The following is a 57,136-nucleotide window of genomic DNA, read 5'->3' as shown; positions in this document are numbered from 1 at the left end:
ATGGTGGAGATGACCGGGTGGGCGGTGGCGGAGTCGAACTCGGTGGAGTTGGCGTCCGGGATGTCGGCGAGGTTCCGCGCGGCCTCGATCACGATGCACTGCAGGCCGAGGCAGAGGCCGAGCAGCGGGATCCTGTTCTCGCGGGCGTACCGGATGGCGCCGACCTTGCCGGAGACACCGCGGTCGCCGAAGCCGCCGGGGATGCAGATGGCGTCGACGTCGGCGAGCTGGGCGGCGGCGCCGGCCGGGGTCTTGCAGTCGTCGGAGGTGACCCACTTGATCTTCACGCGGGCCTTGTTGGCGAAGCCGCCCGCGCGCAGCGCCTCGGTGACCGAGAGGTAGGCGTCGGGCAGATCGATGTACTTGCCGACCAGGGCGAGGTTGATCTCGTGCTGCGGGTTGTGGACGCGGTCGAGCAGGTCGTCCCAGGTCGTCCAGTCCACGTCACGGAACGGCAGGTCCAGCTTGCGGACGACGTAGGCGTCCAGACCCTCGCCGTGCACGGTCTTGGGGATGTCGTAGATCGAGCGGGCGTCGGGGCAGGCGACGACGGCGGCCTCGTCGACGTCGCACATCAGGGAGATCTTGCGCTTGATCGCGGCGGGCACCTCACGGTCGCAGCGCAGCACGATCGCATCTGGCTGAATACCGATGTTGCGCAGGGCCGCAACCGAGTGCTGGGTGGGCTTCGTCTTCAGCTCTCCCGAGGGGCCGATGTACGGCAGGAGCGAGATATGCACCACAAAAACGTTGTCACGGCCGACCTCGTGCCGGACCTGGCGGACGGTCTCCAGGAACGGCAGCGACTCGATGTCGCCAACCGTGCCGCCGACCTCGGTGATCACGACGTCGACCTCGCCGGTGGCCATGCGCCGGATGCGGTGCTTGATCTCGTTGGTGATGTGCGGGATGACCTGCACGGTGTCGCCCAGGTACTCGCCGCGCCGCTCCTTGGCGATCACCGTGTTGTACACCTGGCCGGTGGTGACGTTGGCCGAGCCGTCCAGATCGCGGTCGAGGAAGCGCTCGTAGTGGCCGATGTCCAGGTCGGTCTCGGCGCCGTCGTTGGTGACGAACACTTCACCGTGCTGGAACGGGTTCATCGTGCCCGGGTCGACGTTCAGGTACGGGTCGAGCTTCTGCATCACGACGCGCAGGCCCCGGGCCTTGAGCAGCATGCCGAGGCTGGAGGCGGTCAGGCCCTTGCCGAGCGAGGAGGCGACACCCCCGGTGACGAAGATGTGCTTGGTCGTCGTGGTGCTGTTTCGGAAAGCAGCGGGCGGCATGGCCAAGAGGGGGCTCCCGTGGTCGCGATTCTGTGTGCGGGTCGGCCGCCGCCCGAGCGGAAGTCGGGGGGTGCCGTCGCTGCGGTTCGGGGGTCCCTACTCAGGTCGGGGCGCCCACCGGTCCACGGGCTACCAGGGTATCAGCGACGGGACACGATCGCTTCCGGCCACGCTCCGCGCACAGACCGCCACGGACCTCGTACAACAGTCGACGATTCTTGGTCGACGTTCACTCATAGCTCACTCGTTCGGCTCACGAACGTTGCCGGGAGCGGCACGCGGAGCCCTCCACCGCGTCGTATCCTCTTCGGACACTCGCTGCCGAGCCCGGCCGGCGAAACGGCACCACCCCCGCCGGTCTCCGGAAACACGAGAGCTCGTCAGTTCGTTGAGCAACGAACGCCTCGAATGCGTTGAGGATCGTTGAGCGACATCGCATGACACCGTCCCTTGGATCACCCTGGATATTGGCCCCTTGTTGATCCCATGGGTCCCTTGACCGCACACCGCACAGCGACCGCCCCTCGGGGGGCGACGTGGCCGTTCGACTGGAGTTGCACGTGGCCGGGCGCATCGAAGACTACGCACTCATCGGAGACATGCAGACCGCTGCCCTGGTCTGCCGGGACGGCACGGTCGACTGGCTGTGCCTGCCCCGCTTCGACTCCCACGCCGTCTTCGCGGGCCTGCTCGGCACGGAGGAACACGGATTCTGGCGCCTGGGCCCCGCCTACGCGGCGGACGCGGAGCCGCCGACGGCCTCCCGGCGCAGGTACCGGGGCGACTCGCTGATCCTGGAATCCGAGTGGGACACCCCCCGCGGCACGGTCCGTGTGACGGATTTCATGCCGCCGCGTGATGGCGCCCCGCAGCTGATCAGGATCGTGGAGGGCATCAGCGGCCGGGTGCCGATGCGCTCGGCGCTGCGGATGCGTTTCTCGTACGGGCGGGTCGTGCCGTGGGTGCACAAGCACGAGGGGCGCACGGTAGCCGTCGCCGGGCCGGACTCGGTGTGGTTCGACACCGAGTGCGAGACCTACGGCAAGGCGCTGACCACGTACGCCGACTTCACCGTGACGCCGGGCGACCGCGTCGCCTTCACGATCTCCTGGGAGCCCTCGCACAAGCAGCCCCCGCCGCTGCCGGAGCCGGAGCCGTCGCTCCAGGCCACCGAGGAGTTCTGGCGGGACTGGGTGGAGCAGTGCACGTACCACGGCCCCTACCGCGAGGCCGTGATCCGCTCGCTCATCACCCTCAAGGCCCTGACATACGCCCCGACCGGCGGCATCGTCGCGGCGCCGACCACCTCCCTGCCGGAGCACATCGGCGGCGTCCGCAACTGGGACTACCGCTACACCTGGCTGCGCGACGCGGCGATCACCCTGTCCTCGCTGCTGCGCACCGGCTACCGCGACGAGGCCCGCGCGTGGCGCGAGTGGCTGCTCCGCGCGGTCGCCGGCGACCCGGAGAACCTGCAGATCATGTACGGCATCGCCGGTGAGCGGGAGCTGGGCGAGGCCGAGCTGGAGTGGCTGCCCGGGTACGAGGACTCGGCGCCGGTCCGGGTCGGCAACGGCGCCGCACACCAGCTCCAGCTGGACGTGTACGGCGAGGTCACCGAGGCCCTGCACCTGGCCCACATGACGGGCCTGGCCCGCAACGACTACGCGGCCCTGCTCCAGCTGAAGCTGATCCGCTACCTGGAGGACCACTGGGACGAGCCGGACGAGGGCATCTGGGAGGTGCGCGGCCCGCGCCGGCACTTCGTGCACTCCAAGGTCATGGCCTGGGTCGCCGTCGACCGAACGATCAAGCTCATCGAGTCCGGCGACGCGGACGGCCCGCTGGAGAAGTGGCGCGAGCTGCGCGACGACATCCACCGGGACGTGTGCGAGAAGGGCTACGACAAGGAGCGCAACACGTTCACGCAGTCGTACGGCTCGAAGGAGCTGGACGCCTCGCTGCTGCTGATCCCGCAGATGGGCTTCCTGCCGCCGGACGACAAGCGCGTCATCGGCACCATCGAGGCGATCCAGCGTGAGCTGTCGACCCCGGACGGCTTCATCCTGCGCTACCCGACGCAGGGCGAGAAGGAGGGCGTCGACGGCCTGCCCGGCGACGAGGGCGCCTTCCTCGCCTGCTCGTTCTGGATGGCCGACGACCTGGCGATGATCGGCCGCGTGGACGAGGCCCGCAAGCTCTTCGAGAAGCTCCTCTCCCTCCGCAACGACCTGGGCCTGCTCGCCGAGGAGTGGGACCCGATCCTGAAGCGCCAGGTCGGCAACTTCCCCCAGGCCTTCAGCCACGTCCCCCTGATCGACACGGCTCTCCGACTGACCGCCTCCGGCGCCTACGGCGGCTGACGGCGCTTCCCACTCGTGCCGCCGAGGCGGCGCGAGTGGGCGCTGCGGCATCTCGTGGCGCCGAGCAGCGCACCCCACCCTCGCCTAGCCTGGAAGTAAGTCCTGTCCCCGGTGGAAAGGGCGCGGCCATGGCTCCCCTTTCGAAGGCACACACGGCACTGGTCGAGCTGCGCGAGGATCTGCGCGGTGACGTCCTCGCCCCGTGGGACCCCGGATACGACGACGCCCGTACCGTCTTCAACGCGATGATCGACCGCCACCCGGCGGTGATCGCGCAGTGCGAGACCGAGCCCGACGTCGTCCGCGCGGTCCGCTTCGCCCGCGACCTCGACCTGAAGATCGCGGTCCGCGGCGGCGGCCACAGCGTGGCCGGAATGGCCCTCAACGACAACGGCCTCGTCATCGACCTGCGCCGCATGCACGCGGTCACCGTCCACCCGGGATCCATGACCGTACGCGTCGAGGGCGGCGCCACCATGAGCCACCTCGACCGGGCCACCGAGCCGTACGCTCTCGCCACCACCGGCGGCCGCGCCTCGACCACCGGCGTCGGCGGCTTCGTCCTCGGCGGTGGCAGCGGCTGGCTGGAGCGGTCCTGCGGTCTCGCCGTGGACAACCTGCTCGGTGTGGAGCTGGTGACCTCCGACGGCCGTACGGTCCGGGCGACCGCCGAGGAGAACCCCGAACTGTTCTGGGCCCTGCACGGCGGCGGCGGCAACTTCGGCGTGGCCACCGCCCTCACCCTCCGCCTGCACGAGCTGCCCGCCTTCGCCGTCGCCCTGCTGCTGTACCTGCCGGAACACGGCCCCGAGGTGATGCGCGTCTTCCGCGAGGTCATCGAGAGCGGCCCGCCCGAGGCGAGCGGCGGCCTGCTCTATCTCACCGGCCCGCCCGAGGAGTTCGTCCCCGACCACATGGTGGGCCGACTCGCCTGCGCCGTCCTCCTGACGTACGCGGGCACCGAGGACGACATGCGCAAGGTCGCCCAGCCGCTGCTGGCGCTGCCGCACGAGGCCGAGGTGGTCGGCGCGATGCCGTACGCGGACGTCCAGTGCATGATCGACGATCCGCCCGGCATGCGGAACTACTGGTCGGCGGAGTATCTGACCGGCCTGCCGGACGACCTGGTGGACGTCTTCTGCACGCGCGCGTGGACGATGCCCGTACCGACCGGCACCCAGCACGTGCTCTTTCCGTACGGCGGCGCGGTCGCCGACGGCCCTGCCGAGTACCCGGTGCCGTACCGCGACGCGCCCTGGGCCGTGCACCCCTTCGGCATCTGGGCGGACCCCGCCGACGACGAGCGGTGTGTGCGGTGGGTACGGGACGTCCGCGCCGACGTCCAGCCGTGGAGCACCGGCGCGGTCTACCTCAACTTCATCGGCGACGAGGGTTCCGCCCGGGTCGAGGCGGGCCTCGGCGCCGAGAACACCCGGCGGCTGGCCGCGGTGAAGGCCGAGTACGACCCCGACAACGTGTTCCGCTTCAACCACAACATCGCGCCCGCATAGCCGCCGACGGGCGAGGATGCCCCCACGACCGGCACGCGGGTAGCGTCCGGTCCATGAACACCCGTGACAGCCGCGAACCCGGTGACGGCCCCGAGGCACAGGGCGGCATCACCGTACGGCGGGCCCTGGAGCTGCCCGGGCTGCGCGGCGGGCTGCCGGAGATCCTGGCCGGCGCCGACCGGCTGGAGCGGACCGTGCGCTGGGTGCACGCGGGCGAGGTCCCGAACATCGCCTCGCTCCTCAAGGGCGGCGAGCTGCTGCTGACGACGGGATACGGGCTCGGCACCCGGCCGGCCGACCAGCGGGCGTTCGTACGGACCCTGGCCGAACGCGGTATCGCGGCCCTCGTCATCGAACTGGGCCCGCGCTTCACCCGGCTGCCCGCGGCCCTCATCGACACCGCGCGCTCGGCCGGTCTCCCGCTCGTCCAGCTGCACCGCGAGGTGGCGTTCGTGACGGTCACCGAGGAGATCCACACCGAGATCGTCAACGGCCACTACGCGCTGCTCCAGCAGGCCGAGGAGGTCCACCGGCGCTGTACCGAGGCGCTGCTCGGCGGGGGCGGGGTGCCCCAAGTCCTCGCCATCCTGGCCGACTTCAGCGGCAATCCGGTGTTCCTGGAGACCGCCGACGGGCAACTGCTGTACGCCGCCGGGACCGGGCCCGCGGCCACCGACCCGTTGCAGGTGTGGGAGGGGCTACGCGCACAGCACAAGGACGAGCCGCCCGCCGGGACGGCCATCGTCGACGTACCGGGCGGCGGGCCGGGGAGCGGTTCGGTACGGGCCCGGCTGGTCCTTCTGCCCGTCGTCGCGCCCCTGGCTCCCGTGCACCGGCTCGCGGCCGAGCGGGCGGCCGGGGTGCTCGCCGTGGTCCTGATGCAGGCCCGGCAGGAGGAGGAGCTGGCGGCGCGCGGGCGCGGCGACTTCCTCACCGACCTCGCCGAGGGCCGTATCCGGGCGGAGGACGCCCCCGCGCAGGCGCGTGTCCTGGGCTTCAAGCCGGGCGGTGGCCCGCTGCTGCCGGTGGTGATGCGGCTCGCCGACGGCCTGTCACCGGATGGGGGAGGCTGGGCGGTTCTTGCCTGCGCGGTGTCCGAGGAGCTGGCCTCGGTGGGCGTACCGGTCCTGCTGGGTGTACGCCCCGTCGAGGGCCGTGTCCCGCTGCTGCTCGGGCTGCGCGCGGAGTCGGAGCGCCCCGCGGTGGCGGACAAGGTCGCGGTGGCGCTGCGGGCGGGCGTGGAGCGGGCCGGGATGCGACGGCCGGGGGGTCATCCGCCCGTGGTGGTGGTCGGGGTGCCCGGCGGCTGGGCGGCCGCCTCGGCCGGGCTCAGGCATGCGGCGGAGACGGCGACGGCCGCGCAGGGCCTGGCCGACCGCCCCTGGTACGACGCCCGGCGCCTCGACATCGACCTGCTGCTGTGGCGGCTGCGCGACCATCCCGACCTGGCCGCGTTCGTGGACCGCGCGATCGGCCCCCTCCGCGACCACGACGACCGCGCCAAGCCCCCGCTGCTGCCCACGCTGGAGACGTATCTGGCGCACGCGGGCCGCAAGGCGGAGACCGCCCGTGAGCTGCACCTCAACCGGCAGACCCTCTACAACCGCCTCGCCCGCATCGGCGAGTTGCTCGGCACCGACCTGGACGACCCGCAGACGGTACTGGCGCTGAGCCTGGCCCTGCGGGCACGCAGACACGTGCCCTGAGTCAGGTCAGCGGCCGAACCTGCGTCAACTCGTCGTAGACGCTGAGCACTTGTGCCACCGTCTCGTCCTCGGTCGGCCAGGTGGCCGCCTGCCGGGCGCCCCTGTCCTTCAGCTCCTCGCAGAGGTCGGGGTGCGCCAGCAGGCGTACGACGGCCCCGGCGAGGGCCGCGGAGTCGCCGCAGGGGACGAGTTCGGCGGCGTCGCCGACCAGTTCGGGCACCGACCCGACGGCAGCCGCGACGAGCGGCACGCGCGCGTGGAGAGCCTCCTGGGCGAGGACGGAGCGGGCCTCCGGGCCACCGGGCAGCAGCGCGAGGTCGGCGGCCGCGATCAGCTCGGAGACGTCGTCGCGCCGCCCGACGAGCCGCACGGGCAACTCCTCGTCCTCGATGCGCCGCTGGAGCACGCCCCGCAACGGCCCCTCGCCGACGATGACCAGCAGCGGGGCGGGGTCGAGCCCGCGCCATTCCCGGGCGGCGTCGAGCAGGGTGTCGTAGCCCCGGTGACGGTCGAGGGAGCCGACGGCCATGAGCAACGGACGGTCGGTGGCGCCGAGTTCGGCGCGGGCCTTGGAGCGGGGCCGGTCCGTGTCCTCGTCGGCGTCGTTCCGGCGGAGCGCGGGCAGGGCGACGGCGGCCAGCCGGGCGTCCCGCGCGCCCCGGCTGCGGGCCCGGTCGACGAGCTCGGAGGAAGTGCCGAGGACCACGGCGGCGGCCTTGGCGACCCGCCGCTCCAGCAGCCGCAGCAGATGCGCCCGCGCGCCCTCGGCGTACGAACGCGTGTGCCAGGTGACGACAAGCGGGGTGCGCCGGCCGCCGAGTGCGAGAGTGGCCCGGAACCCGGCGTGCAGCCCGTGCGCGTGCACCAGGTCCGCGTCCGCGCAGGCGTTGCGCAGGGTGGCCACGGAGGCCGGGTCGCTGCTACGGGGCACGTGGATGTGCTGGGCGCCGACGCCGGTGAAGTCGTACACGCCGTCGGTCTCGCCCGGGGCGCACACGGTGACCCGTACGCCCCGGGCGACGAGACCCGAGGCCAGCGACCGCACATGGGCGCTGCTCACCGCGCTGCCGCCGCCGAGCACTTGCACGGTTCGCAGCGGCGACTGGCGGTGCGGTGAGTGGCTGCTCACGTGGCTCACGTGGCCGGGGCTCCTGGTTCGGGGTCGGACGGTCACGAAGAAACGTACAGAAGGATCCGGCGGCGAGGGTGGACCGCGCGAGGCGCTTCTGCGTGGTCTGCGTAGCACGTCTCGCTACGCCGTACCTGTCCAAGGATGCCAGGCCGCGAGGCCGTTCCGAGACCGTCGGCCACGGCGAAAGGCGAAGGTGTGGGCAACCTGACTCTCAGCGTCACTCACACGAGTGAACTCCCTTGAGAGGTTGCCTCTCTGAGCCGGCCTCGCCCCTCATTCGTTCGCTCCCCGCGGGGTGCTACGCGTCCGCCCGCGCCGCCGCCAACAGCTCCTCGGCATGGGCCCGCGCGGTCTCGGAGTCCTCCTGGCCGGCGAGCATGCGCGACAGCTCGCGCACCCGCTCCTCGCCCTCCAGGACCTTCACGCCGGACCGGGTCACGGACCCGTCGTTGGTCTTCTCCACCAGGAGCTGGCGGTCGGCGAAGGCGGCAACCTGCGGCAGATGCGTGACGACCACGACCTGGGCCGACTTGGCGAGCTTGGCGAGCCGCCGGCCGATCTCGACCGCGGCCTTGCCGCCGACACCGGCGTCGACCTCGTCGAAGAGGTACGTCGGCACGGGATCGGTCCCGGCGAACACGACCTCCACGGCCAGCATCACGCGGGACAGCTCACCGCCCGAGGCCCCCTTGGCTATGGGCCGGGGCGGCGCCCCCGGGTGCGGGGCGAGCAGCAGTTCGACCTCGTCGGCGCCGGACGGCCCGTACGCGACCGTACGACCGCCCACCTCGACGCCCTCGGGATCGTCCGTCTGCCGGATCGCGAACGACACGCGCGCGTGCGGCATGGCCAGCGAGCCCAGCTCGGCGGTCACGGCGGCGGCGAACCGCTCGGCGGCCTCCTGCCGGGCGTCCGTCAGGGCCTGGGCCAGCCCGCCCAGTTCGGTCCGCAGGGCGTCCCGCTCGGCGGTCAGCTCCTCGATCCGCTCGTCGTCGCCGTCGAGTTCGGTGAGCCGCTGGGCGCCCTGCTCGGCCCAGGCCAGCACGGAGGCAACCTCCTGGCCGTACCCGCCGTACTTCCGGGTGAGCGCGTTCAGCGCCGCCCGCCGCTCCTCGACGGCCGCGAGCCGCAGTGGATCGGCGTCCAGGTCGTCGGCGTACCCCGCCAGCTCCCCCGCCACATCGCCCAGCAGGATCCCGATCTCCCCGATCCGGTCGGCGAGCGCGGCCAGCGCCGGATCGTGCGACCGTACGGCCTCCAGCGCCCGGTGGGCGCCCGCGACGAGCGTCGAGGCGTCCACACCCTCCGGGTCCTCGGGATTGCCCGCGAGCGCGGCGTGCGCGGCCGTCGCGGCCGACGCCAACGCCTCCGCGTGCCCCAGCCGCTCGGCCTCCTCGGCGAGCTCCACGTCCTCGCCGGCCCGCGGCTCGACACCCGCGATCTCGTCGAGCCCGTACCGCAGCATGTCGGCTTCCTGGGCCCGCTCACGCGCGCGCGTGACGATCTCTTCGAGCTCCACGGAGACGGCCCGCAGCCTCCGGTACGCCTCCGCGTACTTGGCCAGCGGTACGGCGACCGCGTCCCCCGCGTACCGGTCGAGCGCCGCCCGCTGCCGGGACAGCTTCAGCAGCCCCTGCTGGTCGGTCTGCCCATGCACGGCCACCAGTTCGTCGGCCAGCTCCGCGAGCACACCCACCGGGACGGAACGCCCGCCGAGGTGCGCCCGTGACCGTCCCTCGGCGGAGACGGTACGGCTGATCAGCAGCGCCCCGTCGTCGAGTTCGGCCCCGGCCTCCTCGGCCCGCACGACCGCCGACGCGCCGTCGGGCACGGCGATCCGCCCCTCGACGACCGCGTTCTTCGCGCCGATCCGCACCAGCGCGGGATCCGCCCGCCCACCGAGCAACAGACCAAGACTGGTGACCACCATGGTCTTGCCCGCACCCGTCTCACCCGTCACGGCAGTGAACCCGGGCGACAGCTCGACGACCGCGTCGTCGATGACTCCGAGCGACCGTATCCGCATCTCCTCCAACACGGACACGACCATACGAGGTCGGGGAGGGGAAGTGCGACGCCCCCCGTCTCCTATGTCACCCCGGCGAGCTACATCGCCCCGAAAGAGGCGCGGAGCTGTGTCGATTTGCGGCTCCGTCGGCGACCCTGCGGCCGCCCGGCTGCACCGGGAAGCCGCCAGTCACGTGGGCGCGACAAGCCACGACGAACCCGCAGCCGCCGACGTTCCCCGCCATCCCCCACATCGCGCTAGTGCGGAGCCCCCCGCCATCCAGAAACGGGCAACGCGAACTTGGCCACAAGCCGGTCCGTGAACGAAGCATGATGCAACCGAGCCAGCCGCACCGGCACGGCCCCTCGCCGAACCTCCACCCGAGCCCCTGGCGGCAACTCCACGGTCCGCCGCCCATCACACCAAAGTACCCCAGGCGGAATATGAGGCAGCACCTCCACCGCGAGCACGGACTCCGGCGAAGTAACCAACGGCTTCGCGAACAACGCGTGCGCGGAGATCGGCACCATCAACAGCGCCTCCACCTCCGGCCACACCACAGGCCCACCCGCGGAGAAGGCGTACGCGGTCGACCCGGTCGGAGTCGACAGCACGATGCCGTCGCAGCCGAACCCCGTGACCGGCCGCCCGTCGATCTCCAGCACCACTTCGAGCAGCTTCTCGGCGCCGGCCTTCTGCACAGCCGCCTCGTTCAGCGCCCAGTCCGTGTGGACGATGTCCCCGTTCCGGTGAACGACGACATCGACGGTCATCCGCTCCTCGACCTCGTACGACTTGGTCACCACCCGGTCGACAACCTTGTCGAGATCGTCCCGCTCGGCCTCCGCGAGGAACCCGACACTGCCGAGGTTGACGCCGAGCATCGGCACCCCGGACGCCCGGGCGAACTCGGCGCCGCGCAGCAGCGTGCCGTCGCCACCGAGGACGATGAGCAGCTCACACCCGTCGAGGCACTGCGGAGTTGCCTCCTTGACCAGCTCCACCTCCTCCGGCACCGGAATGTCCTCCGCCTCGGCCGCCAGGACCCGCACGCCCAGCCCGTGGTGCAGCAGCCCCTTGACGACGAGCTCGGCACTGCGAATGGCCGCGGGCCGCCCGGTGTGGGTGAGCAGGAAAACGGTACGAACTTGGTCCTGAGTCAACGCGGCCCCTCCGCAACTGCTCGGTCGACGTCGGCCGGGTCCAGCGCGGGTGCCCCGGCACGCAGCCACAGAAAGTACTCGACATTGCCCGAGGGCCCGGGCAGCGGGCTGGCCGTCACGCCGTTCACCCCGAGCCCCAACTCCCCGGCCTTCCGGGCCACTGAGCGCACCGCCTCGGCACGCAGCTCCGGACTCCGTACGACTCCCCCACTGCCCAGCCGCTCCTTGCCCACTTCGAACTGCGGCTTGACCATCATCACCAGATCGGCGTCCGGCTTCACGCACCGCACCAGGGCGGGCAGTACCAGGCCGAGCGGGATGAAGGACAGATCCCCCACGACAAGATCCACAGGCTCCCCATCGATCGCTTCGAGCGTCAACTCGCGTACGTTCGTACGGTCCTTGACGGTGACGCGTTCATCGCTCTGGAGACTCCACGCGAGTTGTCCGTATCCGACGTCTACGGCGACCACGTGCGCGGCCCCGGCCCGCAGCAGTACGTCGGTGAAACCGCCGGTGGAGGCGCCGGCGTCCAACGCCCGCCGGCCCTTGACGACCAGCCCCCGCGGGACGAAGACCTCCAGGGCGCCCGCGAGCTTGTGGCCGCCCCGGGACACGTACTCGGGGTCGCTGTCGTCGTTCGTGACCACGATCGCGGCGGCGGTCTCCACCTGGGTGGCGGACTTGGTCGCGACGGTCTTGCCGACGGTGACCCGCCCGGCGGCGATCAGCTGGCTCGCATGCTCACGCGACCGCGCGAGCTTCCGCCGGACCAGTTCGGCGTCCAGACGGCGGCGTGCGACTCCTGCCACGGTGGGTTCAGCTCCTGCGGTCGTACGTGTTCGGGGGCGCCGGAGGTCCCGGGCGGGCGTCGAGCGCGGTGAGCGCGTCGCGCAGCCCCCGATGTACATCCTCGTACACCTCGACATGGCCGTCGGTGGCGAGGTGGTCGGCGTCGACCAGCCGCTCGAGGGCCGCGTCCACCTCGGGGTGGCCGGTGGCGGCGCGGGGCACGTTCAGCGGGGCCGGGGCGGCGGGGTCGTACTCGGGTTCGGTCACGCCCTCCGCAACACCAGTCTCCGTATCCGGAGTGTCACCCTCCGGAATCGCCGCTTCCACCCGGGCCTCGGCCTCGGGCAAAGAGTCGCTCATGCCCAGACGCTACCTCGAAGCCCTGGGGTACCGTCGTTCGCGATGGCCACGATTGAGGAGTGCCGCGCCGCACTCGACAAGCTCTCGGACAACATGCGGAACGCCGACAGGGACGTGCGCGCTGCCGCCGCCCTGGACCGGTCGTTGAGCTGCCGTATCACCGACCTGGACGTCACCTTCGTCGGTCGCCTCAAGGACGGCGGCATCGAGGTGCTGGACACCCTCCAGGGCCCGCCGCCGGAGAAGGCCGAGATCAGGCTGACCATGACCGGCGACGACCTGGTCGCGATGGTCAGCGGCGAGCTGAACTTCGCCAAGGCCTGGGGCGCGGGCCGGGTGAAGCTGGAGGCGAGCCTGAAGGACCTGTTCCGCCTCAGGAAGCTTCTGTAACAGCCACCTTTTCGGCCTTGGTACGTGCCTTGCGTGCCGCCGGCACCACCAGCGGTGTCCCCGTCTCCGGGTCGTCGATGACCTGGCAGCGCAGCCCGAAGACCTCCTCGACCAGTTCGGCCGTGACGATCTCGGAGGGTGCGCCCTCGGCGATCACCGAGCCGCCGCGCAGGGCGATGAGGTGGGTGGCGTAGCGGGCGGCGTGGTTGAGGTCGTGCAGCACCGCGACCAGCGTGCGGCCCTGCTCCTCGTGCAGCTCGGCGCACAGGTCGAGCACGTCGATCTGGTGCTGGATGTCGAGGTAGGTGGTCGGCTCGTCGAGCAGCAGCAGCGGGGTCTGCTGGGCGAGGGCCATGGCGATCCACACGCGCTGGCGCTGACCGCCGGACAGCTCGTCGACGTAACGGTCGGCCAGCTCGGCGACCCCCGTCGACTCCATCGACTCCCGCACGATCCGCTCGTCCTCGGTCGACCACTGCCGCAGCAGCCCCTGGTGCGGATACCGGCCGCGTCCGACGAGGTCGCCGACCGTGATCCCGTCCGGCGCGATCGACGACTGGGGCAGCAGGCCGAGCGTCCGCGCGACCTTCTTCGCGGGCATCGACTGGATGACCTGCCCGTCGAGCAGCACCTGTCCCCGGGACGGCTTCAGCATCCGCGAAAGGGCGCGCAGCAGCGTGGACTTGCCGCAGGCGTTGGGGCCGACGATCACGGTGAAGGAGTTGTCGGGGATCTCCACCGACAGCTGCTCGGCGATGACCCGCTGGTCATAGGCGAGGGTGACGTTCTCGGCGGACAGGCGGTTCACAGTACTGCTCCTCAGGTTGTTCTCGTTCATATCCGCCCCGGCCTTCATATCCGCCTGGCCTTCCGCTCGGTGACCAGCAGCCACAGCAGACAGACACCGCCGAGTACGCCGGTGACGACACCGACGGGCAGCTGGTCGGCCCCGAAGGCATCTTGGAGAGCGCCGCGTCATCCATGATCATCACGGCCTGGAGTAGCCGTAGAGCGCGGCACTGATCGCCGTGCCCGCGGGGGCGAGCCGTACGGGCGTCGCCCCCCGGCTGCCGCCGAGGAACCACACCAGCGCCCCGACCGCCGCCGCGCCGACGAACGCGAACCACACATACCCGGTCAGCGAGGTGACACCGACGTAGGTGATGGCGGTGACCACCGCGGCCGACGCTCCCGCGATGCCGAGCAGACCCGGGTCGGCCAGCGGATTACGGGTGAGCGCCTGCAGCACGGCACCGGCCAGACCGACGGCGGCGCCGGCGAGCAGCCCGAGGAGGGTGCGCGAGATCCGCTCCCCGACGACGACGTCGCCGTACGTCCCCGTGTCGTCGAACAGTCCGTGCCAGACCTGCTCCAGCGACAGCTCTTTCGCGCCGATCCCGATGCTCGCCAGCGCGACCAGGACGAGGATCGCGAGGGCCACGACGAGACCGACGGCACGCATCGCCCGGCGGCTCTGGGGGCGCGGGGGCGGTCTCCGCGCTCGGTTCCGGGGGACTGTCGACCAACACCCAGTTAGGTTAGCCTATCCTCTTCTTTTGCCCGATAGCGTCCACGAAGACGGCAAGAGTGTGCCACGAGGAGGGCGTGGGCGTACGACGAACACGGCCCCGGCGTACGGCGCGAGGCCTCTTGGGCGAGGCGCACCCACCCCAAGGGCCGCTCGAACCCCTTCCGATCACAGGAGTTCAGAGCCCCAGCCGTGCCAGCGCCTTCCCCCCGTCCAGCTCGCACGAACCCTCTCCGGCCGCCGTCCACGCCGCCGCACACAGCGCCCGCAGCCCGTCCAGCGCCCCACCCTCGCCGTCCAGTTCCAACCGCTCATCACCGACCGTCGCCGTCCAGCCACCGCAGCGGAAGCCCGAGCCCGCCTCGACGACCTCCGGCTGCCCTGTCAACAGCCCCCGCAGATCGGCGTCGACGTACGTCGGCCGGTGCTGCGGAAGCGCGGCCAGCAGCTGCGCGCCGTCGGTCACACCGGTCAGCACGAGCAGCGAGTCGACCTCACCGTTGAACGCCCCCTCGATGTCCGTGTCCAGCCGGTCCCCGACCACCAACGGCCGCTCGGCGCCCGTCCGTAGGATCGTCTCCCGGTGCATCGGCGGCAGCGGCTTGCCCGCCACCTGCGGCTCCGCGCCGGTGGCTGTCCGCACGACCTGCACCGCCGCCCCGTTACCCGGCGCGATCCCGCGCGCGCTCGGAATCGTCAGGTCGGTGTTGGAAGCGAACCACGGCACCCCGCGCGCGATGGCGTAGCTGGCCTCCGCGAACCGCCCCCAGGGCAGCTCAGGACCGCCGTATCCCTGCACCACCGCCACTGGATCGTCGTCCGCCGACTCGACCGGCTCCAGCCCTCGCTCGCGCAGCGCGACCCGCAGCCCCTCGCCGCCGATGACCAGCACCCGCGCCCCGGTCGGCACCTGCTCGCTGATCAGCCGGGCCACGGCCTGCGCCGACGTGATGACGTCACCGGCCTCGGTCGGTATCCCCAGCGCCGTGAGATGGGCGGCCACCGTATCGGGCGTCCGCAGCGCGTTGTTCGTGACGTACGCGAGGTGCATGCCCCCCGCACGGGCCGTACCCAGTGACTCCACGGCGTACGCGATCGCGCTCCCGCCCGCGTACACCACCCCGTCCAGATCGAGCAGCGCCGTGTCGTACGCCTCGCTCAGGGCCTGCCCACTGCCGTCGGGCCGCGTCCTGACTGGCTGGCTCATTACACACCGCTCCTCGCTCGGCCGATCAACAATCGGTTCAACAATCGGTTGGGTCAACAATCGGTCTGGATCGCTTCCACCGATCATCGCGCATGCCACTGACACACATACGATGCATCAATGAACTACGCAGGTCCCGCGGAGGAGATCCCGGCGCGCAGCGGCCTCGAACTGACCCCGTTCCGGGGCCTTCGCTACGCCCCCGACCGGGTCGGCAGCCTGGCCGCCGTGACGTCACCGCCGTACGACGTGGTCGTACGGCCGGACGGTCTGCTCCACCTCGAATCGGCCGACCCGCACAACATCGTCCGCCTGATACTCCCCCAGGCCAGTACCCCCGACGCCCGCAACAAACAAGCAGCCGAGACCCTGCGCCACTGGCTCTCCGAGGGCGTCCTGGCCCCCGACACCGAGCCCGGCCTCTACGTCTACGAGCAGGCCGACGGCACCATCCTCCAGCGCGGCCTCATAGGCGCCCTGCGTCTCTCGGAGCCCGCCGACGGCGTGGTCCTCCCCCACGAGGACGTCATACCCCACGTCATCGCCGACCGCGCGGCCCTGATGCGCGCCACCTCCGCCAACCTGGAGCCTCTGCTCCTCACCTACCGGGGCAACCGTTCCACGACCGGCGCGACAGCCGTGGTCGAGCGCACCACGCAACGCCCCCCTCTCCTCGCGACGACCACGGAGGACGGCTTCAGCCACCGTCTGTGGGCGGTCACCGACCCCGCCGATCTCGCCGAGATCCAGTCGGACCTCGCCCGCCACCAGGCCCTCATAGCCGACGGCCACCACCGCTGGGCGACGTACCTGCGGCTACGCGCGGAGCACCCCACGCCCAGCCCCTGGGACTACGGCCTGGTCCTCCTGGTGGACACCGCCCGCCACCCCCTGCGCGTCCGCGCCATCCACCGCCTGCTGCACCAACTGCCGGTGGCCGACGCCCTGAGCGCCCTGGACGGCCTCTTCCGCGTACAACACCTGGCGGTACCGCTCCCCGAGGCCCTGGACGCCCTGGCGGACGCGGCCACCGCAGGCAACGCCTTCCTCCTCGCGGGCGACGGCTCCTTCCATCTGATCGACCACCCGGACCCGGACCTCCTCGCCCGTACGATCCCCGCCGACCACCCGGCCGCCTGGCGCACCCTCGACGCGACCGTCCTGCACGCCACTCTCCTCCACCACGTCTGGCACATCCCCGAGGACTCACCGGCACACATCGCGTACATCCACGACACGGCGGCCACCGTCGAGAAGGCGGAACGGGACGGCGGCACGGCCGTCCTGATGCACCCGGTCCGCGAGGAGGTCGTACGCGACCTGGCCCGCCAGGGCATCAAGATGCCCCGCAAGTCGACGTCCTTCGGCCCGAAGCCGGCGTCGGGACTGGTACTGCGCGCGCTGGAACTCTGAGCCGCGCCGACAGCCGACATACGAAGGGGCGGGATCCCGTACGTGGAATCCCGCCCCTTCACCGCGCCTGCCGAACGTCAGTCCTTGTCGTCCTTGACGGCCTCGTCGACCTTGTCCTCGTCGACGGTCTCGTCATCCGTGTCATCCGCGTCATCCGCTGCTGCGGACGGAATCTGCGGCTCGCCGTCGCCCGCCTGGTCGGCCTCGCTGTCGTCGAGGACATCGACGAACTCGACGCCGTCCATCTCGGCGAGCCTGTCCGACGCGTCGGTGCTGCCGTCCTTGTCGGCTTCGACGGCCTTGGCGAACCACTCCCGCGCCTCGTCCGCCCGCCCGGCCGCGAGCAGCGCGTCGGCGTACGCGTACCGCAGCCGCGCGGTCCACGGCTGTACGGAGTTGGAGGCCAGCTCAGGGCTCTGCAGGGTCACGATGGCCGCGTCGAGCTGGTCCATGTCACGCCGGGCACCGGCCGCGACAAGCCGCATCTCGACCTGGCCGGCCTTGTCCAGCTTGTGCACCTCGGGCGCCCCGGCCATGTCGAGCGCCTTCTCGGGCCGCCCGAGACCGCGCTCGCAGTCGGCCATCACGGGCCACAGGTCCACGTTGCCGGTCATCCGCCGCGCGGCCCGGAACTCGGCGAGCGCCTCGCTGTACTTCTGGTTCGCGTACGCGGCGAAGCCGGCCGCCTCGCGTACGGCGGCGACACGCGACGCCAGCCGCAAGGCCACCCTGGAGTAGCCGTACGCGCCCTCGGGGTCCTCATCGATGAGCCGGGCGACCATCACCAGGTTCTTGGCGACGTCGTCGGCGAGCGTCTTGGGCAGGCTCTGCAGCTCCTGCCGTACGTCCTTGTCGATCTCCTCGCCAGTGACGTCCTCCGGGATCGGCAGCCGCTTGATCGGCTCGCGGTCCCGGTCCCGCTCATCACGGAAGCGCCCGCCACCGCGCCGGTCGTCACCGCCCCGCCGGTCGTCCCGCCCACGGAAACCACCGGGCCGACCGCCGCGGTCGTCACGCCGGGGACCACGACCGCGATCGTCACGGCCGCGATCGTCACGGCCACGGAATCCGCCACGCTCGCCACCACGGCTGTCGTCCCGCCGGAAACCACCGCGGTCGTCGTCACGACGGTACGAGGGACGGTCACTGTCCCGGCGGTCACCGCGGTCGTCACGCCGGTCATCGCGACGGAAGGCCGGCCGATCCGCGTCCCGCCGATCGTCGCGCCGGTCGTCACGTCGGAACGGCGGACGTCCACCGCGGTCGTCCCCACGCCGGTCATCGCGCCGGTCGTCACGTCCGCGGAACCCACCTCGCTGCTCACCACGGCTGTCATCGCGACGGAAACCACCGCGATCGTCGTCACGACGGTACGAGGGACGGTCGCCGTCACGGCGCTCGTCACGGGCGTCCCGCCGGAAGCCACGATCACGGTCCCGGTCCCGGTCGTCGCGGCGGAAGCCGCCCCGGTCTCCGCTGTCACGCCGGTCCTCACGACGATCATCACGGCGGAACGCGGGACGGTCGTCACGACGGCCGAAGCCACCGCGGTCGTCGTCACGCCGCTCGTCACGCCGCTCGTCACGCCGGTCATCGCGACGGAAACCAGGACGGTCTCCGTCCCGCCGGAAGCCACGGTCACGGTCCCGGTCGCGGTCGTCACGACGCGGTCCCCCGGGGCGGTCGTCACGACGCGGTCCCCCGGGGCGGTCGTCGCGACGGAAGGCGGGACGAGGCCCACGGTCACCCTCACGACGGTCGTCACGCCCACGGAATCCGCCACGCTCGCCGCCACGGCTGTCATCACGACGGAAGCCACCGCGATCATCGCCGCGACGGAAGCCACCGCGGTCGTCACCTCGACGGTCATCACCGCGGCGATCGTCACGACGCCCGTAGCCACCACGGTCGTTGTCGCGTCGGTCGCTGTCCCGACGCGGTCCACCCCGGTAGCCACCACGGTCACCACTGTCCCGTCGCCGCTGGTCGCGCTCCGGTCGATCGTCGGGAGAGTTGGTGGACATCGGTGACTCCTGTCTTCGGTACCGCAAGCATTGTAAAAACAAAAGGACCCCTGGTCCCAGCTGAACGCTGGTGACCAGGGGTCCTTCAAAGATTGTTCGGCGGTGTCCTACTCTCCCACAGGGTCCCCCCTGCAGTACCATCGGCGCTGTAAGGCTTAGCTTCCGGGTTCGGAATGTAACCGGGCGTTTCCCTCACGCTATGACCACCGAAACCCTATTGGTTTCGAGCGAACAAGCACACTCTTCAGTTAGATGCTCAGCTCAAAGCCGACAACTGTTCGTTGTCTCAGAACTGACACAGTGGACGCGAGCAACTGAGGACAAGCCCTCGGCCTATTAGTACCAGTCAACTCCACCCATTACTGGGCTTCCATATCTCCGTGGTGGCGCGCGATGAGCCTTTTCCGGGACGACGGCATCGTCTTGCGCACCCAGAAGCTGGGAGAAGCGGACCGGATCATCACGTTGCTCACCCGAGGCCATGGACGGGTACGGGCGGTGGCCCGGGGAGTGCGGCGGACCAAGTCCAAGTTCGGCGCCCGGCTCGAACCCTTCTCGCATGTGGACGTGCAGTTCTTCGCGCGGGGCAGTGAGCTGATCGGGCGCGGGCTGCCCCTGTGCACGCAGAGCGAGACGATCGCTCCGTACGGCGGCGGGATCGTCAGCGACTACGCCCGCTACACCGCCGGGACGGCCATGCTGGAGACCGCCGAGCGGTTCACTGACCACGAGGGCGAGCCCGCCGTGCAGCAGTACCTGTTGCTCGTCGGCGGGCTGCGCACCCTCGCCCGCGGCGAGCACGCGCCGCACCTCGTTCTCGACGCCTTCCTGCTCCGCTCGCTCGCCGTCAACGGCTACGCCCCCAGCTTCAGCGACTGCGCGAAGTGCGGGCTGCCCGGACCGAATCGGTTCTTCTCGGTCGCGGCCGGCGGCTCCGTCTGCGTGGACTGCCGGGTGCCCGGCAGCGTCGTACCCTCTGCGCAGGCCCTGGAACTCCTCGGCGCGCTGCTGACGGGAGACTGGGAGACCGCGGACGCGTGCGAGCCGCGGTACGTCAGGGAGGGGAGCGGACTGGTGTCCGCGTACCTGCACTGGCATCTGGAGCGTGGCCTGCGCTCGCTTCGGTACGTGGAGAAGTAAGAGAAGTAAGAGAAGTAAGAAGTAAGCGGAAAAAGGGAGACGAGTAGCACATGGTCGTACGCGGGATCCTGGGGCGCCAGCGCCGCGAGTACAGGACGCCGGAGCCGCACCCGTCCGGCGCCCGCGCGCCGAAGCTCCCCGGTGAGCTGATCCCCGAGCATGTGGCGATCGTCATGGACGGGAACGGCCGCTGGGCGAAGGAGCGCGGACTGCCGCGCACGGAAGGCCACAAGGTCGGCGCCGAGCGCGTCCTCGACGTACTCCAGGGCGGGATCGAGATGGGCGTCCGCAACATCTCCCTCTACGCCTTCTCCACCGAGAACTGGAAGCGCTCGCCCGACGAGGTCCGCTTCCTCATGAACTTCAACCGCGACTTCATCCGCAAGACCCGCGACCAGCTCGACGAACTCGGCATCCGGGTCCGCTGGGTCGGCCGTATGCCCAAGCTGTGGAAGTCCGTCGCCAAGGAGCTCCAGGTCGCCCAGGAGCAGACCAAGGGCAACGACAAGCTCACCCTGTACTTCTGCATGAACTACGGCGGCCGCGCCGAGATCGCCGACGCCGCGCAGGCCCTCGCCGAGGACGTGAAGGCGGGCCGCCTCGACCCGTCGAAGGTCAACGAGAAGACCCTCGCGAAGTACCTCTACTACCCCGACATGCCCGACGTGGACCTCTTCCTGCGCCCCAGCGGCGAGCAGCGCACCTCCAACTACCTGCTCTGGCAGAGCGCCTACGCCGAGATGGTCTTCCAGGACGTCCTCTGGCCCGACTTCGACCGCCGCGACCTCTGGCGAGCCTGCGTCGAATTCGCCTCCCGCGACCGCCGCTTCGGCGGCGCCATCCCGAACGAGGAACTGCTGGCGATGGAGGGCCGGACGGAGGAGGGTTGACCTTTGGCCGAGGCGGATGGGGAGCACGTCGAGCTGGTGTATCGGCCGACGGTCGGTGAGTTCCACGAGGCACTCACCGCCTCCGCACGCGCCTCGTCCCTCGGCCGCTGGGGACGGGGCCTGCTCCTCTTCTCCGGCGGCGCGAGCGCCTTCGTGGCCGTCGCATCGCTGACGTTCGGCAGTACGGTTCCTGCCACTCAGGTTCTGGTGATGGCGGGTACGGCGGTCGTCGGCCTGGTCGTCCTGCCCTGGCTCCAGGCCCACCGTCTCCATCGACGGGCGGCCGAGCGAGGGCTGCACCGTGCGGTTCTGGACCCGTGGGGCGTCACGACCACGACAACCAGGGGCCCCGAAAGAATGACCCGCTGGTCAGAGATCCCGCGCTACGAGGAGACACGAAGGACCTTCGTACTCCTCACCACGCACGCATACCCGCCGACGCCGATCCCGCTGCCGAAGCGAGGCACAAGGGATGTGGACGGCCTCCGAGCACTTCTCAAACGAAGGCTGAGCTCTTAGGGGCGCGGGGCTGTGCCGATGTGCGGCTCCGCCGCGGGGCGCGACAAGCCACAACGAACCGGCAGCCGCAAACGAACCCTACTCGGCAGACGCCCCCGCGCACTCCGCACACGTGCCGAAGATCTCCACCGTGTGGGCCACATTGACATACCCGTGCTCAGAAGCAATCGCATCGGCCCACTTCTCGACCGCCGGCCCCTCCACCTCAACGGCCTTCCCACACACCCGGCACACCAGATGATGGTGATGCTCCCCGGTGGAGCACCGCCGATACACGGACTCCCCGTCCGAGGTCCGCAGCACATCGACCTCACCCGCGTCCGCCAGGGACTGCAACGTCCGGTACACGGTGGTGAGCCCCACAGAGTCACCGCGGTGCTTCAGCATGTCGTGGAGCTCCTGCGCACTGCGGAACTCGTCGACCTCGTCGAGTGCCGCGGCCACGGCTGCCCGCTGCCGGGTGGAACGACCTCGTACAGGTCCAGCGGTCGTCACCGTTGCCTCCTCACATCGCGGTCTTGCGGGGCCATTGTGCCAGCCTCGGCAGACCCCCTTCAGACGCCGAGCCCGTCCGAGGAACCCCGGCTGGCCGGAATCCTCTCGTCCGCCGCCTTCGCGCCGGCCCCCGGAATCGCGCACTCGGCAGGGTCGCCCGCGGCGAGCTCCAGGGCCCGCGCACGCCTCCTGGCCAGCGGCGTCGCCAGCGCGGTCAGCACCATGAAGGCGGCGATGGCGAGCAGCACGATCGTCGCGCCGGGCGGCACGTCCTGGTGGTACGAGGTGACCGTGCCGCCGACCGTCACGGACACCCCGATGGCCACGGCGATCGCGAAGGTCGCCGCGAAACTGCGGCTGAGCTGCTGCGCGGCCGCGACCGGCACGACCATCAGCGCGGAGACCAGCAGCAGTCCGACGACGCGCATGGCGACCGTCACGGTCACGGCCGCCGTGACCGCCGTCAGCAGGTTGAGCGCACGGACCGGCAGCCCGGTGACCCGCGCGAACTCCTCGTCCTGACTGACCGCGAACAGCTGCCGCCGCAGCGCCAGCGTCATCACGATCACGAACGCGGCGAGGACGCAGATCGCGGTGATGTCCTCCTGTGACACGGTCGACAGCGAGCCGAAGAGGAAGGACATCAGGTTGGCGTTGGTGCCGCCGGGCGCGAGGTTGATGAGCATCACACCGCCCGCCATACCGCCGTAGAAGAGCATGGCCAGCGCGATGTCGCCGCGTGTCCTGCCGTACCAGCGGATCAGCTCCATCAGGACCGCGCCGGCCACGGACACGAGCGTGGCCATCCACACCGGCGACCAGGAGAGCATGAAGCCGAGGCCGACGCCGGTCATCGCGACATGGCCGATGCCGTCGCCCATGAGGGCCTGGCGGCGCTGGACGAGGTAGATGCCGATCGCGGGGGCGGTGATGCCGACGAGGACGGCGGCGAGCAGGGCCCGCTGCATGAAGGCGTAGTCGAGGATTTCCATGATGAGTTCCTTAACGCCTTCTCAGCTCAACAGGCCCGTGCGGAGGGGCTCGGCGCCCGGCGCCGCGTGCGGGTGGACGTGGTCGTGGCCGGGCAGGGCATGCTGACCGACGGCCTTCGGGGGCGGGCCGTCGTGCACGACGCAGCCGTCGCGGAGGACGACCGCGCGGTCGATCAGCGGCTCCAGGGGACCCAGTTCGTGCAGCACGAGCAGGACCGTCGTACCGGCCGCGACCTGCTCGCGCAGCGTCTGCGCCAGTACCTCCTGGCTGGCCAGGTCGACGCCCGCCATCGGCTCGTCCATGATCAGCAGTTCGGGCTCGGAGGCGAGGGCGCGGGCGATGAGGACGCGCTGGTGCTGGCCGCCGGAGAGGGCGTTCACCGAGTCCTTGGCGCGGTCCGCCATGCCGACCAGGTCGAGGGCCCGCCGGATCGCCGCGTGGTCGGTTCTGCGGAGGATGCCGAGGCGGGCGCGGGAGAGCCGGCCGGACGCCACGACCTCCGTCACCGTCGCGGGTACGCCGCCCGCCGCCGTCGTGCGCTGCGGTACGTAGCCCAGCCGCCGCCAGTCGCGGAAACGGCGGCGCGGGGTGCCGAACAGTTCGATCTCGCCGTCGGTCACCGGCACCTGGCCGATCACCGTGCGTACGGCGGTCGACTTGCCGGAACCGTTGGCGCCGAGCAGCGCGACGACCTCACCGCGGTGAACGGTGAGGTCGATGCCGCGCAGGACCGTGCGCGAGCCCAGTTCGGCGCGGACGCCGCGCATCGATATGACGGGCTCGGTCATGCCTGCTTCCTCCGGAGGACTGGATGGATCACTTGGCTCCCAGGGCCGTCTGCAGCGCCTTGAGATTGGCTTCCTGGACCGCGAAGTAGTCGTCGCCCCGGGACTTCTCGGTGATGCCCTCGATCGGGTCGAGGACGTCTGTCTTGAGGCCCGCGTCGTCGGCGAGGGTCTTCGCGGTCTTGTCGGACACCAGTGTCTCGTAGAAGACCGTGGTGACGCCGTCGGCCTTGGCCTCTTCCTGGAGTTCCTTGATCCGGGCCGGGCTGGGCTCGCTCTCCGGGTCGAGGCCGGAGATGGCCTCCATGGTCAGGCCGTAGCGCTCGGCGAGGTAGCCGAAGGCGGCGTGGTTGGTGAAGAAGACCTTCGTCCTGGTGTTCTTCAGGCCGTCCGTGAACTGGGTGTTGAGGTCGTCGAGCTTCTTGACCAGGGCCTCGGCGTTCTTCTTGTAGTCGGCCGCGTTGTCCGGGTCGGCCTTCTCGAAGGCCTTGGCGACGCCCTCGGCGACTTCGGCGTACTTCACCGGGTCGAGCCAGATGTGCGGGTCGAGGGTGTGCTCTTCCTCCTCGGCGGGCTCCTCGGAGTGCTCCTCGGAGTGCTCCTCGGCGGGCTCCTCGGAGTGGCCCTCCTCGCCCTCGTGCTCGTGGCTGTCCTCGAGGTCGCCGTGGTCCTCCAGCTTGGTCAGCGCGGCCGCGTCGATCTTGGTCTTGACCTCCGACTGCGCGACGGCCTCGTCGACGGCCGGCTGCAGTTCCTTGACATAGAGCACCGCGTCCGACTCCTGGAGCTGCGCGGTCTGCTTGGCGCTGATCTCCAGGTCGTGCGGCTCCTGGCCGGGCTCGGTGAGGCTGGTGACGTTCACGTGGTCCCCGCCGATCTGCTCGGCGAGGAAGGCCATCGGGTAGAACGACGCGACGACGTCGAACTTGTCCGTGTTGCCGGCGCCGGCGCCGGCGCTGGAGCAGGCGGAGAGAGTGGTGAGGCTGAGGGCGGCGGCCGCGGTCGCCGCCGCGGGTATCAGAAGTCGTCGACTTACTACGTTCATGACAGTCATTTTCATCTTGTCTGGAAACGATTGTCAACAAGGCTGGTGGTAAGCCCTGGGTAAGGCCTTTGTCCGATCTGGGACCGGAACCGATTTGATTGGAGGGGAGCCCCCGCCGGTAACCTGAAGCATTCGCTCTGAAGTGCATCCGCTTCCTCCAGGAGCGCATCGCTTCGTCGCCCGTCGTCGTAATGAAGAGAGCACCGTGGCCGCCGACAAGATCGACACCATCGTCAGCCTGAGCAAGCGCCGTGGCTTCGTATTCCCGTGCAGCGAGATCTACGGCGGTCAGCGTGCCGCCTGGGACTACGGACCGCTGGGTGTCGAGCTCAAGGAGAACATCAAGCGCCAGTGGTGGCGCTACATGGTGACGTCGCGCGAGGACGTCGTCGGTATCGACTCGTCCGTCATCCTGGCCTCCGAGGTCTGGGTCGCTTCCGGCCACGTCGCCACCTTCTCCGACCCGCTCACCGAGTGCACCTCCTGCCACAAGCGCTACCGCGCGGACCACCTGGAGGAGGCGTACGAGGAGAAGAAGGGGCACGCCCCGGCGAACGGCCTCGCCGACATCAACTGCCCCAACTGCGGCAACAAGGGCCAGTTCACCGAGCCCAAGCAGTTCTCCGGTCTGCTCTCCACCCACCTCGGCCCCACCCAGGACACCGGCTCCGTCGCCTACCTGCGCCCCGAGACCGCCCAGGGCATCTTCACCAACTTCGCCCAGGTGCAGACCGCCTCGCGCAAGAAGCCCCCGTTCGGCATCGCCCAGATGGGCAAGTCCTTCCGCAACGAGATCACGCCCGGCAACTTCATCTTCCGCACCCGCGAGTTCGAGCAGATGGAGATGGAGTTCTTCGTCAAGCCGGGCGAGGACGAGAAGTGGCAGGAGTACTGGATGCAGGAGCGGTGGAACTGGTACACCGGCCTGGGTCTGCGCGCCGAGAACATGCGCTGGTACGAGCACCCGCAGGAGAAGCTCTCCCACTACTCCAAGCGCACCGCCGACATCGAGTACCGCTTCCAGTTCGGCGGCAGCGAGTGGGGCGAGCTTGAGGGCGTCGCCAACCGCACCGACTACGACCTCACCGCGCACTCCAAGGCCTCCGGCCAGGACCTCTTCTACTTCGACCAGGAGGCCGGCGACCGTTACACCCCGTACGTCATCGAGCCCGCCGCCGGTGTCGGCCGCACCATGCTGGCGTTCCTCCTCGACGCGTACACCGAGGACGAGGCCCCCAACGCCAAGGGCAAGCTGGAGAAGCGGACGGTGCTGCGCCTCGACCACCGCCTCGCCCCGGTGAAGGTGGCCGTGCTGCCGCTGTCCCGCAACGCCGAGCTGTCCCCGAAGGCGAAGGGGCTCGCCCAGGCGCTGCGCCAGCACTGGAACATCGAGTTCGACGACGCGGGCGCCATCGGGCGCCGTTACCGCCGCCAGGACGAGATCGGTACGCCGTACTGCGTGACCGTGGACTTCGACACGCTGGACGACAACGCGGTGACGGTTCGTGAGCGGGACTCGATGAAGCAGGAGCGGGTTTCTTTGGACCAGATCGAGTCGTACCTCGCTGGGCGGCTGGTCGGCGCGTAAGTGTTCTTGGGCGGGTTCGCGTCTGCCTGGCTTGTGTGACTGGCCGGCTGCGGGTTCTTCGTGGCTGGTCGCTCCCCCAGTCTCGGCTTCGCTCGACCGGGGCGACCCCCATCGCGGCGGAGCCGCAAATCGAGAGAGCCCCGCGCCCCTTATGGGCGCGGGGAACTCGGCGTTTACAGGTCCAGGTCGGCGAACAGGGCCGCGTGGTCCGATGCCCTGGTGATCTTCGATGTCACCGTTTCGAAGGAGTCGAAGGTGTTGGGGGCCCAGCCTCCGCGGCGTTCGACGTTCACATTCTGGACCTTGGGCCACAGGGTCGGGGAGAACATGAGGTAGTCGAGCTTCTGGTCGGGGAGGTTGCCTGTGCCGTGGGTGCCCGGGGTGCCCTGGTAGCTCTTGTGGGTCATGGCTTCGCGTAGGCCGGCGCGGCGCAGGGCCATGATGGGTGGGCTGTCGAGGGAGTCGTTGAGGTCTCCGGCGACCACGACGTGGGGCGAGCGGCGGAGTGCTTCCCGGTAGATCTTCCTGACCTGCCTGGCCTGGTTCAGGCGCTTCTCGTCGTTCTGCTTGGCCGAGCCGAAGCCCTGGCTCTTGAAGTGGTTGCCGAGTATCCACAGCGAGTCGCCGCCCGGCAGCTCTATCTCGAACTCGGGGCAGTCCCGGCTGAAGACCGGCTCGCCGCCCTTCTCGGTCCCGTCGAATATGTGCGAGCGCACGGACCGTATGGGGAAGCGGCTGAGGATGCCCACATCGATGCCGCGGCTGTCGTTGCCGTCGATCAGCAGGTTGTACGGGTACGGTCGGGCGCCCGACGCGGTGCCCAGTATCTCCGTGTTGAGGACCTGGGTGTTGAAGCGGTCCAGCGTGAGACGGTCCTCCACCTCCACCGTGAGCAGTATGTCGGCGTCGACCTCGGCGATCACCCGCGCGGTGTTCTCCACGGCGGGCCGGTTGAGGTCGTCCCGGACGAGTTCGGCCCAGCCGGCCCACGAGGAACGGCCGCCCGCGATGACCTTGACGACGGTCCGGCCGCTCTCGTCCTTGCTCGTCGTGTGGAGCTTGGCGCCGCCGCGGGGCTCGTTGACGAGGATCGCGCGAGGGCGGGTCCGGGTGCTGTTGTAGGCGTGCTCCTCCAGCAGTGCGGCGATCTTCCGCTTGTCCGCGGCCGTGTAGGGATCGCGGTCGAGGAGGGAGACCAGGGTGGCGAAGTCCTCCAGGATCCTCCTGCTCAGCTCTTCGTCGTCGAGCCCGAAGGCCCTGGGGCGCCGGAAGAGGTTCTCGGCGTTGAAGGTGGCGATACGGACGGTCATGGCGCCTCCTCTTCGGCGGCGCGGAGGTGACTGGGCGGGGATGACTGTGCGCCGACAACACAAATTCTCCGAGAGGGTGTGATCAGTGTCCAACGGAGCGTGAGGGAAAATTTCCGGAACGCCGGGAAAAATTTCCACACGGGGCACCAATCCGCCCCGACCCACCGCTCCGAACGAGAAGACATACGGCCCGCAGAGGGCGGGCCGCGCATCTTCAACGGGGGCGTTCATGCGCAAGCAAGCAGTCATCGGCGTACTCACCATGGCGGTGGCGATCGGAACGGTCGGCGTGGTCGGATCGGGCGCGCTGGGCGGATCAACGGCGTCGGCGGGCTCCTCGCAGCCGCAGGAGGGGACGGCGGGGTCAGGCGCCGAGGGCTCCTCGGGCATCGAGGCCAAGGGCGGTGTCGGTGGCGCGGCCGCCCCGACCGGTCTGAAGGCCATCGGCCTCACCGCCGACCAGCGGCTCGTCGCCTTCCGCGTCGACAAGCCCGGCGCCGCGGTCCCGCTCGGCAGGGTCGCAGGCCTCAAAGGCGACACCAAGCTCGTCGGCATTGACTACCGCGTCCAGAACAACAAGCTCTACGGCGTCGGCGACAAGGGCGGCATCTACACCCTCCGCGAGGTGGGAGCCAAGGCCACCAAGGTCTCCCAGCTCACGGTCGCCCTCCGGGGCACGTCGTACGGCGTCGACTTCAACCCCGCGGCCAACCGGCTCCGGGTGATCAGCGACATCGGCCAGAACCTCCGCCACAACCTCGACGACCCCCAGGGCGCCCCGGCCGCCGGCACAACGGCCGTCGACGGCACCCTCACCAACCCGCCGGTCCCGCCCGCCACCACCGGCACCAGCGCCCAGGGCGTCACCGGCGCGGCGTACACCAACAACGACCTCGACGCCACGACGGCGACCACCCTCTTCGACCTCGACACCGCCCAGGACCAGATATCGATCCAGTCCCCGGCCAACGCGGGCAACCTGGCCCCCACGGGGAAGCTGGGCGCCAACGCGCCGCTCAACTCCGGCTTCGACATCTACAGCTCCAGCCGGAGCGGGACGAACGCCGGGTACGCGGTCACCGGCTCGCGGGTGTTCAGCGTCAACCTGCTGACGGGGAAGGCGAGCGTGACGGGGAGCTTCGCGAAGGGGCGGCAGGTGGTGGATCTGGCGATTCCGTTGCGACAGGGATGAGAGCTGAGAGGTAAGAGCTGACAGACGAGCGCTGACAGGTGAGAGCTGACAGGTAAGAGCTGGGCGATGACGAATGACAGATGACAGATATTGAAATCTGTCATCTGTCATGCCATCGTGGAACGCATGACGATGCGAACCCGAACCCTCGGAACCACCGGCCCCCAGGTCTCGACGCTCGGCCTCGGCTGCATGGGCATGTCCGCGCTGTACGGCGAAGCCGACCGGGCCGAGTCCATCGCCACGATCCACGCGGCACTCGAATCCGGCGTCACCCTGCTCGACACGGGCGACTTCTACGGCATGGGCCACAACGAACTGCTGATCGGCGAGGCCCTGCGTGCCGCGCCCGCCGCGCGTCGGGAGCAGGCGCTGACCAGCGTCAAGTTCGGGGCGCTGCGTGGCGCGGACGGGAGCTGGCTCGGCTACGACGGCCGCCCAGCGGCGGTGAAGAACTTCGTCGCGTACTCGCTCCAGCGCCTCGGCGTGGATCACATCGACGTCTACCGGATCGCGCGGGTCGACCCCGACATACCGATCGAGGAGACGGTCGGCGCGATCGCGGAGCTGGTGGAGCAGGGCTACGTACGGCACATCGGCCTGAGCGAGGTCGGCGCGGAGACGATCCGCCGGGCGGCGGCCACGGCCCCGATCGTGGACCTCCAGATCGAGTACTCCCTCATCTCGCGCGGCATCGAGGCCGAGATCCTGCCGGTCACCCGCGAGCTGGGCATCGGCATCACGGCGTACGGAGTCCTCTCCCGCGGCCTGATCTCCGGCCACTTCACCAGCGACCGGCAACTGGGGGCGGGCGACTTCCGGGCGTTCTCGCCGCGCTTCCAGGGGGAGAACCTCCGGCACAACCTCGGCCTGGTCGAACAGTTGCGGAAGATCGCCGAGCAGAAGGGGGCGACGGTCGCGCAGATCGCGATCGCCTGGGTGCTGGCCCGTGGCGAGGACATCGTGCCGCTCGTGGGCGCCCGCAGCCGGGACCGCCTGGCGGAGGCGCTGGGCGCGCTGGAGGTGACCCTGGACGCGGCCGACCTGGCGGCGATCGAGGAGGCCGTCCCGGCCGACGCGGCGGCGGGCGACCGCTACCCGGCGGCCCAGATGGCACACCTCGACAGCGAACGCTGATCCTTTCTCCCGGTACGGTTCCCCTCATGGCACCGTCCACCACAGAGCCCCTGACCGCCGAGCGCATCCTCGTGGCCACCGAGGAGGTGCTGCGCCGCCACGGTCCCGCCAAGGCCACCGTGGTGGACGTGGCCCGCGCGCTCGGTGTCAGCCATGGGAGCGTCTACCGCCACTTCCGTACGAAGGCGGCCCTGCGGGAGGCGGTCACCAAGCGATGGCTGGACCGTACGACGCAGATGCTCCACGACATCACCAGGGTTCGGAGCGAGACGCCTCCGCAACTGCTGCGGCACTGGCTGGGGGCGTTGTTCACCGCCAAGCGGCACAAGGCCGGCGACGACCCCGAGCTGTTCGCGACGTACCAGGTGCTCCTCGGTGAGACCAGCGCGGTCGTCGAGGAACACATCGCCGACCTCGTGGGTCAGCTCGTGTACATCCTCGAACGGGGGATTCGCGAGGCCGACTTCACCGGCGTGACCCTCGCCACCGTCGACACCACCGCCCGAGCCGTCTTCCACGCCACCGCCCGCTTCCACGACCCCGCCTACGCTCCCGTCTGGCAACAGCCGGACATCGAGGACCAGTTCACGGCGGTGGTGGACCTGGTGGTGCGGGGGCTGCGGGCCTGAGGGGTCAGCGACATGGGTGTGCGTCCGGCTGTTCGGGCTGACAGACGTACAGGCCCCGACAGCCAGCTCGGGACCGGAGATGTTATTGCCATGTCTCACCCCCTTCTCGCACCGGTTCGGACCCCTGCGGTGAGAAGCAGGCCGCGGCCTATGCCACGCAGAACTCGTTGCCCTCCGGGTCCCTCATGAGCCACCAGTGCCCCGCCGGGCCCTTGTCGAATTCCTCGACTCGGGTGGCGCCCAGGGTTTCCAGGCGGGCGACCAGGGCGTCGCGGCCGCCCTCTTCGGCTTCTTCGGCGTGGATGTCGATGTGGAGGCGGTTCTTGACCGTCTTGGGCTCGGGGACGTCCTGGAAGAGGAGGCGGCGGCCCTGGCCGATGCCGGTGAAGGGGTCGTACGGGTCGTCGGGGTGGCGGACGGCGGCGTAGCCGCGGAAGACGCGGTGGCCGTTGTGTTCGGTGACGGCGGCTTCCGGGAGGGCGCCGGTGGTGAGGAGGTGGGCGATCAGCTCGCCGGGGTTTTCCACCTCGTAGCCGAGGGCCGCGGCCCAGAAGTCGGCCAGGGGCTGGGCGTCCTGGGTGTCGATGACCAGTTTCCAGTTCAGCGCTGCTGCAGTCATGTAACCGGTTATATTGGTTACACGGGTTCTTCGTCCAGGGCATCGGCTGCGAAGGGGGTGTCGGGAGTGTCGGGCATCCAGCTGCGGTCCTACTCCGGCAACGTCTTCCGGTTCGACCCGGGCGCACTCTGCCTGGAACTGCTCGTCACCGGCGGTCCCGGTGCCCTGGCTCGCTTCGAGGTGCTGCACACCCCCGCTGACCTGGTCCGCTGGGTCGAGGAGTGCCGGCTCACCCCCACCCCCGCGTCACTCGAGTTCACGGACGACGACGTCACGTACGCCCGCCGGCTGCGCGACGCGCTGACCCGTACGGTCGTCACGCACGTCCACGGCAGCGGGCTCCCCGAGCTGGACGTGGCCGCGGCGGACTCCGCCGACCGCCAGGCCATCAACGACGCCGCCGCCCGGCCCTCGCTCGTCCCCGCCCTCCGGGCGGACGGCAGCCGGGGCTGGGCCCCCGGGGCCGCCACCGGGACCCAACTGCTCTCCACCGTGGCCCGCGACGCCGTCGACCTGCTCACCGGGCCGTACGCGGAACGGATCCGGATGTGCGCCGGCGAGCGCTGCTATCTCCTCTACGTCGACACCTCCCGGCCCGGCCGCCGCCGCTGGTGCTCGATGGAGCACTGCGGCAACCGCAACAAGGTCCGCGCCCACCGCGCGCGCCACTCCGAGGAAGAGCCCACCAGGCATACGAGTTGAGAGGTGGTTCTCATGGCTGCCGGACTCACCAAGGACGCCGGATGGAAGATCGGCGTCTCCCGCACGCTGCCCCGATCTCCCTCCGCCGTGTGGGAGTTCATCAGCGGGCCGCGCGGCCTTGAACTGTGGCTCGGGGCCGGGGCCCGGCTCACCCCCGAGCGCGGCGCCCCGTACACCACCGACTCGGGTGTCGGCGGTGAGGTGCGCGGTTACCGCCCGGGCGACCGTATCCGCGTCACCTACGGCGCTACGACCGTCCAGGTCGCCGTCTCGGCCGCGGCCGGCGACAGGGCCGTACTCCGCTTCCACCAGGAACGGATGGCGAGCGCCGAGGAGCGTGAGCGGCAACGGGCGCACTGGCGGTGGGTGATGGACCGGGTCGCCGAGGCGCTCGACGAACCGGCCTGACGCGCTCGCGACCCACACGGGCCGCGACCCGCCGGTCCTAACTCGCCGGGCTTACTCCCCCCGCCGGGTCCACCGTCGCCTGGTGGGCCTCGGCGAGGTGTTCCTCCGCCTTCAGCCAGGGCAGGAACTGCGCGCCCTTGCGCCAGCCGCACGTGTCGCAGCTGATCGTGCGCTGCACGCCCGAGCGCTGGACCCGCACGGTGTGCTCCCGCCCGTGCTGGTCCCAGCGGCTCACTTTGCTGGTGTTGAGCTGCGGCATGACGTCTCCAGACGGCACTTCACGGACCTGTGTCGGGGAGCAGTGTGCAGCAGGAACAACATCAACAGGGGATATCGAATGATGAGTTGTCCCACCACTCGCGGCAACCGCGGACTCAGCCCCACCGTCAGTCCCACGCCCGCCAGTTGCCCGCCACGCCCGCCAGTTGCCCGCCATGGCGCTGGAACGGGAGGCGTGGTGACCACCGGGCCTGGTCGGTTTCCGGCCACCGGGTCCCGCCGCCCGGGTGATCCGCGCGTGCGAGGATGGCGCCGCAAGTGCCCGGCGGGACAGCGGAGATGGGACGCCATGATCGGGACCGTGCGCGACGCGTCCAGGCGTTCATCCGGCAGCACCCGCACGACCTCGGCCTGACCCCGCCGGTGATCGCTGCCGCGCACTACATCTCCGTGAGCTATCTGCACCGGATCTTCCAGCAGCAGACGCAGGGCGAGACGGTCGCCGCCTGGATACGCCGCCGCCGGCTGGAAGGCGCCCGGCGGGACTTGGCCGACCCGTCCCTGCGCGGCACGCCGATCCATGTCCTCGCCACCCGCTGGGGCATGCCCCGCGCCTCGGACTTCACCCGCGCCTTCCGTGCCGCGTACGGCCTCTCGCCCAAGGATTACCGGGTGAGGGCGCTGTCCGAGCGGGAGTAGGCCGTTGGACGGACCGCGAGGTTCTACGACCCCGCCCCGACCGCCGCGGCCGTGTCCCGCCCCTCCCTCGGAGCCAGCCGCTGAGCCGACCGCTCGGCTGTTCGCCGGGCCCACGCCCCGGTGGTCAGCGCCCCCAGCACCAGCACGGTGAGGCCGCATCCGGCGACGATCCACCACGCGGGCCGGGCCGCCGCCACGAAGGTGTCGGCGTACGAGGACGCGTCGACCCCGGCGGCCAGTACCGCGCCGATGACGGCGACGCCCAGCGTCTGGCCGAGCTGGCGGCTGGTGGAGGCGACGGCCGCGGCCACGCCGGCCTGGGACCGGGGCATGCCGGAGACCGCCGTGTTGGTGATGGGCGCGTTGACGAACCCGAAGCCGAGGCCGAAGAGCACATAGCCGATGAAGAGCGTGGTGTTCGACGTCTCGGCCCCGAACGCCGCGAACAGCACCCCGCACGCGGTCATCGAGACCCCGGCGATCAGCAGCGGCAGCCGTGGCCCCCGCCCGGCGACCAGCCGTCCCGCGACCGGCGCGGAGACGAAGCACAGGAACGCCATCGGCAGCATCCACAGACCGGCGTGCAGGGCGTCGAGGCCGCGTACGTTCTGCAGGTACAGCGTGGACAGGAAGAGGAAGCCGCCGAGCCCCGCGAAGCCGGCCACCGCTGTCACCGTGGCCCCGCTGAACGGCACCGAACGGAAGAAGCGGAGATCGATCAGCGGTTCCTCCCGGCGGGGCTCGTACCACAGGAGCGCGAGGAGGGCGGCGAACGCCACGGCGGCGTACGGCGCGACGGCCGCGAGGCCCGCCTGCGGTACCTCGATGATCGCGTACGTCAGACAGCCGAACAGCGCGATCACCAGCAGCTGGCCGACCGGGTCGGGGCGGCGGGCCCGGGCGGCGCGCGACTCGGGGACGAAGCGCAGGGTGAGCAGGAGCGCGGCGAGCCCCACCGGCAGGTTGATCCAGAAGATCGCGCGCCAGCCGACGGCCTCCACCAGCAGACCGCCGACCAGCGGGCCCGCCGCCATCGACAGTCCGACGACGGCACTCCACGCGCCGATCGCGCGCGCCCGCTCCCGCGCGTCGGTGAAGGTGTTGGTGATGATCGACATGGCGACCGGGTTGAGCATCGAGCCGCCCACCGCCTGGACCATCCGGAAGACGATCAACGCCTCCAGGTTCGGCGCGGCGGAACAGAGCGCCGAGCCGATGGTGAAGACGGCCAGTCCCACCATGAACACCCGCTTGCGGCCGATCCGGTCGGCCGTGGAGCCGGCCAGCATCAGCAGCGAGGCGAGTACCAGCGTGTACGCGTCGATCGTCCACTGCAGGCCGGCCGTACTGGCGTGCAGATCGCGCTCCATCGAGGGCAGGGCGATGTTGAGGGCGGTGGTGTCGAGGCTCACGATCAGCAGGCTCATGCAGCAGATCGCGAGCACCAGTATGCGGCGGCGACGGCTGAGCTCGGGCATGCATGAATAGTATGCCTAACTAATGATTTTCGACCCGCCCCGTCCGGTACGTGAGAATGGGTGAATGTCCATGACCGCCTCGCCCCTGCAGATCGGCCCGCACGCCGTCCGGCCGCCCGTCGTCCTGGCCCCCATGGCCGGGATCACGAACGCGCCCTTCCGCACGCTGTGCCGGGAGTTCAGCGGCGGCAAGGGGCTGTTCGTGAGCGAGATGATCACGACGCGGGCGCTGGTCGAGCGCAACGAGAAGACCATGCAGCTGATCCACTTCGACGCGACCGAGAAGCCGCGCTCGATCCAGCTGTACGGCGTGGACCCGGCGACCGTCGGCAAGGCCGTCCGCATGATCGCGGAGGAGGGACTCGCCGACCACATCGACCTGAACTTTGGCTGCCCGGTGCCGAAGGTGACCCGCAAGGGCGGCGGCTCGGCCCTCCCGTACAAGCGCAACCTGCTGCGCGCGATCCTCCGCGAGGCCGTGAGCGGCGCCGGGGACCTCCCGGTCACCATGAAGATGCGCAAGGGCATCGACGACGACCACATCACCTACCTCGACGCCGGTCGCATCGCCGTCGAGGAGGGCATCACCGCCATCGCACTCCACGGCCGCACCGCCGCCCAGCACTACGGCGGCACGGCCGACTGGGACGCCATCGCCCGCCTCAAGGAGCACGTCCCCGAGATCCCGGTCCTCGGCAACGGAGACATCTGGTCGGCGGAGGACGCCCTGCGGATGGTGCGCGAGACGGGCTGCGACGGGGTGGTCGTCGGGCGCGGCTGCCTGGGCCGGCCGTGGCTGTTCGCGGACCTGGTGGCGGCCTTCGAGGGCCGGACGGAAGACATCGCGCGCCCGGCCCTCCGCGAGGTCGCCGACATCATGGTCCGCCACGCCACCCTCCTCGGCGAGTGGATCGGCGACGAGTCCAAGGGGGTCGTCGACTTCCGCAAGCACGTGGCCTGGTACCTCAAGGGCTTCGCGGTCGGCTCCGAGATGCGGGGGCGCCTGGCGATCACCTCCTCCCTGGCCGAACTGCGTTCCGGCCTCGACGAGTTGGACCTCGACCAGCCCTGGCCCACCGGCGCCGACGGCCCGCGCGGCCGTACCTCCGGCAACAACCGCGTCGTCCTCCCGGACGGCTGGCTCAAGGATCCGTACGACTGCGCGGGCATCGGCGAAGAGGCCGAACTGGACACGTCCGGCGGCTAGTTGAGGCTGGGGAAGTTGCCCGGATCCATCACCGTTCCAGCCTTTGTGCGGCTGGTTTCCGTCATCTCGGAATAGGTGGGGAAATGTCCGGGTAGCGCGTTTCGGTGTGCGGAGCGAATGAGACACCGAAGAAGCCGGCGAAGAGGGCCTCCAGCCCGCACTGCGCGCACTACGTCTCGTACGTCCTGACCGTCCTGGACCGACTCGTGCCGGCCGGCACCCGGTGCGCGGTCATCGGCGCGCCGCTGAATTCCAACGTCGGCGACAGCGCGATCTGGCTCGGGCAGCGGGCCCTGCTCGACGCACTCCGCGCCGAGGTGCGCTACGCCTGCGACCTCATGTCGTACGACGCCCGGCACCTGGCGGCCTGTGTGCCCGAGGGCCCGATCCTGCTGACCGGCGGCGGTACCCTCGGCGACCTGTGGGAGGACAGCCAACTCCTGCGCGAGCAGGTGCTGCGCGACTTCCCCGACCGCCGCATCCTCCAGCTGCCCCAGTCGGTGCACTTCACCGACCACGCCAACCTCACCCGCGCCCGCCGCGTCTTCGACGCCCACCCCGACCTGACCCTGCTCCTGCGCGACCGCCGCAGCCTGCACCGCTGCCGCACCGTCTTCGAGGCCCCCGCCTTCCTCGCCCCCGACCTGGCCTTCGCCGTGCCACCGGACGCGCTGTCCGGCGGTGCGGTCAGCCATGACGTCGTCTGGCTGGCCCGCGAGGACAAGGAGTCCGCGAAGGGTCCACCGGCCGGCCGGGGCACGCCCCGCAAGGAACACAACGGCCCGTACGTCTTCGACTGGGCCCGCGAGACCACGGACGCCGACTGGCGCCAGGCCAAGGAGACCCTGTGGCGCGGCCGCGCCCGAGCCCTGTGCCGCGCCGGCTCCGGCGACCCGGCGGGCGCGATCCCCGCCCTCCTCGCCGCCTACGACGGCCTGGCCCGCCTCCAACTGGCCCGCGGCTGCCGCCTCCTGACCGCGGGCCGAGTAGCCGTGACCGACCGCCTCCACGGCCACGTCCTCAGCCTCCTCCTCAACCTCCCCCACGTCCTGGTGGCCGACCGCTACGGCAAGGCGAGAAGCTACTGGGACACGTGGACGACCCATCGCCCCCAGACAGCGGAATGGGCCTGGACGGAGACAGAGGCGAGGAAAACAGCGGGACGGCTACTGGCTGGACTCACCTGAGGGGCAGCGGGCCCCAAAGGGGCGCGGGGCTGTATCGATATGCGGCTCCGCCGCGTGGGCGCGACCGGCCACAACACACCCGCAGCCGCCAAAGGACCTCGCCAGCCCGAGCTCTCACGCGCCCCCCACGGCAGTGAGGAGCGCCAACGGAGCCGCCGCCGCCCGGGACTCCCGCACACACGCATGCGGATACGGCACCGGCTCCCCACCCCCGTCCCGCCCGTACCCGGCGATGACCTCCGGCAGCCGATGCCCGGCAGCAGTCGCCGCGTCAACCATGCCGGAGGCCACCGCACGCGCCTCGTCATGCAGCCCGTACCGCGCCAGCCCCAACGTGATCAGCGCGTTGTCGTGCGGCCAGACCGACCCCCGGTGGTACGAGAGCGGGTGATACGCCGCCTGCCCCGCGGCCAGGGTTCGCACCCCCCACCCCGAGAAGAAGTCCGGCTCCAGCAACCGCCGCCCGACGAGCTCCCCGTACTCCTTGTCCAACAGCCCCGACCACAACAGATGCCCCGCATCGGAGGCGAGCGCGTCCACCTGCCGCCCCTCCCCGTCCAGCGCCAGCGCGGGGAAGGACTGCTCCGGCATCCAGAAGTCCCGCTGAAAACGGTCGCGGAGATCACCCGCGGCCTGCGCCAGCAGCGCCCCGTACACCTCGTCCTCCCAGACCGTACGGGCGAGCGCGGCGGTGCGCCGCAGCGCGTCGTACGCGTATCCCTGTGCCCCCGCGGCCATCACCGGCCCGTTCGCGGGACGGCTGCCGTCGGCGGAGCAGATCGCGCCGGGGGAGTCCTTCCAGTTCTGGTTGGCGAGGCCGCCCTGGTCGGCGCGGTAGACGAGGTAGCCGCGGGAGGTGAGGCCGCCGTGGTCGAGCATCCAGCCGACCGCGGCGCGGGCGTGCGGTTCGAGCCGCCGGGCCAGCGTGACATCCCCGGTCTGCTCGACGTACGCGCCGAGGAGGACGAGGAAGAGCGGTGTCGCGTCCACGGAGCCGTAGTAGCGCCCGTACGGCACCTGCCCGAAGTGGGCCAGCTCGCCGTGGCGTACCTCGTGCACGATCTTGCCGGGCTGGGCGACCGCGTCCGCGCCCACCTCGGTGGCCTGGGCGGCGGCCAGGGCGAGCAGTGTCGCGGCGGCGGGCTCCGGGCGGTAGGGGAGGGCGAAGAGGGAGGTCAGCAGGGCGTCGCGGCCGAGGAGGGTCAGGAACCAGGGCGCTCCGGCGGCCGGCACCCGCAGTGTCTCGCCGTCCGGGCCGGTCGCCGGGACCTGGAGCGCGGCGAGATCGGCGAGGCCGCGCGCGCAGGCGGCGGCCAGCTCCGGCCAGCCGGTCGGGAAGGCCACGCTCTCCACGAACTCGGCCTCCGCCGCGTGGAGTTGCTCGCTCACGGCGGCCGGTGAGCGCGGTACCCGCAGGGCCCGCTTGTCGCCGTGCGGCCGTGCCATCACCCGCAGGGTCAGCTCCACCGAGGCGTGCGGTTCGAGGTCCAGGGCCCAGACGAGCCGCCGCGCCCCGGTTCCCGTCTCCTCGACGGCGTCCGGCGCGGGCTCGGCCGTGACCGTCGTACAGGAGCGCCACTCACCGCGCCGGTAAGTGAACTCCACGCCGTCGTCGAGGACTTCACGCCTTCTGACGACGCCGGACTTGGCGTACGTACGGAAGTCGGAGCGCAGCTCGAACTGGTCGGTGAAGTCGGCGTCCGCCGTGACCGCGATCCGGACCGTCGTGGGGACGGGGCGGTTGCTGGTGACGCGCAGCGAATCGACGAAGGCGCTGTCGGAGACGGCCTGTTCACGGAAGAGCGTGTACGCGGGCGGCTCCTGGCGCCCGCCCCGGGGCACGAGCACACAGCGCGCGGTGTCGCCGTCCACGACCGGTGCGAGCTGCTCGGGCATCGCGCCGTCGACGGTCAGCTGCCACCGGCTCAGATGCCGGGCGTCCCGTACGAACAGCCCGTCCGGCGCGTTGCCGCCCCGCACCCCGCTGATGTCGCCGCCGTCGCCCACGGCGGCGAACGTCGCGCCGCGCACGAGCAGGTGATGCCGGTCCGTCATGCCCGGTCCCCTCCCTGGTCACTCCGTCGAACGTGCAGGTCCTGGCCTTGCTGGTGCAGCAGGTCGAGCGTGAGCGCGGCCGTCCAGCTGAAGCCGAGCGCTCCGCAGGCCTCACCGGTGTACGGGTCCACGTACTCGGCGAACCCGGACGCGCCCGCGGTGTCCAGCAGCTCCGCCCGCAGCGCGTCGGCCGGCCCCAGCTCGCCGTGCAGTCTGAGCCCCCGCTCCAGCAGCCAGTTCGTGTTGAACCAGGCCGGCCCGCGCCAGTAGCGGTGCGGATCGAAGGCCTCGCCGGTCAGGTCGTACGAGGGCGCCAGCCGGGTGGTGTCGCCGAGGCCGAAGCGGGGGCCGTGGAGCGTCCGGACGAGGGCGGTGGCGATGTCGCGGGACAGGCCGGGGAGGAGCAGGGGGAGAAGGCCGGAGACGCTGCGTTCGGGGATGAGGGCGTCGGTCGTGACGTCCCGGCAGAAGAACATCCCTTCCGCCGGGTCCCACAGCCGTTCCACCAGCGTCGCCGTCAGCCGCTCGGCCCGCGCGTGCCGTGCCGCCCCCGGTGCGCCCAGCTCCTCCGCGATCCGGGCGAGGGCGTGCTCGGAGGCGATCAGCAGGGCGTTGAAAGCGGGGTCCTCGACCGCGAAGTCGCCCTCCCCGTCGGCGTACCCCTGGTCCCTGTAGTCCGTCGCGAGCCGCACATACCGCCCGTAGTCCAGATCCGTCGGCCGGTCCTCGGCCGCGCCGTGGTCGAGGTCGGCGCGGCGGAAGGAGCGGGCCGGGGCCGGGGTGATCCGGGAGAGGGGGGCGTCCCAGGTGGGGCTGTTGTCCATGCCCTGCTCCCAGGGGTGGACCACGGAGGCGAGCCCGGCGCCGCCGAGGTCGCGGCGGTGCAGCAGATAGCGGTGCCAGGCGGCCAGCCGTGGATAGACCCGGGGCAGGAAGCCGCGTGCCCGGGAGAGCCCGGGGTCCGACTCGTGCACCAGCCACACGGCGAGCGCGTGCACCGGCGGCTGCACGATGCCCGAGGTCTGGGTGGTGAGCGGGGCGCCCGCGGCGCGTCCCGCGGTCGAGGAGCGCCAGAAGTCGGGGCTCGGGAAGTACGCGTCGAGCGGCACGGCGGGGTTGAAGACGATGTGCGGGATCCGTCCGTCGCCCCACTGCGCGTCGAGCAGCGTCTCCAGCTCGGTCTGGGCCCTGAGCGGCGACAGATGGCGCAGCCCGATCGCGACGAACGCCGAGTCCCACGACCACTGGTGCGGATACAGCTTGCGCGACGGCACCGTGGACAGCCCTGTCCAGTTGCCCGCCAGCACCTCCGCAGCGCCACGGTGCAGGGCGTTCGCCGACGTGGTCAGGTCGTACGCGGCCGGATCGTATACGGCGATCCCGTGAGGCGTGCTCGTGCCTGGTCGAAGGGCGGTGAGCTGGGTTGTGCGGTTCACGCAGGGCTCCCTGAGGACAAGGGCCGACCGGTTCGGCAGTAGCTACCGTAGGGTTACGTCTATTTAACACGCAAAACTCAATATGTAATGCAGAGTTGGTGAACGCAAGAGGGTGCGCGCGGGCGAATGTCGGACGGGCCGCGAGAATGGCGGCATGAGCAGAAGGGCCGTGAAGGTGGGCAGTCACGCGGGGGCCGGGGAACTGCTGGAGCTGGTCCGCAGCGGCCGGGCCACCACGCGCGGTGCGCTTCAGCAGGCCACGGGCCTGTCCCGGGCCACGGTGGGCCAGCGCCTGGACCGGCTCTTCCGTGCGGGCTGGCTCCGTGAGGGAGCGGCCGGTCCGGTCGACTCCCCGCTGGGCGGACGCCCGTCCATGCGACTGGAGTTCGACGACGAGCACGCCGTCGTCCTCGCCGCCGACCTCGACACCCGCCACGCCCGCGCCGCCGTCCTCTCCCTCACCGGCGAGATCCTGGCCGAGCACACCGGCACCCTGGTCATCGAGGACGGCCCCGACGCCGTACTGGACGGGCTCGGCGGCTGGTTCGCCGAACTCCTCGAGAAGGCGGGACACCCCGCCGGCGCGGTCTGCGGCATCGGCCTCGCCGTCCCCGGCCCGGTGGACAGTGACACCGGCCGGGTCGTCCAGCCGCCGATCATGCCCGGCTGGGACGGCTACGACACAAGGGGCCGCCTCGCCCGCGCCTTCACCGAACACGCGGCCGGTCCCGCCGCGGTCCCGGTCCTCGTCGACAACGACGCCAATCTCATGGCGTACGGCGAACAGCGCACGGCCTACCCGGACTGCTCGGCCTTCGCCCTGGTCAAGGTGTCGACGGGCATAGGCGCCGGTGTGGTCGTGGGCGGCTCGATATACCGGGGCGTCGACGGCGGCGCCGGCGACATCGGCCACATCCGGGTGCCGCAGGGCGCGGAGGCGCTGTGCAAGTGCGGCTCGTACGGCTGTCTGGCGGCGGTCGCGAGCGGCGGTGCCGTGGCGCGGCGGCTGACGGAGGCGGGCGTTCCGGCGGCCTCGGGATCGGATGTGCGGGACCTGCTCGCCGCGGGCCACCCAGGAGCGATGGCGCTCGCCCGGGAGGCGGGCCGGTGCGTGGGCGATGTCCTGGCGACGGTGGTGACGCTGCTGAACCCCGGTGTCCTGATGATCGCCGGGGATCTGGCCGGAACCCCCTTCCTCACGGGGGTACGCGAGCTGCTCTACCAGCGGGCGCTGCCCCGCTCCACGGCCCATCTGGACGTGGTGACCTCCCGGCTGGGGGAGCGGGCGGGCCTGGTGGGGGCGGGTGCGCTGGTCGTCGAGTACCTGTACGCGCCGGAGCGGGCGGAGGAGCGGCTGGCGGCGCTGGGGGTGTGACGGGAAGGTTTCCTGCCCGAGTACTGGTCCGCATGGTGAAATCCCGCCTCCCTGAACGGCGTGATTCTCGCCACCCCTGATAAGGGCTGCGCTCAGATGAGCGAATTACGGGTGGTTCTTGGTCTTCAAAGGGTGGCACTGAGTGCCACCCTTTGATCGTTCATCGGGCAAACTCAGACGTGCCAATTGCTGCTCATGTGAGCGGAATTCCAGACTTGGGGGCGGCGTCACCTTCAAGAAGTGAACACATCGCCGTTCAACTCCTTGCCAAGCTTTGACTTTCGATCTGCTGGCGGACGGGTGGTTACAGGCGCATGACGCACAAGTGGACGTACCCAGGAGCCTTCGATCTGGGTATGTTCCTCGCCGTCAGGGCAGCCACCGCGTCCTCAAGGAGTTGGGACCTGTGTCGGAAAACAAAGATCCCCACGTAGGCCACGTAACTCAGAGTGTTGAGGGCGTGAAGTTTGTTTATGACTTCACCGAGGGCAACAAGGATCTCAAGGACCTCCTCGGCGGCAAGGGCGCGAACCTCGCCGAGATGACCAACCTCGGTCTGCCCGTGCCGCCCGGCTTCACCATCACGACCGAGGCCTGCCAGGTCTACCTCGACAGCGGCGAGGAGCCCGCGGCACTCCGTGACGAGGTGAGCGCGCACCTCGTGGCCCTCGAAGAGCGGATGGGCAAGAAGCTCGGTCAGGCCGACAACCCGCTCCTCGTCTCGGTCCGCTCCGGCGCGAAGTTCTCGATGCCCGGCATGATGGACACCGTCCTCAACATCGGCCTCTCCGACAAGTCCGTGAAGGGCCTCGCCGACCAGGCGGGCGACGACCGCTTCGCCTGGGACTCCTACCGCCGGCTCATCCAGATGTTCGGCAAGACCGTCCTCGGCGTCGACGGCGACCTCTTCGAGGAGGCCCTGGAGGCGGCGAAGGCGGCCAAGAAGGTCACGGTCGACACCGACCTCGAAGCGGCCGACCTCAAGAAACTCGTCACCAAGTACAAGAAGATCGTCAAGGCCGAGGCCGGCCGGGACTTCCCGCAGGACCCGCGCGAGCAGATGGACCTCGCCATCAAGGCCGTCTTCGACTCCTGGAACGGCGACCGCGCCAAGCTCTACCGCCGCCAGGAGCGCATCCCCGGCGATCTGGGCACCGCGGTCAACGTCTGCTCCATGGTCTTCGGCAACCTGGGCCCCGACTCCGGCACGGGCGTCGCCTTCACCCGCGACCCCGCCTCCGGCCACCAGGGCGTCTACGGCGACTACCTCCAGAACGCCCAGGGCGAGGACGTGGTCGCGGGCATCCGCAACACCGTCCCCCTGGCCGAGCTGGAGTCGATCGACAAGAAGTCGTACGACCAGCTGATGCGGATCATGGAGACGCTGGAGAACCACTACAAGGATCTCTGCGACATCGAGTTCACCATCGAGCGCGGCCAGCTGTGGATGCTCCAGACCCGCGTCGGCAAGCGCACGGCGGGCGCGGCCTTCCGTATCGCCACGCAGCTCGTGGACCAGGGCCTGATCGACGAGGCCGAGGCGCTCCAGCGCGTGACGGGCGCCCAGCTCGCCCAGCTGATGTTCCCGCGCTTCGACGAGGACGCCAAGGTGGAGAAGGTCGGCCGGGGCATCGCCGCCTCGCCGGGCGCGGCGGTCGGCAAGGCGGTCTTCGACTCGTACACGGCCGTGAAGTGGTCGCGTTCCGGCGAGAAGGTCATCCTGGTCCGCCGTGAGACGAACCCCGACGACCTGGACGGCATGATCGCCGCCGAGGGCATCCTGACCTCGCGCGGCGGCAAGACCTCCCACGCGGCCGTGGTCGCGCGCGGCATGGGCAAGACCTGTGTCTGCGGCGCCGAGGAGCTGGAGGTCGACACCAAGCGCCGCCGGATGACCGTGCCCGGCGGACACGTGGTGGAGGAAGGCGACCTGATCTCGATCGACGGGTCCACCGGCAAGGTCTACCTGGGCGAGGTCCCGGTCGTCCCCTCCCCCGTGGTGGAGTACTTCGAGGGCCGGATGCACGCGGGCGCCCACGACGCCGACGAACTCGTCGAGGCGGTCCACCGGATCATGGCCTTCGCGGACCGGAAGCGCCGTCTCCGTGTCCGGGCCAACGCGGACAACGCCGAGGACGCGCTGCGCGCCCGTCGCTTCGGCGCCCAGGGCATCGGCCTGTGCCGTACGGAGCACATGTTCCTCGGAGACCGCCGTGAACTGGTCGAGCGGCTGATCCTGGCGGACACGGAGGCCGAGCGCGAGGAGTCCCTGAAGGAACTCCTGCCCCTCCAGAAGCAGGACTTCGTGGAGCTGTTCTCGGCGATGGACGGCCTCCCGGTGACGATCCGTCTCCTGGACCCGCCGCTCCACGAGTTCCTGCCTGACATCACGGAACTCTCGGTCCGCGTGGCCCTGGCGGAGTCCCGCCAGGAACCCCACGAGAACGAACTCCGCCTGCTCCAGGCCGTCCACCGCCTGCACGAGCAGAACCCGATGCTCGGCCTGCGCGGCGTACGCCTCGGCCTGGTCATCCCCGGCCTGTTCACCATGCAGGTCCGCGCCATCGCGGAGGCGGCGGCCGAGCGGAAGAACGCGAAGGGCGACCCGCGCGCGGAGATCATGATCCCGCTCGTCGGTACCGTCCAGGAGCTGGAGATCGTCCGCGAGGAGGCCGACCAGGTCGTCGCGGAGGTCGAGGCGGCGACGGGTACGGAACTCAAGCTGGCGATCGGCACGATGATCGAGTTGCCGCGAGCCGCGCTCACCGCCGGCCAGATCGCGGAGGCGGCGGAGTTCTTCAGCTTCGGCACCAACGACCTGACCCAGACGGTGTGGGGCTTCTCGCGGGACGACGTGGAGGCGAGCTTCTTCACCGCGTACCTGGAGAGGGGCATCTTCGGCGTCAGCCCCTTCGAGACGATCGACAAGGACGGCGTCGGTTCCCTTGTGAAGCTCGCGGCGGACGCGGGCCGGGCCACCCGCCCCGACCTCAAGCTCGGCGTCTGCGGCGAACACGGCGGCGACCCCGAGTCCGTCCACTTCTTCCACGAGGTCGGTCTCGACTACGTCTCCTGCTCGCCCTTCCGGATCCCGGTGGCCCGCCTGGAGGCCGGCCGCGCGGCCTCGCAGTCGGCGGGCAGCGACCACCGGTAGCCCGTACGTTCGGCCACCGGTAGGCCGTACGACATCCCCCGAACCCCGGAACCGCCGCTTGTCCCCGACCGACCCTCACCGATGGGCGGCGGTTCCGGATCACGAAAAATGAGGGCGGCACCCCGTGCGGGGGGTGCCGCCCTTCTCGCTTGGACCACCTCGGCGAATAGGACTTCGTTAGGTCTTTCCGCCGGGTCTGTTCGGGAGCATGTTGGTTGTGTGGATGCACATGAAGTGAACCGTGTTCGGGCGACGTTGGCGTTATACGTGGCGGATGTGTTCGCCTCGGTACCGTGCAAGGACCAGCGGGCCAAGGGTGACTGCTATCTGCGGGGGCTGATGCTGGTACGGCCGCCGCAAGTCCATCCAGGCCATGGCTGCGCGGCTGCCGGACGGCAACGAGCAGAACCTGCAGCAGTTCGTGAACCAGTCGAAATGGGATCCGGTGCCCGTGCCACGGCGGCTCGCTGAGCGCATGCTGCCGCTGATCGAGCCGACGGCCTGGGAGATCGACGACGTGTCGGTGCCGAAGGACGGCCGGATGTCGGTCGGAGTGGCCCCGCAGTATTGCGGGGCCTTGGGCAAACGGGCCAACTGTCAGGTCGCGGTCAGCGTCCACGCCGCGACCGATACCGCTTCCTGCCCGCTGCAATGGAGGCTGTTCCTGCCCAAGGAGTGGGCGTCGGAACAGCGGGGAACCACGAGCAAAGCGGTCCAGCCCGAAGAGGCCGCAGCCCAGCCGTTCGCCCAGGTCAGCGGCCGGAACACCCGCAAATGCTCGCAGCTTTCCAAGCTGAGGTCAGCCGAGATAGGGCCGCTCACGGTGCTCCAGGAAGTGGCGGATCCGGAGCCGTTGCGTGTGGTGCATCGGCAGTTGATCTATTTCTTGCGGCTGGACGAACCGCAGCTCCGTGGACTCGTCCGAGATCGCGAGTCGGCCGCCGACCATGCGGGCGGTGAAGCAGATGTTGAACTGTCTGCGCACCTCACCGTCCGAGTAGGCGATGATGTGGCGAGGGTCGGTATACGTGCCCACGAGCCCGGTGACCTCTACGTCCAGCCCCGTTTCCTCCTTCACCTCGCGGACGGCCGTTCCCGGGAGTGAGTCGGTCATCTCCATGCCGCCACCAGGTAGCGCCCAGAGATCGTTGTCTCGGCGGCGCTGAAGGAGCACGCGCCCTTCGTCGTCGGTAACCACGGCGGACGCGGCGACCACCAAGCTGTTCGGCTCCGGTGCTGCTGGGTCGTCGTAGTACTCGGTCCGTGACATGGTCACCCTTCTGTTACCGGCGTCGCGGTCTCCCACACAGCGTTGAAGCTACTGGCGTAGGTGTCGAACATGCCGCCCTCTCCGCTACGCCGGAAGCAGATGTCTACGCGCTCGGCGCGTCCCTGCTCATCTCCGCCACCGGCTGGCGGGCGGTCGAGTACCCGGACGACGCTCCGCGTCCGGTCCAGAGGGAGGCCGTGGCGAACGGCAAGCGCCGCCCTGTGAAGGCACCTGGTGAGCTGGGCGAGTTGATCGACGCGATGCTCAGCCACGCCCCGGAGGACCGGCCCACCATCTACGAAGTGGGCAAGGCGCTGAGCTGACTCCCGAACAAAGAGCCGGACCACCCCTCAGCCTGGACAGCATTCCGGGTGGTCCGGCGCGGAATCCCTACGACGCTCATGCGTGGGACTTCGAGAGTGTTGCGGCGGCGGCGAGTGCGGGGCTGCTCCGTCTGCACCTGGGGCCAAACCGGCAGATGCGAAGGCGCCCACCCCCGCAGCCGCCCCATGCCCATGCCCCTACCCCTGCCGTAACCTGAACGCGCCGCTTCGGGAAGGAGCCGTCCATGTCCGGCTGGAACGCGCACGACATCCCCGAACAGACCGGCCGTACGGCCGTCGTCACGGGAGCCAACAGTGGCATCGGCTATGCCGCCGCCCGTGAACTCGCTCGCCGCGGCGCCCATGTCGTCCTCGCGTGCCGGAGCGAGGAGCGGGGTGCCGCCGCCCTGGACCGTATGACCTCCGAAGTCCCCGGCGGAAGTGTCGAGTTGATACGGCTCGACCTCGGGGATCTGGACTCCGTACGGGAGTTCGCCGCGGCGTACGGCCGTACGCACGACGACCGCCTCGATCTGCTGATCAACAACGCGGGTGTGATGGCCGTGGCCGAGGGGCGGACGGCGGACGGTTTCGAGACGCAGTTCGGGACGAACCATCTCGGGCACTTCGCCCTCACAGGGCTGTTGCTGCCCACGCTGCTTGCCACCCCCGGCGCGCGGGTGGTGACCCTCTCCAGCGGTATGCACATGAGGGCCAACATCGACATCGACGACCTCAACAGCGAGCGGAACTACGGGCGTTGGCTCGCCTACGGCCGCTCCAAGACGGCCAATCTGCTGTTCACGCACGAGCTGGCCCGGCGGCTGGCCGCGATCGGCGCCGATGTCGTCGCGGCCGCCGCGCACCCCGGTTACGCGGCGACGAACCTCCAGACCTCGGGTCCGAGCGCGGAGGGCCGCAAGGGCATGGAGGCGTTCATGCGGATCGGCAACCGGTTCTTCGCCCAGTCCGCCGAGGCCGGCGCCCTGCCCACGCTGTACGCGGCCACCGCACCCGGCGTCGGCCAGGACGCCTTCATCGGCCCGTCGATCATGATGTGGCGCGGCTCCCCCGCCAAGTCGCCCCGAGCCTCCTGGACCCTCAACGATCGGGCCGGCGAACTCCTCTGGGAGGAGTCGGAGCGGCTGACCGGGGTGACGTACGACCAGCTGAAGGCATGAAACGTGAGAGGCGGGTCGCACACCCTCGTGCGCGACCCGCCTCCGGCATGAGCTACGCCGCCCGCACCTCGTAGACCGTGATGCGTACCGTCTCGTCGTCCAGGCACTGCCCGTTCTCCAGGTCGAAGCGCTGCTTCAGGAGCGGGGAGGCCACGAACGGGCGGCCCTGGTGGGTGCCGGTGAGGCCGCGGGAGAGGACGGCGGCGCCGCCGAAGGGGTCGCGGTTGTCGATGGCGTACAGCTTGCCCGCGCGGTCCATGAAGAGCGCGGCCTGGTTGCCGTCGGGGAGCAGGGCGGCCACGCCGCGGCCCGGGGTCAGTACGGCCAGGTCACAGACCGTGAACCAGCCGTCCGCCAGCCGCAGCTGGATCTTCACATCGGTTTTCTCGGGGGCCAGGGTCATCGCTGGGCGCTTCCTTCCAGGACTTCTTCGGCGGCGGCGGGCCGCAGGCCGATGGACAGCAGCGGCAGGTCGGGCTTGATCTGGTCGCGCTCGGGGACGAAGCCGACGACCGGGTCCGGGGTGTCCGGGGCGTTGACGAAGGACACGAACCGGGCGAGCTTCTCGGGGTCGTTGATGGTGGAGGCCCACTCGTCGGCGTAGTGCGCGACGTGCGCCGCCATCAGGGACTCCAGCTCCTCGCAGATGCCGAGGGAGTCCTCCACGACCACGTCCCGTATGTGATCCAGGCCGCCGGGGATCCGCTCCAGCCAGGTCGAGGTGCGCTCCAGACGGTCCGCCGTCCGGATGTAGAACATCAGGAACCGGTCGATCAGCTTGATCAGTTCGGCGTCCGTGAGGTCCTGGGCCAGCAGGTCGGCGTGGCGCGGGGTGGCGCCGCCGTTGCCGCCGACGTACAGGTTCCAGCCGTTGGACGTGGCGATGACGCCGAAGTCCTTCGACTGGGCCTCCGCGCACTCGCGGGCGCACCCGGAGACCGCCGACTTGAGCTTGTGCGGCGACCTGAGGCCCCGGTAGCGCAGCTCCAGGTCGATCGCCATGCGGACCGAGTCCTGGACGCCGTAACGGCACCAGGTCTGGCCGACGCAGGACTTCACCGTGCGGAGAGACTTGCCGTACGCGTGGCCCGACTCGAAGCCGGCGTCCACCAACCTCGTCCAGATCAGCGGGAGTTGTTCCACCCGCGCGCCGAACATGTCGATGCGCTGGCCGCCGGTGATCTTCGTGTAGAGACCGAAGTCGCGGGCGATCTCACCGATCACGATCAGGCCCTCGGGGGTGATCTCACCGCCGGGGATGCGCGGGACGACCGAGTACGAGCCGTTCTTCTGGAGGTTGGCCAGGAAGTGGTCGTTGGTGTCCTGGAGCGCCGCCTGCTCGCCTTCGAGGACGTAGCCGTCGGCGCCGATCGTCGGGGCGAGGGAGGCGATGATCGAGCCGACGGCCGGCTTGCAGATCTCGCAGCCGTCGCCGCCCCGGGCGTCCTCACGGCCGTAACGGTCCAGCAGGTCCTGGTACTTGTTGATGCGCAGGGCGAGGACGATCTCGTACAGCTCCTCGCGGGTCTGCGAGAAGCAGGCGCACAGGCCCTTGTCGACCTCGACGCCGCTGGCCTCCAGCTCGGCGGTGACCAGCTGGCCGAGCACCTTGACGCAGGAGCCGCAGGTCGTACCGGCCTTGGTGCACTTCTTCACCTCGGGCACGGTGGTGCACTTGTGTTCGGTGACCGCGCCGCGGATCGTGCCCTTGCGGACGTTGTTGCAGGAGCAGATGATCGCGTCGTCCGGCAGCGCGGTCGGGCCGAGCTGGGCGGACTCCCCGGCGCCGGCGGGCAGCACCAGCGACTCGGGGGAGACCGGCGGGACCGAGCCGGTGAAGGCCTTCAGCGTGCCGTACGCCTCCGCGTCGCCGACCAGGATGCCGCCGAGCAGCGTGCCGTCCCGGCCGATGACCAGCTTCTTGTACAGGCCCGAGCGGGAGTCGGAGTAGACGACGTCCAGGCAGTCGGGGGTCGCGCCGTGCGCGTCACCGAAGGACGCCACGTCGACGCCGAGGAGCTTCAGCTTCGTGGACAGGTCGGCACCCGTGAACGACAACTGCTCGGCCTCGTCCGCCGCGATCGTGGCGGCGACCGTCTCTGCCTGCTCGTAACCGGGGGCGACCAGGCCGTACACCCGGCCGTCGGCGGCCAGCGCGCACTCGCCGATCGCGAAGACGTGCGGGTCGGAGACGGTCCGGCACTGCTCGTCGACGGTGATGCCGCCACGCTCGCCGACCGTGAGGCCGCAGGCGCGGGCCAGCTGGTCGCGGGGGCGGACACCGGCGGAGAACACCACCATGTCGGTGGCCAGTTCGGAGCCGTCGGACAGCTTCATCCCGGTGACCGCGCCGTCCTCCCCGACGACGATCTCCTGGGTGCCCACGCCCGTGTGGACGCTGAGTCCCATGTCCTCGATGGTGCGCAGCAGGGCCGCGCCACCGCCCTCGTCCACCTGCACGGGCATCAGCCGGGGCGCGAACTCCACGATGTGGGAGGTGAGTCCGAGGCCCTTGAGCGCACCGGCCGCCTCGAGTCCGAGCAGACCGCCGCCGACCACGGCACCCACCTGGGCCCTGGTCTTCGCGTACTCCTCGATCGCGAGCAGGTCCTCGATCGTGCGGTAGACGAAGCAGCCCTCGGCGTCCTTGTTCGGGACCGGCGGCACGAAGGGGTACGAGCCGGTGGCGAGGACGAGGACGTCGTACTCGAAGACCTGACCGGAGCGCGCGGTGACCTTCTTGGTCTCGCGGTCGACGGTCTCGGCAGGGTCGCCGACGTACAGCTCGATGCCGTGCTGCTCGATGAACGCCATGTCGGTCATCGACAGGTCCTCGGGCGTCTTGCCCGAGAAGTACGAGGTGAGCGCCACGCGGTCGTACGCCGGGCGCGGCTCCTCGCAGAGGACGACCACGCGGTGCGTGGCGGTCAGGCCGCGCTCGGCGAGCGCTTCGAGGAAGCGCTGGCCGACCATGCCGTGGCCGACGAGCACGATCGTGGGGGTGGCCCCCGGGGTGGCGGTCATTCAGGAGCCTCCATCGTTGGTGAGCAGGTGGAGCAGGGGAGCGCCGTTCGCGGGGAGCGGCTCTGCTCCCTCCCAGGCGCGGGCGAGCGCGCCCACGGTGCCGAGTTCGCCGACGAGCACCCCGCCGACCAGGCGGTCGTCACGGACGACGACCTTGCGGTAGGTGCCGCGGGTGGCGTCGGCGAGCTGGACGACGTCGTCACCCGGCCGGGGCTCGGGCTCGCCGAACGCGGCGAGATCGAGGAAGTCCGCTCCGGCGAGCGTCAGCCGGGTCAGGGCGCGGGTGCCGGTGTAGCGGGAGGCCGCGTTGCCTGCCAGCAACTCGGCGAGGACGTCGGCCTGTTCGAGCGCCGGAGTGGCGAGCCCGTAGACGTTGCCCTCGAACTGGGCGCAGTCGCCGATCGCGTGGATGCGCGGGTCGGAGGTGCGCAGCTCCTCGTCGACGACGACGCCCTTGTGCACCGCGAGACCCGCCTCCTGGGCGAGACCCGCCCTGGGGTGGACGCCGCAGGCGATGACCACGAGGTCCGCGTCGAGCGCGTACCCGTCGGCCATCGACACCGACCGTACGGCCCCGCCGACGCTGCGGACGGCACGTACGCGGGTCTCGGTGTGCACCTCGACGCCGAGGTCGGTGAGGTGTCGACGTACCAACTTCGAGGCGGACGGGTCGAGTTGACGCTCCATCAGCCGTTCGCCCTGCTGGGCGAGGACGACCTGGGCGCCGCGCAGGGCGAGTGCGCGGGAGGCGGAGACCCCGAGGAGCCCACCGCCGATCACGACGGCCCGTACACCCGGCCGCACCGCCTTCGACAGGCCCAGACAGTCGTCCATGGTCCGGAACGCGTGCACCCCGTCGGGGAACTCGTGCCGCTCCGGGTCCCAGAGACCGCGCAGCGGCGGCAGCACCGGGTTCGACCCGGTCGCCAGCACGAGCCTGTCGTATGCGACCTCCGCGCCGTCCGCGAGATGTACGGCTCGCATCTCGCGGTCGATACGGACCACCCGGCCCCGGGTGAGCTCAGCCGGCGCGGGCAGCGCGATCACCTCGGGGGCGTACCGCCCGGCCAGGACCTCGGCGAGCAGCACCCGGTTGTACGGTGCGTGCTCCTCCTCGCCGATCAGCGTGGCGGGCATGCCGAGCTCTCCGAGCCGCCGGGCGAGACGTACACCCGCGAGGCCGGAGCCGATCACCACCACACGCTCATTCGAGGTCATGTCCTTGAGCGTGCGGTGCCGGTGTTACCCGACCGCATCACATCTGTTTCCCACGAGGAACGCTGCCCTCCCCGCGGCCCCGAGGGGAGTGTGAGGGGTTTCCGGTGAGGTGGGGTGGGGTGTGAGGATGCCGGGGAACGCGCCGCTGACCTGGTGATACGAGGGTCGCGCGGGCGTATACGGGAGGGCGGGGGACGGCGTACGGCCGCGGCGCGCGCTCCGGGGCGTCCGGGCCGCCGGTGTCATAGCTCACGCCGTGGACTCACGCCCGGGCCCTCGCCGCCGCCTCCGCCCGCAACCTCAGAGATCCCTCAGGTCGATGGACGGCACACCTACCTCGCCCCATAGGGTCGCGATCATGCCCGACATATCGCTGACCATGGTCGTCGTCCTGTGCCTCGCCGCCCTCGCGGCCGGATGGATCGACGCCGTGGTGGGTGGCGGCGGGCTGCTGCTCCTCCTCGCGCTCCTCCTCGGTCTGCCGAACGGCGCCTCGGCCGCCCAGTACGCGCTCGGTCAACAGGCGGTCGCGATCGTCGGCACGACGGCGCGGCGATGGGGGCACCTCCCACGCCCTTGAGGCAGTGGGGGAGTACGCGCGCCGCACCCCGGTCGACGTACGGATCGCCGTACGGATCGGCCTGGCGGCCCTCGCCGGCTCGACGGCCGGCGCCTTCGTGGCCGCCGGAATGAGCACGGACATCCTGAAGCCGGTGGTCATGGTGGTGTTGCTGGCCGTCGGCGCCTTCGTGATCTCCGCCCCTCCTTCGGCACCGCCCCCGCCACCGGCCCCGTCTCCGCACGCCGCGTCCTCGCCGCGATCGGCCTCGCGGGGGTCGGCATCGGCTTCTACGACGGCCTCATCGGCCCCGGCACCGGAACCTTCCTCGTCCTGGCCCTGACCGCCGTCCTTCACCTCGACCTGGTCACCGCCTCCGCCACCGCCAAGATCGTCAACTGCTGTACCAACGCCGGCGCCCTCGCCACCTTCGCCTGGAAGGGCACGGTGTACTGGCAACTGGCCGCTCTGATGGCGGTCTATCAACCTCGTCGGCGGGACGGTCGGCGCGCACACGGCCCTGAAGAAGGGCAGCGGATTCGTCCGGGTCGTGCTGCTGACGGTGGTGTTCACGCTGGTGACGAAGATGGCGTACGAGCAGTGGCTGGCGTGATGTGACGGTGGCCTAGGGACGGCTCCCCGTGAGGTGGGCGAAGACGACGACGTTGCCCCGGTAGCCGGTGCCCTTCGTGTAACCGCCGCCGCAGGTGATCACGCGGAGCTCGGGCCGGTCGGCGGCGCCGTACACCTTCTCGTCGGGGAAGGCGTGGGCGTCGTACATTTCGACGGCGTGCACGGTGAAGAGGGCGAGGCTGCCGTCGCGCCGCTCCACCTCGATACGGGCGCCCCTCTCCAGCGCGCCGAGCCGGTAGAAGACGGCGGGGCCGTCGGCGTTGTCGACGTGCCCGGCGACGATCGCGGTGCCCTTCTCACCGGGTGTGGTGCCGGACTCGTACCAGCCGGCGAGGTTCTTCCGCTCGGCGGGCGGCACGTCGAGGCTTCCGGTGGGGGTGAGGCCGAGGCCCATGAGGGGGGCGTCCACGCGGATGGCGGGGATACGCACTCGGTCGGGCGGGGACGGGGGAAGGGCCGGCGCGGGGGGCTGCGTGGGGGGCCGGCCGCGGTGGGCCTGCGCGGCGGACGGCTGCGGTGGCAGGTGGGACGCGATGCCGTTGCGCAGCAGCCACGCGCCAAGGCAGAGCGCGACGAGGGTGACGCCCGCTATGAGGATGTTGGCGACGCGGCGCACACGGGCCTCCTTTCGCGCCCGAGGGTGGTTCCTCCCTCTTCCTCTCCGTTCCTCCCCTCCGGGCCGAGGGGCGTCGGACCCGGAGGGGAGGGGGACGGCGGTACCGGCGGACGGACAGCGGAGGGTGTCCGTCAGATCCCGTCGCCTCTCGCCCGGCGATGCAGGAGCCAGGTACCGCCCGCGGCGGCGACGGCCAAGGCCACCACACCCGCCGCGGTCTGCACGGGGTCGGGGCCGAGCGCGCCACCGACCCCCGTCTTCACACTGCCCCTCGGATGCGCCGCCGGTGCCATACGCGTGCCGGCGAGGGTGACCACGAGGTCCCCGGCGACCCGCCGGTCACCGTCCGCACAGGTCGCGACGATCTCGTACGTCCCCGGCTGCGCACTCGGCGGCACCTCGAACCGCCCCTCGGCCTTCCCCTGCCCGGAGTCCTGTGCGTCCGGTGCGTCCAGTGCGTCCGGTGCCATGGAAAAGGTGCCGGCCCCCACCGCGCTGGCGTCCCCCGTCGCGGAACCGTCCGCGCCGCAGGGCTCCGCGGTGACGGCGACTTCCTCGCCGGGGACGACCTGCGCCGGGGACAGCTCCAGCCGTCCGGCGTCCTCCCCGCCGTGCGCCGGCGCGGCGGCGGCGACGAGGGTCGCGACGGCGACGGCGACGGCTCCGGTGAGGGCGCCGGTGAGAGCCACCGCGGTGGCGAGCGCGGTTCCGGCCGGCGGCGGGGTGGTACGTCGCATCGTGCTTTGCTCCTCCGAGAGTCCACCTTGCCCTTCCGAGGTAAGTGGCAGACGTGCTGGAGCGCTTCCTGATGGAGCGTCAGAAATGATGTGAATGGGTGTCAGGAGGATGTCGACGGGAGGCGGGGAAGGTGGTGTTTGGGCAGGTCATGGTCGTGTGAGGGCTGTGTCGGGGGAAGAGATCGGGAAGAGGGGGCCGTGAGGGTGTGAACGGGTGATCGGGCGTGGAGGTCCGGCCTCGGCGGGGTGCTTGGCGGTGACTTGACCTCAAGTAAAGTTGAGGTAGGAGGGTGGTCGCCATGAAGACCGCTACGGATACCCCTACAGACGTCCGCACCGCCCCCTCCGCCGCTTCCACCTCCTCCGCCCCCGTTCGGGTGACGGTGGTCGTCGGCAGCAACCGCACCGGCCGCTTCGGCCCGGTGGTCGCCGAGTGGTTGCTGGGCCGGGTGCGCGCGCACGACGACTTCGAGGTGGACGTCGTGGACGTCGCCGACTTCGACCTCCCGACGACCTTCGCCCCGACACCCGAGGTCACGGCACAACTGGCCGAGATCACGCCGAAACTGGCCACCGCCGAAGCGTTCGTGGTCCTGACCCCCGAGTACAACCACTCCTACCCCGCGGCCCTGAAGAACCTCATCGACTGGCACTACCACGAGTGGCGCGCCAAACCGGTCGCCCTCGTCTCCTACGGCGGCCTCTCGGGCGGCCTGCGCGCCGTCGAGCACCTGCGCCAGGTCTTCGCCGAACTCCACGCCACCACCGTCCGCGACACGGTCTCCTTCCACCACGCCCACACCTCCTTCGACGACACCGGTCACCTGAAGGAACCGTCCGCCCCGACGACCGCCGCGAAGGTGATGCTGGATCAGCTGGCGTGGTGGGGGAGGGCACTGCGGGAGGCGAAGGAGAAGCGGCCGTACGGGGGGTGAGGAAGAAGGCCTGCCTCAACGCCGAGGCAGGCCTTCTTCCATGGGGCCATGACAACCGCGCCCCATAGGGGCGCCGGGCTGTATCGAATTGCGGCTCCGCCGCGTGGGCGCGACCAGCCACGATGGTGCCCGAGACGACCGACGGCCTATCGAGGCACTTCCAGCAGAGCGCTCAGGCACTCACCCCTCACAACCGCCCCCGGGGTCCCCCGGCGCCGGCTCTTCCGGTGCCGGGGGAGTGGGCGTCTCGGCGTCCGGCGCTTCGGGATCGGGGGTCTCAGCCCCCGGGTCGTCCGCGCCAGGCTCATCGGCATCGGGGTAACCGGTGCCCGGGTCGTCCGCGCCAGGCTCATCGGCATCGGGGTAACCGGTGCCCGGGTCGTCCGCGCCCGGGTCGTCCGGGCCCGGGGTGTCGGTCCCGGGGGAGTCCGGGGTGCCAGGAGCCTCCGGGGTGTCCGGCTCATCGGGGGTGCCTGGGGCGTCCGGGGCGTCCGGCTCATCCGGGGTCTCCGGCTCATCCGGGGTCTCCGGCTCATCGGGGGTGTCCGGGGTGTCCGGGGTGTCCGGCTCATCGGGGGTGTCCGGGGTGTCCGGGGTGTCCGGCTCATCGGGGGTGTCCGGCGTGTCCGGGGTCTCCGGGTCATCCGGCGTGTCCGGGGCGTCCGGCTCATCCGGCATGTCCTCCCCCGGCTTGCCGCCGTCCCCGCCCCCTTCCGTACCGCCGTCCCCGCCTCCACCGTCCGCCGGCTTCTCCGGTTCCGCATCCGAGTCCGGGCCCGTGCTGTCATCCGGCGGCGTGTCGTCCCCCGGCGTCGTCTCGTCCGGCGGTGACGTGTCGTCATCGTCCGCCGGGGCCTTGGCGGGCGGCCGGCCGGAATCCTCGTCGTCCTCCACCTGGACCACGGACGTGTCACCGTCGTCACCACCGACGCCGACCGAGGAGGTGACGGATCCGGTGTCCGACCGCCCCGACTCACCGTCCCTGTCCCCCTCCCCGGGCACGGCCGCGACGTCCGTCCTGGCGTCCCGGCGTTCGGTCACGTCGGTCGCGGGGACCTCCGGCGGTCGTGGCGCCGCCGGGGCCTGGGCCACCGGCACGCGCTGCGGCGGAACCGCGGCCGGGTCGAGGGAACCGAGTGCGATGCCGGCCGCGATGGCGGCGGTGGCGACGGCCGCCCCGACCCCCACCGCGGTGGGCGCCTTGACCTTGGCACCCCCGCTCGCGGCCTGCCGTACGGCGTGCAGCAGCTGACCACCACCGGCGTTACCACTCGCCGCACCCAACGCCGTGGCCGTGCCGGCCGACCCGGCGGTGAGGGACAGCAGAAGCTTGCCCCCTCCGCCACCCACGACGAACACCAGCAGAGCCGGACCCACGAGCGCGGGAAGGCGGTCGTTCGTGCGCATCAGGACCGCGAGCCGGGCGCGGCAGTCGTCGCACTCGTCCACATGGCTGAGCAGTTGCTCGGACTGTCGCGGGGTCGCGGTACCGCGT

47 protein-coding genes, 1 rRNA gene and 6 pseudogenes (2 of these 54 running past the window's edge) are annotated in these 57,136 nt (G+C 70.7%); 25 read left to right on the top strand and 29 right to left on the bottom strand.

The window, feature by feature from the left end; translation table 11 throughout:
• Positions 1–1,286, bottom strand: the 5' portion of a protein-coding gene (locus tag CES90_RS35925; RefSeq protein WP_189787595.1) for a CTP synthase. The gene continues 379 nt to the left of window position 1, outside the view; the window shows 1,286 of its 1,665 coding nt (coding positions 1–1,286); the start codon lies at positions 1,284–1,286; its stop codon lies beyond the left edge, outside the window.
• Positions 1,287–1,846: 560 nt separating this feature from the next.
• Between CES90_RS35925 and CES90_RS35920 the strand changes: the two genes are divergently transcribed.
• The 3 genes from CES90_RS35920 to CES90_RS35910 all read left to right on the top strand — a co-directional run bounded on the left by CES90_RS35920 (position 1,847) and on the right by CES90_RS35910 (position 6,866).
• On the top strand, positions 1,847–3,649 hold the full coding sequence (locus tag CES90_RS35920) for a glycoside hydrolase family 15 protein (protein WP_189787611.1): 1,803 nt from the start codon (positions 1,847–1,849) through the stop codon (positions 3,647–3,649).
• A gap of 128 nt (positions 3,650–3,777) precedes the next feature.
• Positions 3,778–5,160, top strand: coding sequence for an FAD-binding oxidoreductase (locus CES90_RS35915; protein ID WP_189787596.1), 1,383 nt, complete (start codon positions 3,778–3,780; stop codon positions 5,158–5,160).
• Positions 5,161–5,213: 53 nt separating this feature from the next.
• Positions 5,214–6,866 carry a PucR family transcriptional regulator gene (locus tag CES90_RS35910; protein WP_189787597.1) on the top strand — a complete coding sequence of 551 codons (1,653 nt, stop codon included), beginning with the start codon at positions 5,214–5,216 and terminating at the stop codon, positions 6,864–6,866.
• 1 nt (position 6,867) lies between these two features.
• Here CES90_RS35910 and CES90_RS35905 read toward each other — a convergent pair whose 3' ends face one another.
• The 5 genes from CES90_RS35905 to CES90_RS35885 form a co-directional block, all read right to left on the bottom strand.
• Positions 6,868–8,004: a glycosyltransferase family 4 protein gene (locus CES90_RS35905; RefSeq protein ID WP_189787598.1), complete on the bottom strand. Its 1,137-nt coding sequence runs from the start codon at positions 8,002–8,004 to the stop codon at positions 6,868–6,870.
• 292 nt (positions 8,005–8,296) lie between these two features.
• Positions 8,297–10,048: a DNA repair protein RecN gene (gene recN / locus CES90_RS35900; RefSeq protein ID WP_189787599.1), complete on the bottom strand. Its 1,752-nt coding sequence runs from the start codon at positions 10,046–10,048 to the stop codon at positions 8,297–8,299.
• Between the two features lie 215 nt (positions 10,049–10,263).
• Entirely contained in the window at positions 10,264–11,169 is a 906-nt protein-coding gene (locus CES90_RS35895; protein ID WP_149823381.1) for an NAD kinase, read from the bottom strand.
• Positions 11,166–11,981, bottom strand: a complete 816-nt coding sequence (locus CES90_RS35890; protein WP_189787600.1) for a TlyA family RNA methyltransferase — start codon at positions 11,979–11,981, stop codon at positions 11,166–11,168. Before CES90_RS35890 ends, CES90_RS35895 begins: the two co-directional genes overlap by 4 nt.
• A 7-nt stretch (positions 11,982–11,988) precedes the next feature.
• Complete coding sequence (locus CES90_RS35885) at positions 11,989–12,321, bottom strand: hypothetical protein (protein WP_189787601.1); 333 nt, start codon at positions 12,319–12,321, stop codon at positions 11,989–11,991.
• Positions 12,322–12,363: 42 nt separating this feature from the next.
• Here CES90_RS35885 and CES90_RS35880 point away from each other — a divergent pair, with 42 nt between their 5' ends.
• Complete coding sequence (locus CES90_RS35880) at positions 12,364–12,711, top strand: SCP2 sterol-binding domain-containing protein (protein WP_189787602.1); 348 nt, start codon at positions 12,364–12,366, stop codon at positions 12,709–12,711.
• Here the strand turns inward: CES90_RS35880 and CES90_RS35875 are convergent.
• From CES90_RS35875 to CES90_RS35865, 3 genes and pseudogenes are all read right to left on the bottom strand, one after another.
• Positions 12,695–13,567: an ABC transporter ATP-binding protein gene (locus CES90_RS35875; RefSeq protein WP_189787603.1), complete on the bottom strand. Its 873-nt coding sequence runs from the start codon at positions 13,565–13,567 to the stop codon at positions 12,695–12,697. The genes CES90_RS35880 and CES90_RS35875 overlap by 17 nt on opposite strands.
• Before the next feature lie 100 nt (positions 13,568–13,667).
• Positions 13,668–14,240 (bottom strand): annotated as a pseudogene (locus tag CES90_RS35870) (iron chelate uptake ABC transporter family permease subunit); the annotation flags it as partial.
• Positions 14,241–14,417: 177 nt separating this feature from the next.
• On the bottom strand, positions 14,418–15,446 hold the full coding sequence (locus CES90_RS35865; RefSeq protein WP_189787604.1) for an HAD hydrolase-like protein: 1,029 nt from the start codon (positions 15,444–15,446) through the stop codon (positions 14,418–14,420).
• A gap of 120 nt (positions 15,447–15,566) precedes the next feature.
• Between CES90_RS35865 and CES90_RS35860 the strand changes: the two genes are divergently transcribed.
• Positions 15,567–16,859 carry a DUF1015 domain-containing protein gene (locus CES90_RS35860; protein WP_189787605.1) on the top strand — a complete coding sequence of 431 codons (1,293 nt, stop codon included), beginning with the start codon at positions 15,567–15,569 and terminating at the stop codon, positions 16,857–16,859.
• Positions 16,860–16,936: 77 nt separating this feature from the next.
• Here CES90_RS35860 and CES90_RS35855 read toward each other — a convergent pair whose 3' ends face one another.
• Together CES90_RS35855 and rrf are read right to left on the bottom strand one after the other, a co-directional pair.
• Positions 16,937–17,749 (bottom strand): tetratricopeptide repeat protein, encoded by an 813-nt coding sequence (locus CES90_RS35855; RefSeq protein ID WP_194733853.1) that lies wholly within the window; start codon positions 17,747–17,749, stop codon positions 16,937–16,939.
• A 1,228-nt stretch (positions 17,750–18,977) separates the two neighbouring features.
• A 5S ribosomal RNA gene (gene rrf / locus CES90_RS35850) occupies positions 18,978–19,094 on the bottom strand.
• Between the two features lie 182 nt (positions 19,095–19,276).
• Here rrf and recO point away from each other — a divergent pair.
• Genes recO through CES90_RS35835 form a run of 3 tightly spaced genes read left to right on the top strand, consistent with a single transcriptional unit; the run spans position 19,277 to position 21,432 of the window.
• Entirely contained in the window at positions 19,277–20,023 is a 747-nt protein-coding gene (gene recO / locus CES90_RS35845) for a DNA repair protein RecO (RefSeq protein WP_189781339.1), read from the top strand.
• A 50-nt stretch (positions 20,024–20,073) separates the two neighbouring features.
• The gene (locus tag CES90_RS35840; RefSeq protein ID WP_189781338.1) at positions 20,074–20,913 is read left to right on the top strand and encodes an isoprenyl transferase; all 840 of its coding nucleotides are present in this window, start codon (positions 20,074–20,076) and stop codon (positions 20,911–20,913) included.
• 3 nt (positions 20,914–20,916) lie between these two features.
• Complete coding sequence (locus CES90_RS35835; RefSeq protein WP_189781337.1) at positions 20,917–21,432, top strand: YcxB family protein; 516 nt, start codon at positions 20,917–20,919, stop codon at positions 21,430–21,432.
• A gap of 78 nt (positions 21,433–21,510) precedes the next feature.
• Here CES90_RS35835 and CES90_RS35830 read toward each other — a convergent pair whose 3' ends face one another.
• From CES90_RS35830 to CES90_RS35815, 4 genes are read right to left on the bottom strand one after another with little or no spacing between them, the layout of a single operon-like run.
• The gene (locus CES90_RS35830; RefSeq protein ID WP_149827934.1) at positions 21,511–21,927 is read right to left on the bottom strand and encodes a Fur family transcriptional regulator; all 417 of its coding nucleotides are present in this window, start codon (positions 21,925–21,927) and stop codon (positions 21,511–21,513) included.
• 59 nt (positions 21,928–21,986) lie between these two features.
• Positions 21,987–22,919: a metal ABC transporter permease gene (locus CES90_RS35825; RefSeq protein ID WP_189781336.1), complete on the bottom strand. Its 933-nt coding sequence runs from the start codon at positions 22,917–22,919 to the stop codon at positions 21,987–21,989.
• Positions 22,920–22,940: 21 nt separating this feature from the next.
• Entirely contained in the window at positions 22,941–23,708 is a 768-nt protein-coding gene (locus CES90_RS35820) for a metal ABC transporter ATP-binding protein (protein WP_189781335.1), read from the bottom strand.
• A gap of 28 nt (positions 23,709–23,736) precedes the next feature.
• A complete protein-coding gene (locus CES90_RS35815; RefSeq protein WP_189781334.1) occupies positions 23,737–24,750 on the bottom strand; it encodes a metal ABC transporter solute-binding protein, Zn/Mn family in 1,014 nt (337 codons plus the stop codon).
• A 205-nt stretch (positions 24,751–24,955) separates the two neighbouring features.
• Here CES90_RS35815 and CES90_RS35810 point away from each other — a divergent pair, with 205 nt between their 5' ends.
• The gene (locus CES90_RS35810; RefSeq protein ID WP_189781333.1) at positions 24,956–26,338 is read left to right on the top strand and encodes a glycine--tRNA ligase; all 1,383 of its coding nucleotides are present in this window, start codon (positions 24,956–24,958) and stop codon (positions 26,336–26,338) included.
• A 173-nt stretch (positions 26,339–26,511) separates the two neighbouring features.
• On the opposite strand, the gene CES90_RS35805 is transcribed toward CES90_RS35810, so the two are convergent.
• Positions 26,512–27,648: an endonuclease/exonuclease/phosphatase family protein gene (locus CES90_RS35805; protein ID WP_189781332.1), complete on the bottom strand. Its 1,137-nt coding sequence runs from the start codon at positions 27,646–27,648 to the stop codon at positions 26,512–26,514.
• 229 nt (positions 27,649–27,877) lie between these two features.
• Here CES90_RS35805 and CES90_RS35800 point away from each other — a divergent pair, with 229 nt between their 5' ends.
• The 3 genes from CES90_RS35800 to CES90_RS35790 all read left to right on the top strand — a co-directional run bounded on the left by CES90_RS35800 (position 27,878) and on the right by CES90_RS35790 (position 30,606).
• Positions 27,878–28,840 carry a DUF4394 domain-containing protein gene (locus CES90_RS35800; protein WP_189781331.1) on the top strand — a complete coding sequence of 321 codons (963 nt, stop codon included), beginning with the start codon at positions 27,878–27,880 and terminating at the stop codon, positions 28,838–28,840.
• A gap of 126 nt (positions 28,841–28,966) precedes the next feature.
• On the top strand, positions 28,967–29,977 hold the full coding sequence (locus tag CES90_RS35795) for an aldo/keto reductase (protein WP_189781330.1): 1,011 nt from the start codon (positions 28,967–28,969) through the stop codon (positions 29,975–29,977).
• Between the two features lie 26 nt (positions 29,978–30,003).
• Complete coding sequence (locus tag CES90_RS35790) at positions 30,004–30,606, top strand: TetR family transcriptional regulator (RefSeq protein ID WP_189781329.1); 603 nt, start codon at positions 30,004–30,006, stop codon at positions 30,604–30,606.
• 148 nt (positions 30,607–30,754) lie between these two features.
• Here the strand turns inward: CES90_RS35790 and CES90_RS35785 are convergent, their stop codons facing one another.
• Entirely contained in the window at positions 30,755–31,225 is a 471-nt protein-coding gene (locus CES90_RS35785; RefSeq protein ID WP_189781328.1) for a VOC family protein, read from the bottom strand.
• Positions 31,226–31,291: 66 nt separating this feature from the next.
• Between CES90_RS35785 and CES90_RS35780 the strand changes: the two genes are divergently transcribed.
• Both CES90_RS35780 and CES90_RS35775 read left to right on the top strand, forming a co-directional pair.
• Complete coding sequence (locus CES90_RS35780; RefSeq protein ID WP_189781327.1) at positions 31,292–31,927, top strand: CGNR zinc finger domain-containing protein; 636 nt, start codon at positions 31,292–31,294, stop codon at positions 31,925–31,927.
• A gap of 12 nt (positions 31,928–31,939) precedes the next feature.
• Complete coding sequence (locus tag CES90_RS35775) at positions 31,940–32,335, top strand: SRPBCC family protein (protein WP_189781326.1); 396 nt, start codon at positions 31,940–31,942, stop codon at positions 32,333–32,335.
• 37 nt (positions 32,336–32,372) lie between these two features.
• On the opposite strand, the gene CES90_RS35770 is transcribed toward CES90_RS35775, so the two are convergent.
• Positions 32,373–32,594, bottom strand: coding sequence for a hypothetical protein (locus CES90_RS35770; RefSeq protein WP_189781325.1), 222 nt, complete (start codon positions 32,592–32,594; stop codon positions 32,373–32,375).
• A 326-nt stretch (positions 32,595–32,920) separates the two neighbouring features.
• Here CES90_RS35770 and CES90_RS35765 point away from each other — a divergent pair.
• Positions 32,921–33,253, top strand: a pseudogene (locus tag CES90_RS35765) (helix-turn-helix domain-containing protein); the annotation flags it as partial.
• A 23-nt stretch (positions 33,254–33,276) separates the two neighbouring features.
• Here the strand turns inward: CES90_RS35765 and CES90_RS35760 are convergent.
• Positions 33,277–34,731, bottom strand: a complete 1,455-nt coding sequence (locus tag CES90_RS35760; protein ID WP_189781324.1) for an MFS transporter — start codon at positions 34,729–34,731, stop codon at positions 33,277–33,279.
• A 64-nt stretch (positions 34,732–34,795) separates the two neighbouring features.
• Here CES90_RS35760 and dusB point away from each other — a divergent pair, with 64 nt between their 5' ends.
• Both dusB and CES90_RS35750 read left to right on the top strand, forming a co-directional pair.
• Complete coding sequence (gene dusB, locus CES90_RS35755; RefSeq protein ID WP_189781323.1) at positions 34,796–35,938, top strand: tRNA dihydrouridine synthase DusB; 1,143 nt, start codon at positions 34,796–34,798, stop codon at positions 35,936–35,938.
• Between the two features lie 104 nt (positions 35,939–36,042).
• Positions 36,043–37,125, top strand: a complete 1,083-nt coding sequence (locus tag CES90_RS35750; RefSeq protein WP_189781322.1) for a polysaccharide pyruvyl transferase family protein — start codon at positions 36,043–36,045, stop codon at positions 37,123–37,125.
• 114 nt (positions 37,126–37,239) lie between these two features.
• Here the strand turns inward: CES90_RS35750 and CES90_RS35745 are convergent, their stop codons facing one another.
• On the bottom strand, positions 37,240–39,180 hold the full coding sequence (locus tag CES90_RS35745; protein WP_189781321.1) for an amylo-alpha-1,6-glucosidase: 1,941 nt from the start codon (positions 39,178–39,180) through the stop codon (positions 37,240–37,242).
• Positions 39,177–40,616 carry an MGH1-like glycoside hydrolase domain-containing protein gene (locus tag CES90_RS35740; RefSeq protein WP_189781320.1) on the bottom strand — a complete coding sequence of 480 codons (1,440 nt, stop codon included), beginning with the start codon at positions 40,614–40,616 and terminating at the stop codon, positions 39,177–39,179. The genes CES90_RS35745 and CES90_RS35740 overlap by 4 nt, the downstream gene beginning before the upstream one ends.
• A 154-nt stretch (positions 40,617–40,770) precedes the next feature.
• On the opposite strand from CES90_RS35740, the gene CES90_RS35735 reads away from it, so the two are divergent.
• From CES90_RS35735 to CES90_RS35725, 3 genes and pseudogenes are all read left to right on the top strand, one after another.
• Positions 40,771–41,991 carry an ROK family protein gene (locus tag CES90_RS35735; protein WP_189781319.1) on the top strand — a complete coding sequence of 407 codons (1,221 nt, stop codon included), beginning with the start codon at positions 40,771–40,773 and terminating at the stop codon, positions 41,989–41,991.
• A 406-nt stretch (positions 41,992–42,397) separates the two neighbouring features.
• The gene (ppdK, locus tag CES90_RS35730; protein ID WP_373313277.1) at positions 42,398–45,145 is read left to right on the top strand and encodes a pyruvate, phosphate dikinase; all 2,748 of its coding nucleotides are present in this window, start codon (positions 42,398–42,400) and stop codon (positions 45,143–45,145) included.
• Positions 45,146–45,364: 219 nt separating this feature from the next.
• A pseudogene (locus CES90_RS35725) lies at positions 45,365–45,869 on the top strand (IS701 family transposase); the annotation flags it as partial.
• Between the two features lie 75 nt (positions 45,870–45,944).
• Here CES90_RS35725 and CES90_RS35720 read toward each other — a convergent pair.
• Positions 45,945–46,415: an NUDIX domain-containing protein gene (locus CES90_RS35720; RefSeq protein WP_189781317.1), complete on the bottom strand. Its 471-nt coding sequence runs from the start codon at positions 46,413–46,415 to the stop codon at positions 45,945–45,947.
• A 2-nt stretch (positions 46,416–46,417) separates the two neighbouring features.
• Positions 46,418–46,507: pseudogene (locus tag CES90_RS50295) on the bottom strand (XRE family transcriptional regulator); the annotation flags it as partial.
• Here CES90_RS50295 and CES90_RS35715 point away from each other — a divergent pair.
• Positions 46,502–46,738 (top strand): annotated as a pseudogene (locus CES90_RS35715) (protein kinase family protein); the annotation flags it as partial. The pseudogenes CES90_RS50295 and CES90_RS35715 sit on opposite strands and share 6 nt — an antisense overlap.
• Before the next feature lie 245 nt (positions 46,739–46,983).
• Positions 46,984–47,919 carry an oxidoreductase gene (locus tag CES90_RS35710; RefSeq protein ID WP_189781316.1) on the top strand — a complete coding sequence of 312 codons (936 nt, stop codon included), beginning with the start codon at positions 46,984–46,986 and terminating at the stop codon, positions 47,917–47,919.
• A gap of 52 nt (positions 47,920–47,971) precedes the next feature.
• Here CES90_RS35710 and nirD read toward each other — a convergent pair whose 3' ends face one another.
• Genes nirD through CES90_RS35695 form a run of 3 tightly spaced genes read right to left on the bottom strand, consistent with a single transcriptional unit; the run spans position 47,972 to position 52,161 of the window.
• Positions 47,972–48,322 carry a nitrite reductase small subunit NirD gene (gene nirD / locus CES90_RS35705; RefSeq protein ID WP_189781315.1) on the bottom strand — a complete coding sequence of 117 codons (351 nt, stop codon included), beginning with the start codon at positions 48,320–48,322 and terminating at the stop codon, positions 47,972–47,974.
• Positions 48,319–50,943, bottom strand: coding sequence for a nitrite reductase large subunit NirB (gene nirB / locus CES90_RS35700; RefSeq protein WP_189781314.1), 2,625 nt, complete (start codon positions 50,941–50,943; stop codon positions 48,319–48,321). The genes nirD and nirB overlap by 4 nt, the downstream gene beginning before the upstream one ends.
• Positions 50,944–52,161, bottom strand: a complete 1,218-nt coding sequence (locus tag CES90_RS35695; protein ID WP_189781313.1) for an NAD(P)/FAD-dependent oxidoreductase — start codon at positions 52,159–52,161, stop codon at positions 50,944–50,946.
• Between the two features lie 358 nt (positions 52,162–52,519).
• Between CES90_RS35695 and CES90_RS52130 the strand changes: the two genes are divergently transcribed.
• Positions 52,520–52,741: a hypothetical protein gene (locus CES90_RS52130; protein ID WP_373313276.1), complete on the top strand. Its 222-nt coding sequence runs from the start codon at positions 52,520–52,522 to the stop codon at positions 52,739–52,741.
• Between the two features lie 4 nt (positions 52,742–52,745).
• Positions 52,746–53,338 (top strand): annotated as a pseudogene (locus CES90_RS35690) (sulfite exporter TauE/SafE family protein).
• A gap of 7 nt (positions 53,339–53,345) precedes the next feature.
• Here CES90_RS35690 and CES90_RS35685 read toward each other — a convergent pair.
• Positions 53,346–53,969 carry a class F sortase gene (locus CES90_RS35685; protein ID WP_189781312.1) on the bottom strand — a complete coding sequence of 208 codons (624 nt, stop codon included), beginning with the start codon at positions 53,967–53,969 and terminating at the stop codon, positions 53,346–53,348.
• 131 nt (positions 53,970–54,100) lie between these two features.
• Positions 54,101–54,706, bottom strand: a complete 606-nt coding sequence (locus tag CES90_RS35680) for a hypothetical protein (RefSeq protein WP_189781311.1) — start codon at positions 54,704–54,706, stop codon at positions 54,101–54,103.
• A gap of 299 nt (positions 54,707–55,005) precedes the next feature.
• On the opposite strand from CES90_RS35680, the gene CES90_RS35675 reads away from it, so the two are divergent.
• Positions 55,006–55,641 carry an NADPH-dependent FMN reductase gene (locus CES90_RS35675; protein WP_189781310.1) on the top strand — a complete coding sequence of 212 codons (636 nt, stop codon included), beginning with the start codon at positions 55,006–55,008 and terminating at the stop codon, positions 55,639–55,641.
• Between the two features lie 180 nt (positions 55,642–55,821).
• Here the strand turns inward: CES90_RS35675 and CES90_RS35670 are convergent, their stop codons facing one another.
• A protein-coding gene (locus CES90_RS35670; RefSeq protein WP_189781309.1) for a sigma-70 family RNA polymerase sigma factor crosses the window boundary here: on the bottom strand, positions 55,822–57,136 show its 3' portion. 653 nt of this gene lie beyond the right edge of the window; only the last 1,315 of its 1,968 coding nucleotides appear in the window; its start codon lies beyond the right edge, outside the window; the stop codon is at positions 55,822–55,824.

The sequence above is a fragment of the Streptomyces capitiformicae genome, from assembly GCF_002214185.1.
Taxonomy (GTDB): domain Bacteria; phylum Actinomycetota; class Actinomycetes; order Streptomycetales; family Streptomycetaceae; genus Streptomyces; species Streptomyces capitiformicae.
Note: the sequence above shows the minus strand (reverse complement) of the source record. Positions and strands in the feature narration are given on the sequence as shown.

Coding starts and splice junctions, on each gene's coding strand:
- CES90_RS35915 (WP_189787596.1), top strand. CDS start 3,778: ATGGCTCCCCTTTCGAAGGCACACACGGCACTGGTCGAGCTGCGCGAG.
- CES90_RS35910 (WP_189787597.1), top strand. CDS start 5,214: ATGAACACCCGTGACAGCCGCGAACCCGGTGACGGCCCCGAGGCACAG.
- recN (WP_189787599.1), bottom strand. CDS start 10,048: ATGGTCGTGTCCGTGTTGGAGGAGATGCGGATACGGTCGCTCGGAGTC.
- CES90_RS35885 (WP_189787601.1), bottom strand. CDS start 12,321: ATGAGCGACTCTTTGCCCGAGGCCGAGGCCCGGGTGGAAGCGGCGATT.
- CES90_RS35880 (WP_189787602.1), top strand. CDS start 12,364: ATGGCCACGATTGAGGAGTGCCGCGCCGCACTCGACAAGCTCTCGGAC.
- CES90_RS35875 (WP_189787603.1), bottom strand. CDS start 13,567: ATGAAGGCCGGGGCGGATATGAACGAGAACAACCTGAGGAGCAGTACT.
- CES90_RS35865 (WP_189787604.1), bottom strand. CDS start 15,446: ATGAGCCAGCCAGTCAGGACGCGGCCCGACGGCAGTGGGCAGGCCCTG.
- CES90_RS35860 (WP_189787605.1), top strand. CDS start 15,567: ATGAACTACGCAGGTCCCGCGGAGGAGATCCCGGCGCGCAGCGGCCTC.
- recO (WP_189781339.1), top strand. CDS start 19,277: ATGAGCCTTTTCCGGGACGACGGCATCGTCTTGCGCACCCAGAAGCTG.
- CES90_RS35840 (WP_189781338.1), top strand. CDS start 20,074: ATGGTCGTACGCGGGATCCTGGGGCGCCAGCGCCGCGAGTACAGGACG.
- CES90_RS35825 (WP_189781336.1), bottom strand. CDS start 22,919: ATGGAAATCCTCGACTACGCCTTCATGCAGCGGGCCCTGCTCGCCGCC.
- CES90_RS35820 (WP_189781335.1), bottom strand. CDS start 23,708: ATGACCGAGCCCGTCATATCGATGCGCGGCGTCCGCGCCGAACTGGGC.
- CES90_RS35815 (WP_189781334.1), bottom strand. CDS start 24,750: ATGAACGTAGTAAGTCGACGACTTCTGATACCCGCGGCGGCGACCGCG.
- CES90_RS35805 (WP_189781332.1), bottom strand. CDS start 27,648: ATGACCGTCCGTATCGCCACCTTCAACGCCGAGAACCTCTTCCGGCGC.
- CES90_RS35800 (WP_189781331.1), top strand. CDS start 27,878: ATGCGCAAGCAAGCAGTCATCGGCGTACTCACCATGGCGGTGGCGATC.
- CES90_RS35795 (WP_189781330.1), top strand. CDS start 28,967: ATGACGATGCGAACCCGAACCCTCGGAACCACCGGCCCCCAGGTCTCG.
- CES90_RS35790 (WP_189781329.1), top strand. CDS start 30,004: ATGGCACCGTCCACCACAGAGCCCCTGACCGCCGAGCGCATCCTCGTG.
- CES90_RS35785 (WP_189781328.1), bottom strand. CDS start 31,225: ATGACTGCAGCAGCGCTGAACTGGAAACTGGTCATCGACACCCAGGAC.
- CES90_RS35775 (WP_189781326.1), top strand. CDS start 31,940: ATGGCTGCCGGACTCACCAAGGACGCCGGATGGAAGATCGGCGTCTCC.
- CES90_RS35770 (WP_189781325.1), bottom strand. CDS start 32,594: ATGCCGCAGCTCAACACCAGCAAAGTGAGCCGCTGGGACCAGCACGGG.
- CES90_RS35760 (WP_189781324.1), bottom strand. CDS start 34,731: ATGCCCGAGCTCAGCCGTCGCCGCCGCATACTGGTGCTCGCGATCTGC.
- dusB (WP_189781323.1), top strand. CDS start 34,796: ATGTCCATGACCGCCTCGCCCCTGCAGATCGGCCCGCACGCCGTCCGG.
- CES90_RS35745 (WP_189781321.1), bottom strand. CDS start 39,180: ATGACGGACCGGCATCACCTGCTCGTGCGCGGCGCGACGTTCGCCGCC.
- CES90_RS35735 (WP_189781319.1), top strand. CDS start 40,771: ATGAGCAGAAGGGCCGTGAAGGTGGGCAGTCACGCGGGGGCCGGGGAA.
- CES90_RS35720 (WP_189781317.1), bottom strand. CDS start 46,415: ATGTCACGGACCGAGTACTACGACGACCCAGCAGCACCGGAGCCGAAC.
- CES90_RS35710 (WP_189781316.1), top strand. CDS start 46,984: ATGTCCGGCTGGAACGCGCACGACATCCCCGAACAGACCGGCCGTACG.
- nirD (WP_189781315.1), bottom strand. CDS start 48,322: ATGACCCTGGCCCCCGAGAAAACCGATGTGAAGATCCAGCTGCGGCTG.
- nirB (WP_189781314.1), bottom strand. CDS start 50,943: ATGACCGCCACCCCGGGGGCCACCCCCACGATCGTGCTCGTCGGCCAC.
- CES90_RS35695 (WP_189781313.1), bottom strand. CDS start 52,161: ATGACCTCGAATGAGCGTGTGGTGGTGATCGGCTCCGGCCTCGCGGGT.
- CES90_RS52130 (WP_373313276.1), top strand. CDS start 52,520: ATGCCCGACATATCGCTGACCATGGTCGTCGTCCTGTGCCTCGCCGCC.
- CES90_RS35680 (WP_189781311.1), bottom strand. CDS start 54,706: ATGCGACGTACCACCCCGCCGCCGGCCGGAACCGCGCTCGCCACCGCG.
- CES90_RS35675 (WP_189781310.1), top strand. CDS start 55,006: ATGAAGACCGCTACGGATACCCCTACAGACGTCCGCACCGCCCCCTCC.